This is a genomic window from Segatella maculosa OT 289, assembly GCF_000243015.1.
GTDB lineage: Bacteria > Bacteroidota > Bacteroidia > Bacteroidales > Bacteroidaceae > Prevotella > Prevotella maculosa.
In genome coordinates this window covers 1-42,834 of the sequence record NZ_JH594513.1, presented here as the reverse complement: position 1 = coordinate 42,834, position 42,834 = coordinate 1, and the positions used below count along the sequence as shown (strand labels likewise).

The window sequence follows — 42,834 nt, the reverse complement described above, 5'->3', positions numbered from 1 at the left end:
CAAAGTGCGCAAGTTCCAAATGTAAATGTGTGTTAACTGCGCAAGGTGCGCAAGTCTCAAACGTAAACATGTGTTAACTGCGCAAGGTGCGCAAGCTTCCTAATGACCGATTTAAGATAAACCGCTATGTTCAAAACCTATCATATTAATCTAACAATTTAAGAAATGAAGAAGTACAATCATGCAGGAAGCAAGACAAAATGCTTCCGAATCGTCGTTCTTTTGGCATTACTGATAAACGTGATGACGATTCATGCACAGTCCTTAGTCAAAGGAACTGTCACGGATACCAATGGAAATCCGCTTATTGGTGTCACCGTGCAGAATGCTACAACGAAAGGAGGGGCTGTCACGGATATCGAGGGAAATTTCTCGGTTCAGGCCAAGAAAGGCGATCTGTTGAAAGTCTCATACGTGGGCTACTTGACGCAGAACCTTCGTGCCTCGGGAACTCACATGACCGTTACGTTGAAGGAGAATGTCAGTTCGCTCGATGAACTCGTAGTTGTGGGCTACGGCGTGCAAAAACGGCGAGACATTGTGGGTGCGATTGATAAAGTGTCGGGCGATGTCGTAGAGAACCGCGCCAATACCAACATCACACGCTCCCTGCAAGGGCAGATTCCCGGGCTCACCATCACGCAGACCGACGGACGTTCCACCCGTGGTGGCGGTGTCCATATTCGTGGTAACGTGAACTCTATTGGCGCCGGAGGCTCGGCACTTGTGCTTATCGACGGCGTGGAGGGAAGTCTCTCGCAGGTCAATCCCGATGATGTGGAAAGCGTTTCCGTGCTGAAAGATGCATCGTCGGCAGCTGTCTATGGTGCGCGCGGAGCTTTTGGCGTTATTCTTGTTACGACCAAAAGTGCGAAGGCCGGGAAAACCGTCGTGAAATATTCAGGGCAGGTTTCGCTGGTTAAGCGTACGGTGAAGTATGATGTCGTTACGAATGGCCTGCAGTGGACGAATGATTTCTACGAGGCTTATATGGGATATCGGGGAACTGAGCCCAGCACAATCAATAATGTGTTCAATGCCCACAACAGAAGTTGGAGTGATTGGTATTCAGAGCTGCAGCGACGCGACGCCAATCCGTTGCTTGAGAAACAGCGCACCAACGATAACGGTTACTACGAATACTACGGCAATACCGATTGGTTGGGAGCTATCTACCGCAACAACAACTTCGCTACCCGGCACAACATCTCTATCAGTGGTGGTTCGGACCGTTCGACTTTCTACGTCAGTGGCAGATACGATGGTAACAACGGCATTTATAAGGTCGGCAACGAACGTTTCAACCGATATAACATCCGTGCGAAAGGTATGCTGAAGCTCAATCGCTGGCTTCGCCTGGAGAACAATACCGACGTTTTCCTGCAAGACTATCATGAGCCTATCGTTATGTATGCTTACGACCGTAACAATTTGGATACGCGCATACCTATACAACGGCAGTTCGAGACGCAGGGCTTCCCCGTTGCCACCATAAGGAATACAGATGGCACTTGGACGCAGGCAGCTGTATACACAGGTTACGCAGGGTTTGCAGAAGGAACCTCGTGGCGTCAGAATAAGTGGTCTAACATCACCAACACCACGACCCTTTATGCGGATATCATCAAAGACGTGCTACAGGCCAAGGCCGATTTTACCTACAAGCGAAGTCATCAACGGCGAGAGCAGGTCGGCAATATTTATGATGCCATGATTTCTCCTACGGAAAAATGGTCATGGTCTAACTATAGTCATCTTGAGCATCGCTACTACGACACAGAATACATGGCTGGGAGTGCCACTCTCACTTACACTCCGAAGCTTCTCGGCGGACATTATCTCAAGGGTATGGGAGGCTGGAATCTTGAGCAAGAGAAATATCGTTCTACGCGTGCCATGCGTCAAGGACTACTTGAACCAAATATGCCTAATTTCAATTTCACCGATAGTGACGCTTACTACATTAATGATAATGGTTCCTATGATTGGGCTTTCGTAGGTTTCTTCTATCGCTTGAACTATAATTGGAAAGGACGTTACTTGTTGGAGACAAGCGGCCGTTATGACGGAAGTTCCAAGTTCCCGACTAGCCAACAGTGGGGTTTCTTCCCTTCGGCGTCCTTGGGTTGGCGCATCAGCGAAGAACCTTGGATGGAACCGCTACGCACACGCTTCCTCGATAACTTTAAGTTGCGTGCATCTATGGGAGAGGCCGGAAACGGACTCGTATCTCCCTATCAATATCTCTCAACGATGAGCATTCATCGTGGCACCAGTGTTATTAACGGTAAGCTGGCCAATTATACACAGGCTCCTGCTCCTGTACCAAGTGGACTTACTTGGGAAAAGGTTATCACCTATAACTTTGGTGTTGACATAGATATGTTTAAGAACCGTTTCACCTTTTCTTTTGATGTTTATCGGAAAAACACGAAAGACATGTATGTTGTCGGTGATGAGCTTCCTGCCGTGTATGGCAATAATGCTCCAAAGGGCAATAATGCCGACATGCGCACCGATGGTTGGGAAATCAGTCTTGGTTGGAGGGATCGTGTAATGGTTGCCGGTAGCCCTCTCAAATACCATGTCAAGGCAGCTTTGTGGAATGCTAAAAGCAAAATCACCAAATATACCGCTACCACTAACACTCTCACCTCTTATTATAAAGGTAAGGAAGTTGGCGAGATATGGGGATTCGATTGCCTTGGATTCTTTCAGAGCAAAGAAGACGTGTTGAAATCTCCCGACCAAAGCTGGCTCCACAACTATAACCGTTCTGGCCAGATATGGGAGGCTGGCGATCTGAAGTTCAGAGACGTCAACGACGACAAGAAAATTAATATAGGAAACAACACGCTTGAAGACCATGGCGATCTTGTCAAGATCGGTAACACGACTCCCCGCTATTGCTATAGCTTCAGTTATGGCGCTGAATGGAATGGTATTGGCTTTTCGATGTTCTGGCAGGGAGTGGCTAAACGCGACTGGTATCCCAATAGCGAGGCCGGCCTTTTCTGGGGAAATTATGGACGCGTTTACGGATATGACCTGCCTTGGCAGAACGCTTCCAACCGTGCTGGAGTCGATGCAAACGGAGACATAACCAATCCCACGGCTTATTGGCCTCGTCTACGCGGTTACATAGCAGAAGACAACAAGGGAACGCTTTCCCGTAGAAATAACCGTTATCTGCAGAACGCTGCTTATCTGCGCTTGAAGACCGTCAGTCTCTCTTATGCCTTCTCGCAAAATCTTATATCCAAGTTAGGACTCACCAGCCTTGTGGTCTACGTCTCAGGAGAAAATCTTCTGACGATTACACCACTACACAAGTGGGCGAAGAACTTCGACCCTGAGGTGATTAGCTCGGGCGACGCTTCTGGATGGAACGGACAGACCGGCACTGCTGGCGACGGATATAGTTATCCGATGCTGAAGAGTATGTCTTTGGGACTCAATATCACTTTCTAATGAATAACTACATATAGACGAACAGCCTTATGAAAAAGATATATATATGCTTGGCCCTTACCGCACTTTCTTTCTGTGCTTGCGACGACTTCTTGGACCGAAAGCCGATTGCCAAGATGGATTCAGAGAAGTTCTTTGCCAATGAAGAACAACTTCAACTTTATGCCAACGGACTGTACATCAACATGACACCGGATGCAGAAGAACTGACTACCGGAAAGTCTACATGCGATTACTTAGCTCGCAATACCACCGATGCTCTTCTTCAGAAGAACTTCACCGCTAACCAAATGTCCGGTTGGACGATAGGAGCTTGGAAAGACCTTTTCCGCGTAAACTATTTCTTGGAGCACATGGACAGGGCCAATTGTCCCTCAGAAGTGATAAATCACTACCGAGGGATTGCAAGGTTCTGGCGCGCATACTTCTATTTTGACAAGGTGAAGACCTATGGTGACGTGCCATGGTATAACCACACGATAGACTCCAAGGATATGGTAGCACTCTACAAACAGCGTGACGACAGGGAAGCTGTAATGGACAGTGTACTGAAAGATATTAACTATGCTTGCGACCATATACGCAACCGCAGCGAAACCACCATAACACCATGGATGGCGCTTGCCCTTAAGTCGCGTATATGTCTCTTTGAGGGAACTTATCGCAAGTATCACGCAGTCAATCCTTCGACCGGACAACCTTGGAAAGAGCAAAACGCTTCTGAAAGATTCCTCAAAGCTTGTATAGACGCATCTGAAAAGATTATCAATTCGGAACAATTCAATCTCTATAATACCAAGAACCCCGAAACCGACTACAGATACGTCTTTCAACAGGAGAAACCTGTAGCCGAAGAAGTGATTTGGGCCAAGGAATATAGTGCGAGCCTAAGCTCGTTCCATAACCTTACGCAGGTTTTCGTCTCTTCGGGCAATCTGTCGAATCGCTGGTCACCGACGCAGGAATTCGTTAATACCTATCTTAATCGAGATGGAAGCCGCTTTACCGACGACCCTGACTATTCTACGAAGGGCTTTGCCCAAAACGCTGCCAACCGAGATTGTCGACTGGCACAGGAGATCATGATGCCCGGCTACACAAAATCCAATAATAACGGAAAGGCAGTTGCAACTAACCCCAACTGGAGTGTAACAATGACAGGATATCAGATTATTAAGTACAACATGGACGGCACATACTATGAGGTGACCAATCATTGCAGTAACTCGGTTCCCGTTATCCGCTATGCAGAGATATTGCTCAACGAGGCGGAGGCCAAGGCTGAACTCGGGCTGATGACAAACAAGGTTTGGGACCAAACGATACGCCCCATCCGAGTGCGCGCCGGTGTCAAAGGTAGTGCACCAGTCACAGCTGACCCTTATCTCATCGCTTACTACAACAACACGGTGACAGATAAATGGATACTTGAAATCCGACGCGAGCGAGCTATAGAGCTTTTCCTTGAAGGCGGAGGGTTGCGATATGACGACCTTATGCGATGGCGGGCAGGCGATCTGCTTACGAAAGATTTGGGTTCCATTTACATCGGCAGTAAGAACCTTGCCGTGGATTCCGACGGAGACGGTAAACCCGACCTCATGGTTGTTGACAAAGTTCCGGGGAACAAGGACAAGGATATCACCTACATTGATTTAAGCAAGACACGCTTCTACACGTTTAGAGACGGTCGCCTCTATGTTGCAAACAATAATGTGTGGGAAAACAAGAAGTACGTTCATCCCATTCCAACGGCAGCAATCGTGAAGAATAACAACCTCAAGCAGAACTATGGATGGGAATAACCCGACCCATAAGAAGTGAAGAAGGACTTTAAATATAACCATTTAGCAATATAATCAGTATGAAAAGATACAGCATCTTCAAATGTGCAGTGTTCATGATGACACTCCTATCGCTACTGGGTGCTTGCAGTGACAACAGTGAAACTGTTCTTCTCGGAAGCGATGACCAACTGCGGTTCTCTTCGTCGGAGACGAGTAAGAAGTTCACTGTGTGTGCCACAGGAGAATGGAAGATTACAACCGATGCCCCTTGGCTTTCGTTCAGCAAGCGCAGTGGCGAGGGCGACGGACAGACGCGCGAACAGATAGTGGTCACGGCAGCCCGGAACACAAGCTCCGCCCGACAGGCTTCCTTTCATTTGTCGGCCGGTGGAAAGACACTCGTCGTGAATTGCGAGCAAGAGGAAGGCCGTCCCTTCGCCTTTGGCGCAATCGGCCTCTCTGCTTCGTTGCAAGTAGGGACTTCTGTTGCAGGCATCATGCTCAACATTCCTTACGAGTATGGTTACAAAGGTATGAAGCTCACGCTCCACACCGCCTTCAGCGGAGAGGGTTCCGAAGGACTGACCGCGGAAGCTCAAAGCTTCACGCTCGACACCGACAAAGGAATGCTGTCGGTTCCTCTTGGCGGAAAGCCTGTCAAGTCGGGTAGCCTCGTCATCACCGTCAGCACTGATCAGGCAGAGATAGCCCCCGTTGTCCTTAACACCACGGTCAACGACAGAATCATTCTCGAACAACATTTCGACCTTTGCATCTATGGAGGAGACTTCGTTGCGGGCAAACCGGGGAACATGCCCGTATGGGTTAAGGACGAGAACGGAAAGAACATTCCACCCACTCCGCTCGGTGAACTGCAGCCACGAACGCCCAACCACGACGGCTCCAACGACCTTTTCTCAACAATGGCCCATTCCTATCTTGTTTCCAAGGGACTCGACTCATGGGAAGGCACCAAAGTCTATGAACGGCCCGGCTACGTGAAGATTGGAACGGGAAGCGCTGTTGGGAAGATAGCTACCCCGACCTTCGCTGCGCTTGGTACAGAAAATGTCGATGTAGTGGTAAGTTTGAAGGTAGCCGAGTGGCCCGATGAACAGGACGGAAAGCTTGTCGTCAGTGTCGAAGGCTCGGGAACGGCTTCGCTCTCCACTTATGCCTATCTGCACAAGAAAGCTAAAAGCGGAAGCGAATGGGAAGAAGTGAAGTTCACCATTCAAGGCGCATCAGGAAACACGCGCCTCGTCTTCACGACCAAGGGAAACAAGCGCTTCGCTATCGACGACCTTATTGTTTCAGTAAAATAAATCAAAGCATATGAAAACAAAACTAAAGAATATCCTTTCACTGTCAGTGCTGTTCATGCTGACTTTCCCTGTTGCTTCGTGCGGTTCGGGCAGCGACACGCCATCGCCCGCCACTCCCGGCGGAGGGGCTGAGTCTTTCAAACCCAAAGCCGGAAACGACCTCTATGGACAGATTACCGACGACCGCGGACAAGGAGTGCCCGATGTCGTAGTGAGCGACGGCTATCAAAGTGTAGCAACCGACACCAAGGGATGGTATCAGATGAAACGCCGGAGCGGAGCACTCTATGTGAACTATTCGGTTCCGAAGGATTACAAGGCCAGTACAACGGCATTCTACAAGCCTCTCAAACCGGCAGAGAAACGCTACGACTTCAAACTTACCCGTCTCAATGGTGACGAGACCCACTTTAACCTGCTTGTCATGGCCGACCCTCAGGTGAAGAGCAATCGTGACGTAGAGCGATTCAAATCGGAGACGATGCCCGATGTCAGGCAAACCATCGCGAACAGCAAACTTCCCATCTACGGGCTATGCCTCGGCGACATTGTTGACGAAAAGCATCAGGAGCTTACCAATTCCATGAGGGTGCTCCTGCAATCTACGTCAATGCCTTTCTTCGTGACCATCGGCAACCACGACAAGCAGACGGGAAAAACCGGAGACGAGGTAACGAAGAACTTCCGCGATAACTTCGGTCCCCTCAACTATTCATTCAATCGGGGCGACGTCCACTTTATCTGCCTTGACAATATCCTTTACAACTCTACCAAGGACTATAAGGGAGGCATCACCGACGATGTCTTGGCCTGGATGGAAAGCGATTTGAAGTATATATCGAAAGACAAGATGATCGTTGTCTTCTACCATATACCTTGGCGACAGACGAACAACAGGAACCGCACTGCGATGATGAAGCTACTCGAAGGCTACGCCAACTTGCTGCTGCTCTCCGGCCATACGCACTACCAAGAGAACTTCCACGGCACACAGCCTTATCGTTTCGCCGAGCGCATACATGGCGCAGCTTGCGGAGCGTGGTGGCACTCCAACATCTGTGGCGAGGGCACTCCTAACGGGTATCAAGTCTACGAGATAAAAGGAACCAAGGTGGTGAACAACTACTACAAGAGCACCGGATACGAGAGGAGTTTCCAAATCCGTCTTCACCATGGCACGGGCTCGTGGGGAGGGGACCACGGTTCCTTCGGTTACGAATTGTCGGCCGACTACATTGTAGCCAACGTTTGGAACTACGACACAAACTGGAAGGTTGAAGTGTTTGAAGACGATGCCTATAGCGGAGAGATGATCTCTTCGTTTGCAGACTACTTCAATCGCGACGCATGGGCGCGGGCCTATCACATTGGTGTTCTCGGGCGCAACCCCAACAACTACAGTCCGCTGACCACTCACGACTTTGTCTATAAACTCAAGAAACCGGGAGCCAAAGTGCGTGTCGTAGCCACCGACAACTACGGAAACCGTTACGAGCAAACCGAGTTTACGGAGGACCTCGAGTCGGCTCACAAGTGAAACCCACGCTCCAGCCCTTCCGAAAGGAGGGCGGAAGTGCTTTACGGGCTTGCCTCACGCTGCCTCTCTTTTTGAGGATTAGAATCAGTGTTTTGGGAGGAAGAATTAGCTTGCAGGCTTGATAGATGATGCATATTATTTCTTCCCGTATGCCGTAAGATTTCCTCCCGTATGCCCGTGAATTTTCTCCCGCAAGAAAATATTTTTTCTCCCGCAAAGAAATTTATTTCCTCCCGTATATAAATTACGTGAATTCGGTTGAAGCAGTTTCTTTAACCGAATTCACGTATAGAACAATCATTTGAATGCCTATTGGGAAGACTGTCGTCTTCCTATTGGGAACACGATTGTCTTCCCATTGGGAATGCGATTGCCTTCCCATTGGGAATACGATTGCCTTCCTATTGGGAATGCGATTGCCTTCCCATTGGGAATGCGATTGGACTTCCATTGGAGGTAGGACAGGACTTCTATTGGAAGTAGGATTGGACTTCTATTGGAAGTCCGATTGGACTTATATAAGGAGTCGGATAGGACTTATACTTAGAGTCCTTGACAACTTATACTTAGAGTCCCGAAGGACTTATACTTAAAGTCCTCGACAACTTATACTTGAAGTTGTCGAGGACCTTAAGTAGAGGTTCCCAAAGGGAGATACTGTCACTTTTTCACGTTGGCCTGTTGCAGTCCGTAGCCTTTCTTCTTGTCGATGGCAAGCAGGACGACGGCGATGATGATGGCCGCTATGCCGCAGCATGTGAAGAATGTCTCCATGCCGACGAACGTGGGGTCGGCTTTGTTGATGCGGCCGATGGCCATTGGGATAAGGCTCAGGCCGATGTTCTGGATATAGAAGATGATGGCATAGGCCGAGCCGAGGTATTTCAGCGGGATAATCTTCGGAACACTGGGCCACATGGCTGACGGAACCAGTGAGAAGGCGATGCCGAGGACAATCATCATGACGACGGCAAACCAACTGACGGGTAGCACGTGGAGCATGAAGATGAAGTGCACGAGGGTAAGTATCACGCTTCCGATAATCATGAGGGTTGCGCCCTTGCCGATGCGGTCGTAGATGATGCCGAAGAGCGGGGTGAGCCCGATGGTGCCGAGGGGTATGGTGCCGGGCAAGGAGCCTGCGAAGCTCTCGGACACGCCGTAGTTATCGACCATCAGCTTAGTGGCGAACTTCAGGAAGGGAAACACGCCGCTGTAGAACATCAGGCAGAGTAGGGTGATGCACCAGAAGCCGGGATTGGTGAAGATGAGCCGCAGGTCTGACAGGTGGAAACCTTCGTCTTCGGCAGTCTTGTCCTCCTGTGTCATAGCCTCTGCTGATGCGTCGAGTTTCTTGTCCATCACGGTGTAGACGATGAAAGCAAGGAAACCGATAATCAGCAGCACCATGCCTAACAGCACCGATGCGCTTACTTGGTTGCCGAAAGCCTTGGCAAAAGGCAGCGAACCGGCCATGGCGGCCGTGGTGCCCAATCGTGCAAGGCCTACTTGTACGCCCATGGCAAGCGCCAACTCGTGGCCCGTGAACCATTTGGTGATGACCTTCGAGATGGTGATACCGCAAATCTCACAGCCTACACCGAAGATGGCATAACCCAATGAGGCCACGGCGGCTGACATGGGTAGGGAGAAGTCGATGAAGCCGAGCGTGAACATCTTATCGCCGAAGTCGGTGGAAACGCCGATATACTTGATGAAGACGCCGACCACCATCAGTCCGCTGGCCATCACGCCGGTGAAGCGAATGCCCATCTTGTCCAAGATGAGTCCGCCGAAGAAGAGCATGAGGAGGAACACGTTGATGAGTCCGTAGCTGCCGGCAAAGAAGCCGTAGTCGCTCGACGTCCAACCGAGGCCGCCTTGTGCTTTCGGGGTTTCGAGCAAGACTTCGAGCGGCGACATTACGTCGGTGATGAAATAGCCCATCATCATGGTGAAGGCTACGATGATGAGCGCTGTCCAGCGTGCTCCGGCACTGTCGCTTAGTTTTTTTCTTATGAGTGCTGTCATATTCTTTTGAGTTCTTATTTATATTAGCGTTATTGTTTCAACCACTTGTCAAGCCAATTGAAGAAGGTGCGCTGCCACAGGATACCGTTTTGTGGCTTCAATACCCAATGGTTCTCGTCGGGGAAGAGCAGCAGCTCTGCGGGAATGCCCCGCATTCGTGCCGCGTTGAAAGCACCCATGCCTTGGTTGGCGTTGATGCGATAGTCTTTCTCGCCGTGAATGACGAGGATAGGCGTGTCCCATTTGTCGACAAAGCGATGCGGACTGTTCTCGTAGGTTTTTTTGGCCCGCTCTGACCGGTCTTTGTTCCAATAGGCGTCGTCGTATTCCCAATTGCTGAACCATGCTTCCTCGGTGTCGGTGTACATGCTTTCAAGGTTGAAAGCACCGTCGTGAGCGATGAATGCCTTGAAACGCTTGTTGTGATGTCCCGCAAGATAGTAGACGGAAAAGCCGCCGAAACTTGCACCGATGCATCCCAGTCGGTCTTTGTCTACGAAAGGAAGATTGTTTGCCGCGTCGTCGATGGCACTCAGGTAGTCGTCCATGCATTGCCCCGTCCAGTCGCCGCTGACAGTTTCGTTCCATTCGCTACCGAAGCCGGGAAGCCCACGGCGGTTGGGTGCCACGACGACATAACCGTGAGCAGCCATGATGAAGAAGTTCCAGCGATAGCTCCAGAACTGACTGACGGGGCTTTGCGGACCGCCTTCGCAGAAGAGTAGGGTAGGGTACTTCTTGTTGGCATCAAAGTGAGGAGGCAGGACAATCCAAACCAATTCCTCTTTCCCGTCAGTTGTTTTCACCCAACGCTGTTGCAGTTTGGGCATGGCCAACTGGTCGAGAATGTGTTCGTTCTCAAAAGTCAGCGGCACGAGCTTGCTCTTCTTCTCAGTCTTCGAAAGCGTGAGCAGGTAGAGATCGTCGGGCTGAAGCATCGAGTGGCGAGAGACAAGCAGGTTCTTGGTATTCCCCAACGGTTTGATGCTTCCATAATCATACCAGCCGTCTGTGAGTTGCAGCACTTTGCCGTCGAGCATTGCCTGATAGACATTTACGCAGGCATGCCAACAACCGAGGAAATAAACACACTTGCTGTCGTTGGCCCATACATAATCATCAACGTTGCTGTCGAAATTGTTTTTGTTGACGAGGTATTGCTTCTTGCCTGTGCTCAGTTCCATAATGCAAAGCCTGTTGAGATCGCTCTCATAGCCGTCGTGCGCCATACTCTGCCATGCAATGAACCTGCCGTCGGGTGAGAACTTCGGATTAACGTCATAGCCCACTTGCATATCTCCCTTTTGCAAGTTGACCTGCTGATTTCTCATCGTCTTGGTTGCATCGACTTGAGGGGCGGTATAGTCTGCAGGCTTGCAGAGATTGACGGTTTTGCCGGTTGTAAGGTCATAAAGATAGATGTCCGTGTCTGTGGAGATTGCATATAGCAGCCCTTCTTTCTTGCGACTGGTATAGGCTATCCGCTTAGAGTCTGTGCTCCAAGCCATCTGTCCTATACCTCCGAACGGAGCCACAGGGGATTCATAAGGTTCTCCAGCCATGATGTCTTTTTCATTGCTTATGCCATCCGGCGTAACATTGGCCACAAAAGGGTGAGCTATGGTCTCTACATAATGATCCCAATGACGGTAGTTCATATCGGTGATGAGCCTTCCTGTTGCTTTCGGTAGGTCGGTAGGGGTCTCTCTGATGGTCCCATGATAGGGAATACTTTTAATCATGATCACTTTACTACCGTCGGGTGAGAAAACAAAGCCTTCTATACTCCCTTTTGTTTTCGTAAGCTGTCTGCGGTCCTTACCCTCGGGGGTCATTGTCCATATTTCGCCACCACGCAAGAAAGCAATCTTCCGTCCGCCTTCTATCCAAACAGCATCACTTTCGTTTTTAGTATCTTGTGTAAGTTGAACCCTATTCTTGCCATTGATATTTTGGACAAAGAGCATCGTGTGGCTCTTGTTTTGTTCAACACTATAATAGGATACTTGATATACAATCTGTTTGCCATCGGGAGAAGCAGACGAGGCACCGATACGTCCCATGCCCCATAATGCTTCCGGTGTCATCAGGTCGGATTGGAGGTTCAATTTGTTGGGGCCTATCATCGCTTGTGCATTCGTTTTAGGCGAAGTGGTCAGTAGTCCTGCCATCATCGCAATAACAATACTTTTATTCATTGTATACAACTGAAAAAACACAGACTCGTCAATTGTAGGGCATAGCCTTTTGGCGAATCTGTGGTTGTCTGTTTGTTAGAGTCCTCGCTTCTTTTTATTCAATTCTTCTTGTTTACGGTGCAACTCTTCTTGCTGCTTCTTTTGTATTTCTTGGATAGCTTGCAAGCGAGCAGCCAGTCCGCTTTGCTTCTTTGGATTAGCCTTGTTCTCCTGATAACGTTTCTCAAGCAGTGCAAGTAGCTTTTTGTCGTTGGTTGTTTTGCGGAGTGTCCACATGATGGCAGCACTGAAAAAGAGGCTAACGAAATAATAGAAGTTCAGACCGGCGCTATAGTCGTTGAACATGAAGAAGAACATCACGGGCATCAGGAACATCATCCATTGCATCATCTTCATCTGATCTGCTTGCTGTCCTACCATTTGGTCTTTCTGCTGACGCATGGTCATCACGGTGTAGAGCACGTTGGCGACACAGAAGAGGATACATGTCAGACTCAAGTGATCGCCAATGAGCCAGATATTGTGGCTCCACTCCCAAACCGGGTCATAGGTACTGAGGTCATTTATCCATAGGAAGCTCTCACCACGTAGTTGAATGGCATTTGGAACGAAGTTGAACATCGCAATCCAAATGGGTGCCTGAATGAGTGTGGGCAGACAACCCGAGAGCGGACTCACGCCATATTTGGCATATTCGGCCATCATGGCTTGTTGTTTCTGCATTTGATCTTCGGGCTTGTCAAACTGTTTCGTAGCTTCATCAAGTTTCGGTTTCAGTACACGCATCTTGGCACTGCTCATATAGCTCTTCTTTACCATTGGGTAAGTGAGAAGCTTTAGGAGAAGAGTAATTAAGATGAGGACGATACCCATATTGATATTCATCCCTGTGAGGAAGTCAAACACGTAGAGGGTAAACCATCGATTGATGATGCGGAAGAGTGGCCAGCCTAGATAAACAAGGCGTTGTAACTGCAGGTCTTTTCCGAAATGACTTTCTTTCTCCATCTTCTGCAAAAGGCGGAAGTCGTTGGGACCATAATAAAATTCAAATTCAGAAGCCTGCTTACCCGTCGGATCGAAAGATGTTTTGAGTTTAGCTTGATACTCCTTTAGATAGCCGCTTGCCTTCGATTGGGGGATAGAGGTCATCAGAGCATTCTCCTGAAAGCCCGAACCGGAAATCATCACAGCACTGAAGAACTGGTTCTTGAAAGCTACCCAGTCTGTCTTATCCTTGATAGCCTCATCAATGACTTCTTTTCCTTCATTGAGATAATCCGTTCCGCCTTCGGTCTTATGATAAGTGAGCGTAGCATATCGGTTTTCAAAAGAGAATCCTCTTTCCTGTTGACGTACCTTGTCTTTCCAATCTACGTCAATAGTCTGCATACTTGGAGCAAAAAGTCCAGCCATTCCTTGTACGCTCATCTGCATGCGGAGCAAATAGTCGCTACCCAATAGATATTTCATTGTTAAGGTCTGCCCTTCACCAGCCTTGGCTGTAAAAGTTATGGTGGAGTCGGTTATATTAGAGGGCTCGAAATAGAGGTCAGCCGTATTGATATTGGCTTCTTTTGTGCTGAATATGTAGCTCAGGCTTTGATTCGTCTCATCAAAAAGTGTAACGTTCTTTTGGTCAGCCGCGCCATTTTTGACTTTTATATTATGGCCAACATATCCTTTAATGATAGCTTTTTCTACGGTTGCTCCCTTGGTGCTGAATGTCAATTCAACCCTTTTGTTTTTTAGCACGATCCTCCGAACATTTCCTGTCAGTGCGTTATGGAATAAGGAAGTCGTATCTTCCAATACCTTTTGTCTTGCTGCTTGTTGTCTTTGTTGCTGTGCTATTCGAGTTGCATTCTCCGATAGACTTTTTTTACTCTGTGCAATAGAGTCCTGCACAAAGGCGGCACGTTGTTCTTCGGCTGAAGGTTGGTTATACCAACTAAAGCCTATCAGGACAACCGCAATGAGCAGAAATCCGATGATGTTGTTCTTATCCATTTATTTTTTCTTATTTGCTATTGTTGTTTTCACAAAGTCCACAAACAAAGGATGAGGTTTGAGGACGGTAGATTGATATTCCGGATGATATTGTGTACCGATATACCACCTCAGGCTTGGGATTTCAACAATCTCAACCAAATCGCTCTCCGGGTTCTTGCCCACGCATTTCATGCCATGCTTTTCAAATTCAGCTTGGTATTCATTATTGAACTCATAGCGATGACGGTGGCGTTCTTGAATATTTTCTTTCTTATAAATATCGAAAACCCGACTTCCCTGTTTCAGTACGCATTCATAAGCTCCCAAACGCATAGTTCCACCCATGTTGGAGATGTTCTTCTGTTCTTCCATGATGTCGATAACGTTGTGGGACGTCTTCTCATCCATCTCTCGACTGTTGGCATCAGCATAGCCTAGTACATTGCGTGCAAACTCAACAACCATCATTTGCATACCTAAACAAATACCGAAGGTGGGTATATCATGCGTGCGGGTATAGTGAGCTGCAATCACTTTTCCCTCTATTCCCCGCTGTCCGAAGCCCGGACAAATCATGATACCGTCTTGACCGGCCAGCTTGTCGGCCACGTTAGCTTCGGTTATCGCTTCGGAATTGATGAAGCTAATATTGACCTTATGGTCGTTGTAGGTGCCGGCGTGGGACAGACTTTCGCGGATACTCTTGTAAGCGTCTTGTAAATCGTATTTTCCCACCAACCCTATATTAAGGGTTTCTTTGGCATGCTTCCTACGTTCTATGAATTCTTTCCATGGACCCAGTGTCGGAGTTTTACCAATAGGCTCACCCACTTTACGCAGGATAGCTTCGTCGAGTCTTTGGTTCTGCATGTTTACGGGTACTTCATAAATCGATGGCAAATCCTCGCTTTGTACCACGCAATCGAAGTCTACATTGCAGAACGCCGCAACTTTCTTTCTAATGGCATCATTCAAATTCTTTTCTGTGCGCAAAACAAGAATATCAGGTTGAATACCTATGCTCTGTAGTTCCTTGACACTATGTTGTGTAGGCTTTGTTTTGAGTTCTCCGGCTGCCTTGAGATATGGTACGTAAGTCAGATGAATATTGATGGCACGCTTTCCCAATTCCCATTTCATCTGACGTATGGCCTCCATAAAGGGTGCACTCTCAATGTCGCCGATGGTACCTCCGATTTCAGTGATAACGAAATCGTAGTGGTATTTCTGCCCGAGAAGTTTGATGTTGCGCTTAATTTCATCGGTGATATGGGGCACTACTTGGATGGTTTTTCCCAAATAATCTCCACGACGCTCTTTGTCTATGACAGCCTTATAGATGCGGCCAGTCGTCATGCTATTAGCTTTGGTGGTTTGAATGCCGGTGAAGCGCTCATAATGTCCCAAGTCAAGGTCGGTTTCCATACCATCAACAGTGACATAGCACTCACCGTGTTCATAGGGATTGAGCGTTCCGGGGTCGATATTGATGTAGGGATCGAACTTTTGAATGGTTATATTGTAGCCTCTGGCCTGCAGAAGCTTACCGATGGAGGCACTTATAATTCCTTTTCCCAGTGAGGAGACTACGCCGCCGGTGACGAAGATATACTTTGTTTCAGCCACAATTCTTTTGTTTTTATGTATTCGACGTGCAAATTTACCTTTTTTTTGCGAAATCGACAAGCGTTTCCATCAGAAAGAATAAGAAAAGCCAAGGCTTGCATACTCTTTGATTTGCCAATAACCGTAGTGGTCGTCGGGAGAAACGCCATCGTCAAAGCGAGGATAGATGAAGATGTTGCTGCTGATATAGCGATTGAAGCGGAAGACGAGCGTATTCTCCCATTCAATCTCACCGCGTCGATAAGTGGTGTAGCCGTAGAGTCGGGTCTTCCATCTGATCATTTCACTGAAGTTCCAAGCCAAGTCAAGCGTACATTCCGAACCGAGATCGTGCAGTGTATGCTCTCCTTCGCCGAGTCCGTAACGTTTACTCAGTCCCAATCGTCCGACGTATCTGAAGTTATAGGCTGCCGGAGCAAGGTGAATAGTGCCCGTGAGACGCTTGTCGAACCATGACACATTGTAATCCATACCAACAGAGAGGTTAGTGTTGACCGGACTAAGGAAATCACTGTAGACAAGGGGATCGTTGTTCTTATAGCCTCGCATGAACTGGGTATTGACAATGAGTTGCACGGTATAGTACCATCTCTTCGTGGCTTGAAAGCCCAGCTTACCCGTGTAGCGCAGCAAATCCTCGCTCGTTTTGAGCTTGTGTAAGTCGTCACTGCGCGAAGTCTGCAAGCCTAATTTCATCTCAAGCTTATTATCCCATTTCACTTTCTGCTTATTATTGTAGTTAGCTTGCATGGTCACTGCACCTACCATACTATAGTTACTCTCGCCACCTTTATACCAATTGCCCGATACAAAGTTCTGAATGAATTGAAGATAATAATCTCCTGCGTAACTCCAGAAGCGAGGCTTGTAGATTTTGATGCCGTAGTCGTCGGGTTGAGGGGTAGGGACGACCGTTTCAGAAATCGTATTCACCGGAAGTTGGCGGACGGTGGGTTTGATGGCTTTGTGCACCTCGCGCACCGGACCGACTGCTTCAAGCCGGCTTTCCGTGTTTTTGACGAGGTCCGGACGGGAAAGATAGATATTGAGCAATGCGTGGTCAATCAATGTAGTGCGTGCCGTAGTGTCGACTACATCGAAAGTGAAGGCCCTACGACTCACTCCCTTGTAGAATGTTGGCGGCAAGAAGAGTGGGGCATAGCTGCTTTTAAGCGTCGGCGTACTGTCGAAAGTTTCTCCGGCAAGGCGCAATTGCACAGCTTTCAAACTGTCGGTATATTGCTCGGTGATACTAAGCGTTCTGTTTGCAGGGAACATCTTTAGGAGTTGCGCTTGCGACGTGACGCCTGTTGCACATACAAAAATAGCTGTAAGGGTAGTCTTTAACTGTTTCATAATCTTTGGCAAAGGTAATGCAAAAATAGAAAATAACCAAAGATGAGGTCTGGAAAAGTATCGCTCAGGCTGATGCTTTGCCAAATTGTTTTTTTATTGCTGTCCGATAATGAATTTATTTCTTCCCGTATATAAATTTATTTCTTCCCGTATGAAAATATTTTTTCTCCCGCAAAGAAATTTATTTCCTTGCGGGAGAAAATTTATCTCCTTCCGTATGCCCCAAAATTTCTTCCCGTATTCCCATAAATTTGCAACCGTATATAAATTTATTTTAATACGTATATAAATTTATTTTAATACGTATACAAATTTATTTTAATACGTATGAAAATATTTTTTCTCCCGTATGCAAATTTATTTCCAACCGTATGAAACTTTATTTCCATTCGCATGAAACTGTAGTTTCATACGGATAAAACTTTATTTCCATCCGTATGGAATTTTGGTTTTTCCCGCTAAAATGCGTACTTTCGTGTATGTTGAAGATGTTTTGTTGTCGAAACAAAAAATAAAAGTAACAAAAAGGGCTGAAATCCAAACGAGGATTTTAGCCCTTTAATTTTATATGCGGAAAATGTTTGTCGGGTATAATCAAGTAATTAGTCGTGCCCTTTAAAAAGGGGTTATTTCAGGGATTTATAAGTAATTATACTCCTTTTTAAGGGGCGACTAATTATAGAGATGCCATGGTCGCACTGTCAATCCATTCATACACCATACTGCATACACCAAAGAGGAGAATGCCTGCTGTGCAGATAGCCAAAGCCAGCTTAGTGCTTGAAGCACTCTTGAAGGTTGACAGTGGATTTTCGTTGTGCTTGATATACATCGCCTTGACAATCAGCAGATAGTAGTAGAGACTCACTACAGTGTTGACCAACGCAATGAATACGACTGTATAGGCAAGTGCGCCGGCTGTCGTGCTGATTGATGCTCCTTTCACAGCGGCCATGAATACGAAGAACTTGCTGAACATACCTGCAAATGGAGGAATACCACCCAGGGAGAACAGTGCAAGCGTCATCAGGAAAGCCAAACGGGGATTGGTTTTGTAAAGACCATTGTAGCCCTCCATGTCAACTACGCCGTTATTATGCTCTTCAACGCTGCTGATAACCGAGAAAACGGCCATGTTAGCAGCAACATAAATAAGCACATAGAAACTCAAAGCCGTGAAGCTCATAGCAGAATTGCCGATAAGTGCCAACACGATATAACCCGCCTGAGAAATAGAACTGAAGGCCATGAAGCGCTTCAAGTCACGCTGGCGAATGGCAAAGAGGTTGGCAATCGTGATAGAAAGCACGATGACTATGAACAGAAGATACTGCCAATATTCAACCATCGGGGCAAACACTTTCATCAGAATGGCGCACAACGCAAAGGCTGCAGCACCCTTACTGACAACAGAAAGATAGCCGGTGACAGTTGTAGGAGCACCCTGATAGGTGTCGGCTGTCCAGAAATGGAAAGGAACCAAAGACAACTTGAACCCCAATCCACTGAAGAAGAACACCATACCCAAGACTGTAAGCGGTGTTGCCTGCATCTTCATGGCAAGGTCATCGAAATAGAGAGTACCCATAGCACCATAGAGGAATGAAATACCAAAGAGCATCACTCCACTTGAGAAGGTTGCTGTCAAGATGAACTTTGCAGCTGCTTCTGCTGAATTGTGACGGTATTTGTCAAGTCCCACGAGACATGCCATTGGCACAGAAGCCATTTCAAGACCGAGGAAGAACAATAGGAAGTGGTTAGCGCTGACCATCATGTTCATACCCAGCAAGGTCGAAATCATCAGCATATAGAACTCGCCTTCCTTAAACTGTGTGTCGGGACGAGACAGCCATTCACGACTTTGGATGAGCACTATGAGTGCACCCAAGGCAAGAATGGTCTTGATAATCCCGATAGCAGGCGTAGTATAATACATGCCACCAAAGGCTGTTGCTGCAGTTACAGGGAAAATATTGATGACAATATGCACGGTCATCAACAAGCAAACCAATGGATTGAACCACGCACGTGGCGATACAGCCTTGCTTTCGGCATTAGGCAAAACAACACGCTGAGCGGTCGCAAAGTCTGCAATGAAGATGATAACCAGAAGTGCCACGAGGGTCACTTCAGGTATCATGCTTAGAAATTGACTATAATCTATATTCATCATAAATCTTTATTCTTTATCATTTATAATCTACATTACAGTGCAGCAACGGTTGTACCAAGGATATGATTGATGATAGGACCAACAGAATCGCTGATGATATTGTTTGCCCAGAGAGGGAACATACCCAGACCTGCAACACAGAAAATCAGACCTCCAATAGCAAAACGCTCGTCCCATGTAGCATCATGAAGTTCGAAGAACTTGGGATTGGCAACCTTCTGGAAAAGAATCTTACCAACAACGCGCAGGATATAAACCGCTGTTACCACGATTGAAGAACATGCAATGATGGTGCAGACACGATGGAACATATCGCCATTCTGGAATGAACCAACGAAAATGGTCATCTCTGCAACGAAGCCGGAGAAGCCTGGCAGACCGAGATTGGCAAGACCTGCCACAACATAAGCCACGGAGAGGAAAGGCAAAACTTTCATCAATCCGCCGAGATAGCGAACGTCACGTGTGCCGGCACGGTGATAAATCATACCGATGCAGGCAAAGAACAATGCCGTCATCAAACCATGAGAAAGCATCTGAAGAACAGCTCCCGTGATAGCAGTCTGAGTCATCATGCAAAGTGCAAAGAGCACCATACCACAGTGGGAAACTGACGAATAAGCATTGATATACTTCAAATCGGTCTGTACACAAGCTGAAAGTGCACCATAAACCACGGAACAGGTGGTAAGGATAAGGAATATCCAAGAGAGTTCCTGTGCTGCTTCTGGAAGCAAATACATGGCTATACGGAAACAACCATAACCACCAAGTTTCATCAATACACCGGCATGAAGCATGGAAACTGCCGTCGGTGCCGATGCATGACCGTCAGGTGACCATGTATGGAATGGGAACAAAGCACCCAACACACCGAAACCAATGAAGATGAATGGGAAGAAAACTTTCTGAACAGATACAGGAATATTATGCAGAGCTGCAATCCCATTGATATTCATTGTGGTGGCACCACTGAAGTAGTAGATGCCAAGAATACCGATAACCAACAACGCACTACCTCCCATGAGCATCAACGTAAGCTTCATGGCGGCATACTCCTTAGGCCCTGTTCCCCATACACCGATAAGGAGATACATTGGTATCAAGGCTACCTCATAGAACATAAACATGGTGAAAAGGTCGGTCGAAATAAAGAAACCGAACACACCAATGCTCAAAAGAACAAACCAAAGGAAGTATTCTTTCTTCATCGGTTCAAGTTGCCATGATGCGAAAGTTCCCGTGAAAACGATAACGGCAGACAAAAGTATCATCACTACAGAGATACCGTCTACACCCACACTGTAGGCTATATTCAATGGAGCAAACCAAGGAACGCTATAGGTAAACAACATCAAATCGGTGTTGCCGGCATTACGCATCTGAATAAATGTGATAGTGAGCCAAATAGAAAGGCCAAGCAATGCAGTAGCACCGACAACCATCACGCCACGAACCTGATTATCGTTCTTTGAAAGCCAAAGACCAATAAGCATCAGGACTGGAATTACTACAAATAATGTTAATATATTCATTTTTTACTTGTCTTTATTCATGTTCATGATTCATTAGCTGAAAATACAAAGCAAGATCAGTGTCAATGCAATGGTACCTGTAAGGAACCATGAAGCGTATGAACGGACATCGCCACTCTGCCAAGGACGAATGGTCTCACCAGCCTCCTGAGCACCCCATGCCATGAAGTTGAACGTACCGTCAATCACCTGACGATCGAACCATGCAATTGGTTTAGAGAAACAATTGAACACAATCTTATGCGTAAAGAACTGCCATGCATCATCAATATAGAAGCGGTTGAGCGCTGCCTTGTGAAGATGTGGCATCTTCTTCTGCAACATATTAGGAACAGGGTTGTGCTTGGGGAGATACATCCATGTAGCCAATCCAATACCAATGGCTGCTGCCAAGAGACTGTACCATGCTACACTTGAGAATTCAAAATGTTGCAAACCGATTTCCATTGAATGGCCTGTTGCTGAAACGAAGTGTCCGAATGGAATCCAACCTACAAAAATTGAGATAACAGCAAGAAACACCAATGGCCCCCACATTACGAAAGGTACCTCTGCAGGACGCTTGCGGTGCTCTGGATCGAGTTCATAATAGCTCTTTCCCCAGAAAATAACATAGTAGAGACGGAACATATAGAATGCAGTCATCCCTGAAACAAGGGTCATAAACCAGCCAAGGAATGGAGAGAACTCAAAGCAAGCAGATACAATTTCGTCCTTTGAGAAGAAACCTGCGAACGGCCATACACCACCGATTGCTATACAACCAATGAGGAAACAGGCATTCGTGATAGGCATATACTTGTGGAGTCCACCCATATATTCCTTGAAGTTGCTTCCGATAATCACAATGATAGCACCGGAGCAAAGGAACAAGAGAGCCTTGAACATGGCATGTGTGAACAAGTGGAACATACTTGCCATATAGCCAAGACCACCATCATGGTTGTCAACAGCATAGCAAACGCCTAATGCAACAAGCATATAGGCAATCTGAGAAATCGTTGAGAAGGCCAAACCACGCTTGATATCGCGCTGTGCACAAGCAACAGCTGCGGCATAGAAAGCGGTGAAAGCAGCTATATAAGCTACCCAGTGAAGTTGTTCGGGGGCATATTCTACCCAGATTGGGAAGAGACTTGCTACCTGATAAACACCGGCAACAACCATAGTTGCAGCATGGATAAGTGCAGAAACAGGTGTTGGGCCTTCCATTGCATCTGGCAACCAGATATGAAGTGGGAACATAGCACTCTTACCTGCACCACCAATGAACATCAGGAACAAGGCTGTTGGAAGCACCCAAGCATATTCTTTAGCCACACTTGCAAGCTTACCAATCAGTTCAGGATTTGCATTCAGGTCGTAGTTGAACGTGCCAACATAGAAACTGAAGAACAAAATACCAATGAGGAAGAACAAATCGGCAAAGCGAGTAACTATGAAAGCCTTCTTAGAGGCATGCACAGCCGCATGCTTTGGATAATAGAAACCAATCAAGAGGTAAGAACAAACGCCCACAAGCTCCCAGAACATATACATCTGGAAGATATTTGTAGCAACGACCAAGCCCAGCATACTCATTGTGAAGAGTGACAGATAAGCATAGAAACGCTGGAAACCATGTTCGTATTCCTCAAACTTATAATGCTCGTCACGCTCGGCCATATAACCGAAAGAATAGATGTGAACCATGAAACTTACCGTCGTAATCACAATCAACATCATCACACTGATAGGTGTCAGGCGAAATCCAATATTGAAAGTAAGCAGTTCAGTAAACTTCAACCAGGTAAAATTGAAAACCGTAACTGTCGGGTACATGCCTGTGGCAGCATCCCGTCCGATGACAAAGAAATACTCATAGGCTGTATAGACAGACATTGCAAAAAGGCTGCCCAACATGATTGTACCGATAAGACCAGCTACCTGCTTCTTCATCTTCATGCCCAAGAGTCCCAGAACCAAGAAGCTCAGGAAAGGCAGAAGAAGTATTAAAAATGCATAACTGTATTCCATCTCTTTTAGAATTTCATGTTTTCAATACTGTTCACCTGATCACTATGGTAGTTACGGTAAACATTAATAATAATAGCAAGTGCCACTGCCGTCTCTGCCGCACTGACTCCTATAGAGAACAAGGTGAAGAAGAAACCTTCAAGCTGTCCGGGGAAAAGGAGACGGTTGAAAACTGCAAAGTTCAAGTCTACAGAGTTCAACACAAGCTCAACAGAAATAAGCATGGCAACCAAGTTGCGACGCGTAACAAAGCCAAAGACACCAATGAAGAACAAAAGTGTGCTGAGCACGAGATAACATTCTACAGGGATATTCATTTGTTATCCTCCTTTCTTGCAATCATAATACCACCAATGATACATGCCAACAGGAACAGTGAAATGAATTCGAAAGGCAACACATATTGATACTTGTCGCTTCCGAGAAGCGCTGTACCAATCTGTTCCATTGGAACCTCTGTGCTGATAGCCTGTACCGCAGCATGATAAAAATTGTTTTTAATAAGAACTAAACCTACCGTCACAAGACCTACAATACTCAAGAGAATTCCATTGACAACACGGCTGCCCTTGAAACGCTCAACAAGACCTTGCAACGTACGCTTAGACACAAGCTGAATGGCGAAGATATACATCATCGTGATACCACCGGCATAGACAGAAATCTGTGCAGCACCTAAGAACGTATAGTCAAGAAGGAAATAAATTCCTGCAACACCAAACAACACGAACAGCAGGAATGTTGCTGAGCGCATGATGCGTTTGGTCAGAACACACATGATAGCTGAACCAAGAATGACTACAGCTAAAATGCAAAACATAACTAAATTTGCCATAATCTATTACTTGGTTTTAGTATTAAACTTACCGATTGTTAATGGTGCACCACCATCAATCAGATTGGGAAGGCTACCACCTTTATATACTTCCTTGTCGAGATGATAAACCAACTTATCACGATCGAATACAGAGTTCTCGAAATCATTCACGAACTCAATAGCTCCGAAGTTACAAGCATTGACACAAAGCTGACAGAACATGCAGTCACCAAGGTCATACTGGTAGTCATCAAGTTGTTTCTTCTTGCGACCCGTTTCTGGGTTCTCCTCCAAATGGGCTACAATCTTGATCGTATCATTAGGGCAAGCTTTCTCACACATGGTACACGCCGTGCATTTATAGTTCTCATCTTCATCACGCAAGAAGACAAGACGGCCACGATGACGCTTTGCAACATGCAGGGTTGTCTTGCGGTTTTCAGGATACTGCTCCGTGGTCTTCGGCGTGAAGTATTCCTTCATCGTCACCTTCAGACCTGTTCCAAGTGTCTTCAGTGCAGCACCTATTTCACCGAAATATGATTTGTTATTTTCCATTTTAATTAAATTCCTTAATCAATTTCATGAAAGAATTAAACCAAGGCAACCCAAACGGTTGTCAAAGTCAGAATGACAAGCATCAATGGCATGAGATACTTCCATTCCAATTTCAATATCTGGTCAATACGAAGACGAGGGAATGTCCAGCGAATCCACATCAGAATCCACACAATAGCAAACGTCTTTACAAAGAACCAGATGATACCAGGAATGAAATCCATCACGGCATTGAAACCGTCAAGACCGGCTACATGCAAAGGCATCCAGCCTCCCAAGAACACTGTAGCAGCAATACCCGAGATAACAAACAGGTTCAAGTATTCAGCCAGATAATAGAAACCGAAACCCATACCGGAATACTCTGTATGATAACCGGCTGTCAACTCACTCTCAGCCTCTGCCAAGTCAAATGGGCCACGGTTAGCCTCGGCATTGCCTGCAACGAGGAACACCAAAAAAGCAAGCCATGTAACTGGGGTCTGGAATATAAGCCATGCCCCATGCTGTGCTTCCACAATACCACCAATCTGCATGGTACCTGTCAAGACAACTGCACTGATAAGGCACAGACATAATGACATTTCATAGGATATCATCTGAACTGCACCACGCATGGCACTGACTACAGAATACTTGTTGTTACTGCCCCAACCTGCCAAGAAGACACCAAGAATGCCAATACTCGAAATTGCTGTCAGCAGGAAAACGCCAACATTGAAGTCGAGCACAGCAGCACCTTTATTCCAAGGAAGGAAAGAAAATGTGCCGACAGATGCAATGATAACCAAGAAAGGAGCAATGTAATAAAGCATCTTGTCTGCCTTATCAACAGCAAAGATTTCCTTAATCAACATCTTCAATACGTCAGCAAACACTTGGAAGATACCCCAAGGGCCAACACGCATCGGGCCAAGACGACACTGGAAGTAGGCGCAAACCTTACGTTCCATGAAGATTAGCACGATAGCAATCAGTGCATAGGCTGTGAGAATGCAGATGCCTACCAGTACACACTCTATCAAAATCGACCAGAAATCTCCAAGATTCAACGTGTGACGGAGAAGACTGTCAATCCATCTTGTTACTATACTAAAATCATACATAATTATCTATCAATATCTGGTATAACGAAATCAATTGCAGCACCTGTAGCCACAAGGTCGGCCAACTTCTGCCCCTTCAGCATCTTGTCGAATGCACCTGTAAGGGTCAGGCCCATCGGACGCATCTTCAGACGGTAAGGACTCTTGTCGCCACGTGAGTCAAGATATACGCCAAACTCACCGGCTCCACCCTCAACAGAGAAGAACCACTGGCCTTCGGGCACCTTGATAATAGGTTTCTGCTTGATATAGAATTCACCCTCAGGAATGTTGTCTATCAATTGTTCAATAATATTCAGACTCTGATAAATCTCCTTGATATGAACCATATAGCGTGCCATTGAGTCGGCTCCAGTCATTGTAACCTCCTCAAAGTCAACCTTGCCATACATGGCATAAGGATGATTTTTACGCACATCGTTATGCCAACCGGCAGCACGTCCGGCCGGACCTGTCACGGCATAATTGATACAATCTTCAAGATTCATCGGCCCAATACCTTCAAGACGCTGATGTGTGATGACATTATCCCCAAAGACATCGAGGTATTCCTGAACCATCGGACGCAGATATTTGCAGAGTGTCTTCACGTTCTGAACAAAGTTCGGGTCGATATCATCCTGCAAACCGCCAATACGATAGTAGTTCTGAATGAGACGTCCACCCGTAGTTTCCTCCATGACATTCAGCACATGCTCACGGTCGCGCATACAATAAAGGAATGCGGTCAGCGCACTCAAGTCCTGTGCACAGGTGCCAAGGAACAGCAAGTGGTTGTCAATACGCTGAAGTTCATCCATGATGGTGCGGATATACTGAATGCGGTCTGAAAGCTCTATGCCCATACCTTCCTCAATAACGCCCACCAAGGCATGACGGTGCATCATGGCACAAAGATAGTTCAGACGGTCGGTGAAAGCCAATGTCTGTGGATAAGTCATGCTTTCACACATCTTCTCCATACCACGATGAATATATCCCAAATGAGGATAGATGTGTTTCACGGTTTCACCATCGAGTACGGTCTGCAAGCGAAGCACACCGTGCATACTCGGGTGGTTAGGGCCCAAGTTCACGATGAAGTCGTCTTCATCAAACATGCGATGCTGGGTTGCAACCAAGTTTCCCTGCTTGTCGAGGTTCCATTCCGTAGTAAAATCACTCTCTGGTTCATCGGTTGTCGGGAACATGTTGGCTTCAGGACTCGCGTCAAAATCCTTGCGGAGCGGATAGCCCTTAAAGTCATTACGCATGAACAGACGGCGCATGTCAGGATGACCAAGGAACTTGATGCCCAAGAAATCAAACACTTCACGCTCAAGCAAGTTGGCAGCATTCCACAGATTAATCGTGGTTGGAATGACATATTCCTCGCCTATCTGCTTTGCAATCGTTCTGACCGAGCAGCGCTCATGGCTTTCTGTGTTCTCAAGAATATAGATACAGCCCAAGCCTTCCTCACCAAAGTCTTCACCAATAATGGTAACAAGATAGTCGAAATGCTTTTCGTTCTTCAACTTTGTCATCTCTGTGGCAAAGTCATCGAATTGAAGTTCTATGTTATTTAATTTCATCTTCTTTTACCTTATTAATCTGTTAGACCTTTTTCGGGATCGAAATCAGCGGGCACATCCGTTACGATGATAGGCGGTTTCTTTCCAAGTTTCTCGGCAGCAGTAATCGTTTCATTGCTCAATCCACGCAAACCACCCTTCGACATAGACAGCTCACGCTCCTCGTCGGTCATCTTATGATTAGCGCCACCAAAGAACTTCTCCACCTTTACCTTGCGCTGTAACTGCATCATACCATAGAGGATAGCCTCCGGACGCGGAGGGCAACCGGGGATATAGACATCAACAGGCACCAGTTGGTCAATACCACGAACAACATTGTAGCTCTTCTTGAATGGGCCTCCACTGATCGTACAGCCACCAACAGCCACAACATACTTCGGCTCGGCAATCTCATCATAGAGGCGTTTGAACACAGGAGCCATCTTATTGGTTATCGTTCCGGCACACATAATAAGGTCGGCTTGACGTGGGGAGTTACGGGTGACCTCGAAACCGAAACGTGAAAAGTCATAACGGGCACAGCCCACGGCCATGAACTCAATGCCACAGCATGACGTTCCGAAAGTCAAAGACCACAGTGAGTTGCTGCGTCCCCAGTTGATTGCCTGGTCAAGCGAACCGACAATAACGTTGACACCGCCTTCATTCAGTTCTTGGGTAATCTTCTCAAGAGAGTCATTATCCTTGAATTCATCATAGGGAATACTCTTGATGTGCGGTTTTCTTACTTCCATTCCAACGCTCCTTTCCGCCATGCATAAGCAAGGCCTAAAACTAAAACAACCAAGAAGAAGCCAATGCTTATCAAGGCCAATGAACCAAATTGCTTAACGACTACAGCCCATGGATAGAGAAACACGGTCTCTATGTCAAACATCAGGAAGAGGATGGTAAACAGATAATACCCCACATGCATAGGAAGCCAGGAGCTGCCATGCGTCGGAATACCACATTCAAAAGGCTCACCCTTTACCGGATTGTATGAACGTGGGCCGATGAGTTTAGCAATGACATAAGCTGCCACCACCAAAACCACAGCCGTTATCAAAACGGTAATGAATAAAGTAAAATACATAAATTTTATAACGTTATTAATTATTTGCTTCATTTACAGCAGAGAGCTAATCCGCCTAAAGCGATGCAAAGTTAACAATAATATCAGAATAATTACGCTTTCTTCACAAAAAAAATAGTTCCAGCGAAAAACCTTATGGAAAAGCCGAGGAAAACTCGGTTACCCAATGAAGCGTGACTAAGATTATTGTGGACGGGATTTGAGCCATGAGTTTCGCCATCTCGGCCATTTTAGCGTGCGAAATCAGCCATTTTACTGCTCAATATCAGCTATATTGCACAGTGAAATGGCTGAGTTTACCGTGCAATATGGCTGGAATTGGAAAACGGAATAGATTCGGTTGCAATTCAATATGAAGATGATGCCCCATCAAACCTTGAGTCTCACCTTGCCATTAAAGCTGACAATGATGGTAATCTGATAGCTGGTGGGACTGTCGGGCACGCAGACACTGGCGTTGAAATGGAAGCCATCGGTGTTAGTCTTTGTATAGAAAATATCGCTTAAAATGCTTTGGACCAACACCTCGGGCGGAACTTGATGCCTGAAATCATTTTTCCGAAAATCATGGCTATAGAGTTGGGTCGCACCACGGTAGAGACTCAAGTGTATGATATTGTCATAGTAAACATTGTCAACCTCAACGCCGTCGTCGTTATATGTTTGTTTGGCCACTTTGTAGGTGGTCGGGTTCACCTGTATGTACCAATGATAATGGTCATTTCCATAGATGATTACCGAATCGCGCTTGATAAGCCGGTTCTGATTTAAGGCTACGGGGCGTTTCTCCTCGAAGTAAGTCAAATAAGACTTGTCCTCTGTTTTCGTATATCTGATGATGTCTCCGTTTTGGTTTTTGAAGACAAAGAGATGCGGTGCCTGCTTCACGATCAGATATTTGGTCGTAATGGCACTGTGCAGAACGAGGGTGTCTTTGAATATCTGGAAGTAAACTGGTTGAGAAGTAGTGTCGGGATAGAAAATCGTATCGCCTACGACACGAAAGGCCGGATCATACTCTCCCTCATTCAGCCAAACGCCTTGCAACATTTGCTTTGCAGTCAAATCTTCTGATGGAGTTCTGTCAGTGTTTGACCTCTTATTACCGCATGCAACTGTTATGATGGCACCCAGCAACAATGTTATGAATTGTAAAGTCCCGGTTTTCATCAATCAAACAGTTCAGCATTTTTCAGCGCAGAAGCCTTAGAATCTTTCTCTGACGTCTGTATATCCTTTGAGTCTATAGGCCATTCTATATGGATATCTTCATCATTCCAACGTATGCAAGCCTCATTTTGAGGGGAATAAGCATTGTCAACCTTGTAAGTAAAGATGGCTTCGTCGCTCAAAACCAAAAAGCCATGTGCGAAACCGCGTGGAATAAAGAACTGATATTTGTTCTCACCCGAAAGCTCAACCATGACATATTTGCCAAAGGTCGGGCTACTCTTGCGAATATCCACAGCGACATCAAGCACTTTTCCCTTGATGACACGGACGAGTTTTGCCTGTGAATACTCTCCTTTTTGGTAATGCAGACCGCGCAACACACCATAGGAAGACTTGGATTCATTGTCCTGAACGAATTCTATCTTACCAATATGATGCTCAAATTCGTCTTTCTTCCATACCTCAAAGAAGTAACCTCGGGCATCATCAAAGACATGTGGCTTTAATATGAAAACTCCTTCAATCGCTGTCTTTATGTATTCCATCTTTCACTAACTGTTATTTACGCCACAAAGGTACTATTTTTATAAGACCTTGCAATAGAAAGCACAAATTATTTTAATGATATTTTTATTTTGAAAACTTTGTATCTTGAAATAAATATATTAATTTTGCAAACGTGATTAGACTAGAAAGACATATAGAAATCCTATTGCTTACCAACGATTGTGTCATTATTCCAAACTTCGGTGGATTTATGGCCCATCATTTGGCTGCGCATTTTGACGAGCAAGATCATTCATATCTTCCTCCGACCCGTTCTATTGGCTTTAATCCATTATTGAAAATCAATGATTCTCTTCTTGCACAATCTTATGTGGAAGCCTATGATATCAGTTATCCTGAGGCATTGAGACAGATAGAGCAAGAGACTGAAGAGATAAAACAGCTGTTGGGCGAAGGAGGCTCCTACGAAATGAAAGACCTTGGCATGCTAAATGTCAACTCGGAAGGTCACTATGTCTTTGAACCTTGTGAAGCGGGGCTGCTCACTCCGACCTTATATGGATTAAGCAGCTTTGAATTAAAGAGATTAAACGTTGGCGAAACCGAAGTACCAGCAAGACTTGAACTTACAAGTGTGCAAAGTTCTTCCGTCTCAACAGTTGAACCTGACATGCCGGAAGAAACCTTATCAGAGGAAAATACGTACACTATTCAACGGAGTGTCGTAAGGAATATCATGGTTGCATGTATTGCATTGCTGGCTTTTCTACTGCTGCCTTCCTCTTTGGAGAACGGAGGAGAGTTGGCAAGAACCGGTAGTGGGATTGACACAGGACTCCTTACACGCATCATGCCCAAAGATGTTACGTTGGGAAATGCTACAGCATATATTGCCAAGGAGGTGTCTTCTAAGAAAGAAGAGGCCCCACATCAAATTGATAATACCGAAAGACAGAAAGCAGATACAAAGCGCATTGAGCCTACGGATTATTATAGCATTGTTTTAGCAAGCAGGATTACCCATAAGAATGCAAGACAATTCGTCAAAAGATTGCATGGAATGGGATATGATGCTGCAAGAATAATGAAACGCAACAACCAGATAAAGGTTATTTATGGCGTATATGCTTCGGAGAATGATGCTCGTAAGGTTGTCAACAAGTTCTATAAACATACCGAATTTACTGATTGTTGGGTCATACACATCAGATAAACCGCTTTTACAATCAAGGGTATGAAACGTGTACGTTGTCCAAAATGCGATAATTATGTCACATTTGATGAAACCAAATATCAGGTTGGCCAATCTTTAGTCTTTGAATGTCCGGAGTGTGGAAAGAATTTTGGCATTCGAATTGGCATGTCTAAGCTTCGAAACATACAAAAAGAAGAGGTTTTAGATGAGCATGTCAATGAAAACGGATACGGTGCTATTGTCGTCATTGAAAATGTTTTCCATTATAAACAGGTGATTCCGCTGAAAATGGGAAACAATGTCATAGGACGATATATGAAAGGGAGCAATATCAACTGCCCTATCGAAACTAACGATCCCAGTATAGATATGACGCACTGCATTATAAATGTCAGTCGAAAAAGGGATGGTAAAATCCAATATGTCATTTGCGATGGGCCAAGTTACACAGGGACATTTGTAGATAATGAAATCCTGAAGAACAAAGAGCGTAGGGTTATTAAAGATGGCTGTCTTTTCACGATTGGGGCTACAAGTATCATTCTTCGTGCCACAGAAGAATGAGGCTCTTAAATATACATATATAGGATTGATTAAGAAAAAAGCAATTATAATTTCCATTTCTTAGTTAAATTATATATCTTTGCAAATTGTATAGAAGAACCCACAATTAGGTTACAATCTGAAAGATATATAATGAAGTCAACTGCCATATTACTTCTCCATTGTCCGGACAAGCAAGGTATCATTAGTGAGATAACAAAATTCATTACTGATAATCAGGGAAATATTGTCTATTTAGATCAGTATGTTGACCATGAAGATGGTGTTTTCTTTATGAGATTAGAATGGGAATTAGCTGATTTTATGATTCCCAGAGATAAAATAGAAGACATCATAAATACACTTTACAGAACGAGATATCACTTAGAGTTCAATATTTACTTTAGTGATGAGAAACCACGCATGGCCATTTTTGTCAGCAAGATGAGCCATTGTCTCTATGATTTGTTGGCACGTTATAAAGCTGGAGAGTGGGATGTAGAGATACCATGTATCATAAGCAATCATGAAACCTTAAGATATATTGCCGAACAGTTTGATATTCCCTATTATGTATGGCCGATAGAAAAAGACCATAGTAACAAAGATGAAGTTGAGACAAAAGAAATGGAACTACTCAAAAAAGAGAAAATTACGTTCATTGTCTTGGCTCGCTATATGCAAATTATCAGTGAAAGAATGATAGAGACTTATCCAAACCATATTATCAATATCCATCATTCGTTTCTACCCGCGTTTATTGGTTCTAAACCTTATCATCAAGCATGGGAACGTGGTGTGAAAATCATTGGAGCTACAAGTCATTATGTCACATCTGAGTTGGATGCAGGTCCAATCATAGAGCAAGATGTCACACGTATCAGCCATAAAGATACTCCACATAGCCTTATTATGAAAGGAAAGGATTTGGAGAAAATTGTATTGAGTAGAGCCGTGACTAAACATATTGAACGGAAAATACTGACATACAATAATAAGACGATTATATTTTCTTAATTACCACTTATGACAGTAGCCATTATAAAATATAATGCCGGCAATATCTATTCGGTTGTCAATGCTTTGAGACGTTTAGGCATACAGTCGATCTTGACCGATGATGCAGAGACCTTGCGGAAAGCGGATAAAGTGATATTCCCCGGACAGGGTAATGCACTTGAAGCCATGGCCCATCTGAGAAAATACAGACTTGATGAGGAAATTAAAAACCTCACTCAACCTGTTCTTGGCATCTGTGTAGGGCAACAACTTCTGTGCAAACACTCAAAAGAGGGGGAGGTTGATTGCATTGGCATCTTTGATACTGTAGTTGAAAAATTCCATCCCGTTGCACATGAGGATAAAGTGCCGGTTATGGGATGGCAAAAAATAGAAATCCAAGGAGAGCAATATCAGGGGAATAATCTTTTGAAAGGATTGGGAGAGCACCCGTATGTCTATTTTTTACATAGTTACTATGTGCCTATAACAAGCTATACTATTGCAACAGCTAACTATATTCTCCCCTATTCAGCATGCATGCAAAAGGACAATTTCTATGCATGCCAATTCCACCCCGAGAAAAGTGGGAAGACTGGAGAACGAATACTGCAAAACTTTCTGGACTTATGAATATAGAGCTTATACCTGCAATTGACATTATAAACGGACAATGTGTCCGTCTCACAAAAGGAGATTATAACCAGAAAGTCATATATAACGATGATCCGGTGCATGTGGCATGCAACATTGAAAAATTGGGATTCAAACGATTACATATAGTGGATCTTGATGGAGCAGCAGCAGGGCATATCATAAATGAAAGGGTATTGAAGGCAATCACCTCTACAACGGATTTGAAAGTGGACTTCGGTGGAGGTATAAAAACAGAGGAAGACATAGAAGCTGCTTTCGCTGCCGGAGCTCATATGGTTACCGTTGGAAGTGTTTCTGTCACAGACCCGGAACTTTTCTTAAGTTGGTTATCACGTTATCATGCAGACAGGCTTATTTTAGGAGCAGATGTTAAAGATGGCGACGTGTATGTAAATGGTTGGAAGAAGAATTCGGGAAAGAAAATACTTCCTTTCCTAAAACAATATGTAGATGAAGGCATTAAAAATGTGCTATGTACAGAGATTAATAGAGATGGAACTTTGTCAGGACCAGAAATAACCTTGTATCAACAAATCATGAAAGTATATCCTGATTTGCATCTGATTGCAAGCGGTGGGGTTTCAAGTTATGAAGATATTGTTCATTTGGAGCAAGCCGGTATTCCTGCAGTCGTATTTGGTAAGGCTTTTTATGAAGGAAGAATAAATATCAAGCAATTGGAATTATGAATGCATTGGCAAAAAGAATTATTCCCTGTCTTGATGTTAAAGACGGAAAAACGGTCAAAGGAACGAATTTTGTCAACCTAAGGAATGCTGGTGACCCGGTTGAACTTGGTAAGGCATATAGCGATGCCGGGGCAGACGAGTTGGTCTTTCTGGATATAACAGCCAGTTTGGAAGGTAGGAAGACATTCACAAATATGGTAGAACGTGTCGCTAAGGAGATTAATATTCCTTTTACTGTAGGAGGAGGGGTTAATGAATTAGCAGATGTGGACCGGTTATTACAAGCAGGGGCAGACAAAGTAAGTATCAATAGTGCGGTATTATGTCAACCTGACTTAATTAATCAGATTACAAATCACTATGGTTCACAAGTCTGTGTTTGCGCCATTGATGCACGATATGATAAAGATGATTGGTATTGCTATATTAGAGGTGGGCGTGAAAAAACAGGAAGAAAGCTTTTCGAGTGGGCTAAGGAAGTGGCAGACCGTGGTGCAGGTGAAATTCTTTTCACAAGCATGGACCACGATGGAATAAAACAAGGATTTGCCAATGAAGTTCTTGCGCAATTATCAGAAATAGTAAATATTCCAATTATAGCCAGTGGTGGAGCTGGAAAAGAAGAACATTTCAAAGATGTTTTTTTGCAAGGTAAAGCCGATGCGGCTTTAGCTGCCAGCGTGTTTCATTTTGGAGAATTGACAATTCCACATCTAAAGCAATATCTTAAAAAAGAAGGTATCAATGTTAGAATATAATAGAGGATAAATTATATGTATATAGATTTCAATAAGATGAATGGACTTGTTCCTGCTATTATTCAAGATGCAGTAACAAAGAATGTACTTATGCTTGGATATATGAACCAGGAAGCTTATAGAAAAACTATTGAAACAAAGAAAGTAACATTTTGGAGTCGTGAGCGTAAATGCTTATGGACAAAGGGAGAAACCAGTGGAAACTTTTTGAATCTTGTTAATATCAAAAACGATTGTGACAATGATACTTTGCTCATCAGCGTACAGCCGGAAGGTCCTACGTGTCATACGGGAACAGATACGTGTTGGGGAGAAACTAATAACTATAATCCAATCTTATTTCTGAGTGAACTTCAAGACTTTATAAATCAACGTTATCATGATATGCCTGAAGATAGCTATACAACAAGCCTATTTAAAAAGGGAGTAAACAGAATAGCACAAAAGGTTGGTGAAGAAGCATTGGAGACAGTCATTGAAGCAACAGCGGGAACAAAAGATAAATTAGTTTACGAGGCATCAGATATGCTTTATCACCTTATCGTACTACTTACAAATAAAGGGCTTCGTATTGAAAATTTAGCACAAGAACTATTAGAACGACATACACCTAATTGGGATAAGAAACGTCGTATAGCTAAAAGTAAGAATAAATAAAAAACATAAATATGAATTTGATTGATTATAAGAATATTGATATATATCAGGACGATACGCTGATACTTAAAGATGTGAATTTCCATGTAGAGGAAGGAGAGTTCTTATATATTATAGGTAAGGTTGGTTCGGGGAAGACCAGCCTACTTAGAACATTTTATTGCGAACTTGATATTTATAACAAGGAAGAGAGTGGTGAAAAAAAAGCAGAAATACTTGGTAGGGATATTATGGTGCTGAAAAGGCGAGATATCCCAGCCCTTCGTAGAGAAATAGGTGTTATTTTTCAGGACTTTAAGCTATTGCATGAAAAGACGGTATGGGAAAATTTAGCATTTGTCCTGAAATCTACCGGCTGGAAGGATTCTAAAGAGATTGAAGAACGTATTGAGAGTGTACTTACAGATGTTGGCATGATTGATAAAATCAACAAAATGCCTTATGAACTATCTGGAGGCGAACAGCAACGTATAGCCATTGCACGTGCTATTTTAAATAGACCGAAATTGATAGTTGCAGATGAGCCTACTGGTAATCTCGATTCCGAAACTGCCGATAATATAATTAGTCTACTCAGAGATATTGTAACCACAGGGACTGCTGTTATTATAACAACGCATAATATTTCACTGTTAGACAAATATAAAGGAATAGTATATCGTTGCAAAGATGGAGTTATTAATGATGTAACGACAGAATACAACAAAATGGATCTTACCGAAGATGCAGAATATAAAATTCCGTAGAATAAAGATATATATTTCTTAAATATTACTATCATGAAAGTAATGAAATTTGGAGGTACTTCCGTTGGTTCACCTGAACGTATGAAGCATGTAGCCTCTTTGGTAACAGAATCAGGTGAGACTACTTTTATTATCTTATCTGCAATGAGTGGTACAACAAATTCACTTATAGAGATATCCGAATATCTATATAAGAAGAATCCCGAAGGTGCCAATGAAATTATAAATAAACTTGAAACAAAATATTTGCAGCATGTAGAAGATTTGTATGTGACAGACGAATACAAGCAAAAAACAAGAGATTTTTTACATGCAGAATTTAATTATCTACGCTCTTTCACAAAAGGTTTCTTTACAAGTTTTGAAGAGAAAAATATTGTGGCACAAGGTGAAATTATGAGCACAAATATGGTTGCGAATTATCTGCAAGAGTCCGGTTTCAAAACCGTATTGTTAAATGCACTTAATTTTATGAGGACAGATAAGAACTCGGAACCAGATCTTTTGTATATCAAGGAAAAGTTGGCTGATATAATGAAAAAAAATATTGGAAGCCAAATTTATATTTCACAAGGATTTATTTGTCGCAATGCTTATGGTGAGGTTGACAATCTGCAACGTGGTGGTAGCGATTATACGGCATCCTTGGTTGGGGTTGCACTTCCGGCAGAAGAGATTCAAATATGGACAGATATAGATGGAATGCACAATAATGACCCACGTATTGTAAGGAATACAGAGGCTATACATCAGCTGAATTTTGAGGAAGCGGCTGAGTTAGCCTACTTTGGAGCAAAAATCCTTCATCCCACTTGTGTTCAGCCTGCAAAATATGCAGGTATACCCGTCAGGTTGAAAAACACAATGGATCCAAATGCAGAAGGTACTATCATAAATAATGTTATTGTCAAAGGTAAGATAAAGGCCGTTGCTGCGAAAGATAATATTACAGCTGTGAAAATTAAAAGTAGCCGGATGCTTTTAGCAACAGGTTTTCTTCGCAAAGTCTTTGAAATTTTTGAAAGTTACCAAACTCCTATTGATATGATTACAACAAGTGAGGTTGGTGTGTCTGTAAGTATTGATGACAATAACCATCTAAATGAAATTGTTGATGAATTAAAAAAATATGGAACTGTTACCGTAGATACAGATATGTGTATTATCTGTGTAGTAGGAGATTTAGATTGGGGAAATATTGGTTTTGAAACATTGGCACTTGAAGCCATGAAGGAAATTCCTGTGCGTATGATTTCTTATGGTGGGAGCAACTATAACATATCATTTCTGATTCGTGAAATTGACAAGGAAAAAGCTTTACGGAGTTTGAATAAAACACTATTCAATAAATAGTAGTACAAATGATAGAAAACTAATGACCAAAAGAAAATTTGATATAGCTAAATTTCGGAGTATACAGACACCTTTCTTTTATTATGATACGGACTTGTTACGAGAAACATTGACGACTTTAAAAGTTGAATCAAAAAACTATAATGACATCATTGTTCATTATGCCATCAAAGCCAATGCTAATCCAAAAGTATTAAATATTATATGTCAAGCCGGACTTGGAGCAGACTGTGTAAGTGGTGGTGAAATACTAGCTGCAATTGCAGCCGGTTTTCCCGTATCGAAGATAGTATATGCCGGAGTTGGTAAGAGTGATTGGGAAATAAATCTTGCATTGGATAAAAACATTTTCTGTTTCAATGTAGAAAGTCTACCTGAACTTGAGATTATCAATGAGCTTGCCATGGCAAAAAAGAAGATTGCCAATGTAGCGTTTAGAATTAATCCGGATATAGAAGCTCACACCCATGCCAATATTACGACCGGTTTGGCAGAGAATAAATTTGGTATTACCATTGAAAGTATGGATCATATTATAAAAGAAGCTTATAAATTAGAAAACATCAACTTTATAGGACTTCATTTCCATATTGGTAGTCAGATTCTTATCATGGATGATTTCATCAATCTTTGCTCTTGTATCAACAGATTACAAGACCAATTAGAAAAACAACATATTGTGGTTAAACATATTAATGTTGGTGGTGGATTAGGTATCAACTATGATTGCCCAGATCAAAATCTAATTCCTGACTTCAAGACATATTTCAATACTTATGCCCACCATCTAAATCTGCGGGAAGGACAACAACTTCACTTTGAATTAGGGCGCTCTATAGTTGCACAATGTGGAAGTCTTATTACCCGTACCCTTTACATCAAACAAGGGACTCAAAAGCAGTTTGTCATTGTTGATGCAGGCATGACAGATTTGATACGCCCAGCACTATATCATGCTTATCATCAAATTGAGAATATCAGTAGTAATGCTCCCATGGAGGTCTATGATGTTGTTGGACCAATTTGCGAATCAAGTGATGTTTTTGCGAAGTCCATTGAACTAAACAAAACCAAGCGTGGGGATTTATTGGCAATTCGAAGTGCAGGTGCCTATGGAGAAACTATGGCAAGCCAATATAATTGCCGACAACTCCCCCAAGGTTATATTACAGAAGACTTATAAACTATCCTCATCAACCCTTACGAGAACAAATATATGATAATAGACCAATTCACACTTATTTTAGGAATAACCGTCATACTACTTGCTATTATAGCTTCTTTAGCAAGTCCTTTTCTGCATAAGGTTAAGATGAAAAGTGGAAAACAAATTAGTGAGCATAAGGAGACGCAGCCCAATCTCAGTATTGTTATACCCGTTCATAACAATGCCACAGAATTACAGTCTAATCTTCCTATTTTATTGAGACAAGAATATAAAGGAAACTATCAAGTTATCATTGTTGCCGACAAAGGTGATCGAGATGTGGAAGAGCTAATGAAGCGTTTGAAAGAAAAACATGACAATCTGTATGTGACTTATTTACCTGACTCTTCGCGTTATATGAGTCGCAAGAAATTAGCTATAACGTTGGGAGTGAGAGCGGCTAAAACGGAATGGATAGCTATTATAAACCCCACTTGCAAACCTGTTAACGAAGATTGGCTAACTTCTTGGGCAGAAAACATGGAAGACGATACCGACTTTGTCATGGGGTATGTCGCACTTGGCAAAAGTATTCCGCCTATATGGCGTTTTGAACATATACAAACAGCTAATAATAGGCTTCATAGTGCGCAATGTGGTAAGGCTTGGGCAACGAATTGCTTTAACATTGCTTTTCGTAAAAGTCGTTTTATGGAAGAAGACGGGTTCCGTGGAAATTTGCAAATTACTCGTGGAGAATATGATTTCCTGACCAATAAACTTGGCTTAAATAGAAATGTAACTGTAGATATTCGTCAGGCTTCATGGCTCTATGAAGATGAAATCAGTGACGAGGAATGGAAGAAGCGGAAAAAATACTTCTACGCATCTCGCAATTTATTAAATGGTAGCAGAAGTTATAGCCTTTGTATGTTGTTCAATAATGTAATGCTCTATCTGAGTTTTCTTACATCACTTGCCTTTAGTGTCTTTGGATATCTCTCACATAATTGGATAGTATTGGGCTGTTCCTCTTTCTCTCTTTTGTTATTGATTGTGTTGCGTACATTTTTAGCCTCAAAAGTCTCTCGTTGTCTTGGTGGAGACATCGGCCTAAGCCACATGTTCGCTTACGATATGCGACTTGTATGGCAGAATTTAGGTTATAAAATCAGCTATATACGGTCTGATAAGAACTATTTTACCAGCCATAAACTTTAGGTTATATGATACGTATCAAGACTCTTTTTACTCCACATAAGGATAACAACCTCCAAACAACCTTTCTTGAAGTAATGCAGACTGCATGGAATGCAGACCAAATCATATTATCTGATGACGAGAATTATGACCTCCTGCATATTTTTGGTAAGCCAACCCATGAGGTTATTCGAAATATAAAGAATGAAATAGCACGGCAGATTCCCATTTTATATTCTCCTTTGGCAGAAATTGCTCCTTGGACTAAAACAGTTATTGGCAGAAGCATCGCCAAACACCTTTTCATACATACTACGGGAAAGGTGGAATATGCCTACATACAACAACATTATCCCACTACAAAGATCTTCCAACTGAAAAATCCGGCTGTCACTAATGAGATAACGCAAGCCTCTTTCAATAGCCGTTTAGTCAATATGTATCAGGAGATACTTGAAACACATGATAAGCGGATTAAAGAAAACATCTCCATACGAATAGAAAAGCTTAAGACACAAGTCGAAGATGAGACCATGCAGGCGGTGGTTAGTGGCTTCCTTTACTTACAATATAAATTCCAGCGCCGACAAATCCTGCAAGATGAGCTCTGCAATCAAAGTCGGTTGATGGAGACCTGTGACTATGATGAAGACAAGATGGCTGCAATCTTCAAAGAACTTAAGCTCTACAAATTCGTTTCTTGCTTGGAGTCAGTAATGGAAGAGAAGACCAACTTAACGGAAGGTTTTATGCCTATTCCCGCCGTTCATAACAGTTTAACAAATAAAATCAGATTATCCGCATTATGAGGAAATACAATATAGAAAAGGATATGCACTTCTTGCAGTTGCTTTCAAACAGCTTTCCTACGATAGCCGATGCAAGCACTGAGATTATCAATCTACAAGCCATACTCAATCTGCCTAAAGGAACCGAGCACTTCCTTGCAGACATTCATGGCGAATATGAGGCTTTCCAACATGTTTTGAAAAACGCATCAGGGAATATCAAACGAAAGGTGAACGAGCTTTTCGGCAATACGCTTCGTGAACAAGAGAAACGAGAGTTATGTTCACTCATATACTATCCTGAACAAAAACTCGAACTTATCAAAGCCGTAGAAGAAGACCTCAATGATTGGTACCATATCACCTTACACCAATTGGTGGCCATCTGTCGAACCGTTTCCAGTAAATATACACGGTCGAAAGTAAGAAAGTCTCTGCCTGCAGAATTCTCTTACATCATTCAGGAATTGCTGCACGAACACACGGAAAACAATACCAACAAGACCGCTTATGTCAATGTAATTATCGACACGATAATTTCAACCGGGCGAGCCGATGATTTCGTTATTGCCATCTGCAATGTCATTCAACGTCTGGCCATCGATCAATTGCATATTCTTGGCGACATTTATGACCGTGGACCGGGGGCACATATCATCATGGACACAATGGCCCGCTATCACAGTTGGGACATTCAATGGGGAAATCATGATATCCTTTGGATGGGCGCGTGCGCTGGAAACGATGCATGTATATGCAACGTGATAAGGCTAAGTCTGCGATATGCCAACCTCACTACGCTCGAAGACGGATACGGTATCAACCTTGTTCCATTGGCAACCTTTGCCATGGAAGTCTATAAAGACGATCCCTGCGAAGAGTTTATGCCACATCTCAGCGGCGGAGCTAAGCAGATAGACGAGAAGACCATGCGTCTGACGGCCCAAATGCACAAGGCGATTGCTGTTATTCAGTTCAAGGAAGAGGCTTTGCTCTATGAGACGCACCCCGAATGGAAGATGCAAAATCGGGAACTCTTTAAAATGGTGGATTACAAGAAAGGAACCATCATGCTCGAAGGCAAGGAATATCCTTTAAGCAGTTGTCATTTCCCAACGATAGACCCTAAACATCCGTGTGCACTCACCTTTGAAGAGAAGACGCTGATGGGAAAACTCCACCACTCTTTCCGTGTCTGCGAGAAGCTGCATAAGCATATCCGGCTGATGCTTCAACATGGCTGTATGTATGCCATCCGTAATGACAACCTGCTCTTTCATGCCTCCATACCCCTCAATGAAGATGGCACTTTGAAAGAAGTAGAAATCATGCCCGGCAAGAAGTATAAAGGCCGTGAACTCATGCAACAAACGGGGATGCTCATTCGGACAGCTTTCCAAGACGACATCTCCCCCGAAGAAAAGAAATATGCCATCGATTATTTCATCTATTTATGGTGCGGAACCGACAGTCCGCTCTTCGATAAGAGCAAGATGGCCACCTTCGAACGCTATTTTATCGCAGACAAAGCCACGCATAAAGAGCAAAAAGGAAACTATTTTCTTTTGCGCGATGATGAAAACATTGCAGACTATATATTGGATGCCTTCGACGTGAAAGGTGAAAACCGTCATATCATCAACGGACATGTGCCCGTACATGTTGCCAATGGGGAGAACCCAATCAAGGCTTCCGGCAAACTTATGGTCATCGACGGCGGGTTTTCGCAGGCCTATCACAAGGAAACGGGCATCGCAGGCTACACGCTGGTTTATCATAGCCGTGGTTTCCAACTCGTACAGCATGAACCATTCACCAGTGCGGCCGATGCCATTCAGCGCGGCACTGATATCAAATCCACGACCCAGATTGTTGAAATGAGCAGTCACAGAATGTTGGTGGCCGATACGGACAAAGGAACCGAACTGAAAAATCAAATCAAAGACCTTGAAGAACTGCTCTACGCCTATCGGCATGGCCTCATCAGTGAGAAAGAACGCAAGAAGTGAACTCCATAGGGGGTGATTAAACGGATAACATTGCATGCAAATATCCAAACCCGAGGATACCTATTGGGAAGACCCGAGGATTCCTATTGGGAAGACTCGAGGATACCTATTGGGAAGACCTGAGGATACCTATTGGGAAAGGTCAAGGATTGATATAAGGAAGACCCGAGGATTGATATAAGGAAAGGTCAAGGATTGATATAAGGAAGGCCAGAGGATTGATATAAGGA

Annotated in this window: 34 protein-coding genes; 17 read left to right on the top strand and 17 right to left on the bottom strand. The window is 44.1% G+C overall.

From position 1 onward, the window contains the following. Nucleotides 1–165 precede the first annotated feature (165 nt). From HMPREF9944_RS12015 to HMPREF9944_RS12000, 4 genes are read left to right on the top strand one after another with little or no spacing between them, the layout of a single operon-like run. Nucleotides 166–3,471, top strand: coding sequence for a SusC/RagA family TonB-linked outer membrane protein (locus HMPREF9944_RS12015; RefSeq protein WP_008566612.1), 3,306 nt, complete (start codon nucleotides 166–168; stop codon nucleotides 3,469–3,471). Between the two features lie 29 nt (nucleotides 3,472–3,500). Further along, a complete protein-coding gene (locus HMPREF9944_RS12010; RefSeq protein ID WP_008566611.1) occupies nucleotides 3,501–5,276 on the top strand; it encodes a RagB/SusD family nutrient uptake outer membrane protein in 1,776 nt (591 codons plus the stop codon). A gap of 59 nt (nucleotides 5,277–5,335) precedes the next feature. Beyond that, on the top strand, nucleotides 5,336–6,583 hold the full coding sequence (locus tag HMPREF9944_RS12005) for a BACON domain-containing protein (protein WP_008566610.1): 1,248 nt from the start codon (nucleotides 5,336–5,338) through the stop codon (nucleotides 6,581–6,583). A 10-nt stretch (nucleotides 6,584–6,593) separates the two neighbouring features. Next, nucleotides 6,594–8,120: a calcineurin-like phosphoesterase C-terminal domain-containing protein gene (locus HMPREF9944_RS12000; RefSeq protein WP_008566609.1), complete on the top strand. Its 1,527-nt coding sequence runs from the start codon at nucleotides 6,594–6,596 to the stop codon at nucleotides 8,118–8,120. Between the two features lie 660 nt (nucleotides 8,121–8,780). Here the strand turns inward: HMPREF9944_RS12000 and HMPREF9944_RS11995 are convergent. The 17 genes from HMPREF9944_RS11995 to rfbC form a co-directional block, all read right to left on the bottom strand. After that, nucleotides 8,781–10,151: an MFS transporter gene (locus HMPREF9944_RS11995; protein ID WP_008566608.1), complete on the bottom strand. Its 1,371-nt coding sequence runs from the start codon at nucleotides 10,149–10,151 to the stop codon at nucleotides 8,781–8,783. Between the two features lie 29 nt (nucleotides 10,152–10,180). After that, nucleotides 10,181–12,349, bottom strand: coding sequence for a S9 family peptidase (locus tag HMPREF9944_RS11990; RefSeq protein WP_044113729.1), 2,169 nt, complete (start codon nucleotides 12,347–12,349; stop codon nucleotides 10,181–10,183). A 75-nt stretch (nucleotides 12,350–12,424) separates the two neighbouring features. Then, nucleotides 12,425–14,359 carry a membrane protein insertase YidC gene (gene yidC / locus HMPREF9944_RS11985; RefSeq protein ID WP_008566606.1) on the bottom strand — a complete coding sequence of 645 codons (1,935 nt, stop codon included), beginning with the start codon at nucleotides 14,357–14,359 and terminating at the stop codon, nucleotides 12,425–12,427. Further along, nucleotides 14,360–15,967, bottom strand: coding sequence for a CTP synthase (locus HMPREF9944_RS11980; protein WP_008566605.1), 1,608 nt, complete (start codon nucleotides 15,965–15,967; stop codon nucleotides 14,360–14,362). It abuts the gene before it with no gap. Nucleotides 15,968–16,036: 69 nt separating this feature from the next. Continuing rightward, nucleotides 16,037–17,323, bottom strand: coding sequence for a DUF3078 domain-containing protein (locus tag HMPREF9944_RS11975; protein WP_008566604.1), 1,287 nt, complete (start codon nucleotides 17,321–17,323; stop codon nucleotides 16,037–16,039). A 676-nt stretch (nucleotides 17,324–17,999) separates the two neighbouring features. Next, the gene (locus HMPREF9944_RS11970) at nucleotides 18,000–19,499 is read right to left on the bottom strand and encodes an NADH-quinone oxidoreductase subunit N (protein WP_008566602.1); all 1,500 of its coding nucleotides are present in this window, start codon (nucleotides 19,497–19,499) and stop codon (nucleotides 18,000–18,002) included. Nucleotides 19,500–19,531: 32 nt separating this feature from the next. Then, on the bottom strand, nucleotides 19,532–21,034 hold the full coding sequence (locus HMPREF9944_RS11965; protein ID WP_008566600.1) for a complex I subunit 4 family protein: 1,503 nt from the start codon (nucleotides 21,032–21,034) through the stop codon (nucleotides 19,532–19,534). A 33-nt stretch (nucleotides 21,035–21,067) separates the two neighbouring features. Beyond that, nucleotides 21,068–23,050, bottom strand: coding sequence for an NADH-quinone oxidoreductase subunit L (nuoL, locus tag HMPREF9944_RS11960; RefSeq protein WP_008566598.1), 1,983 nt, complete (start codon nucleotides 23,048–23,050; stop codon nucleotides 21,068–21,070). 5 nt (nucleotides 23,051–23,055) lie between these two features. After that, a complete protein-coding gene (gene nuoK, locus HMPREF9944_RS11955) occupies nucleotides 23,056–23,367 on the bottom strand; it encodes an NADH-quinone oxidoreductase subunit NuoK (RefSeq protein WP_004372602.1) in 312 nt (103 codons plus the stop codon). Further along, nucleotides 23,364–23,885, bottom strand: coding sequence for an NADH-quinone oxidoreductase subunit J family protein (locus HMPREF9944_RS11950; protein WP_008566597.1), 522 nt, complete (start codon nucleotides 23,883–23,885; stop codon nucleotides 23,364–23,366). Before HMPREF9944_RS11950 ends, nuoK begins: the two co-directional genes overlap by 4 nt. 6 nt (nucleotides 23,886–23,891) lie before the next feature. Beyond that, nucleotides 23,892–24,425: a NuoI/complex I 23 kDa subunit family protein gene (locus HMPREF9944_RS11945; RefSeq protein WP_008566596.1), complete on the bottom strand. Its 534-nt coding sequence runs from the start codon at nucleotides 24,423–24,425 to the stop codon at nucleotides 23,892–23,894. Nucleotides 24,426–24,460: 35 nt separating this feature from the next. After that, on the bottom strand, nucleotides 24,461–25,531 hold the full coding sequence (gene nuoH, locus HMPREF9944_RS11940; protein ID WP_004376589.1) for an NADH-quinone oxidoreductase subunit NuoH: 1,071 nt from the start codon (nucleotides 25,529–25,531) through the stop codon (nucleotides 24,461–24,463). Nucleotides 25,532–25,533: 2 nt separating this feature from the next. Then, entirely contained in the window at nucleotides 25,534–27,105 is a 1,572-nt protein-coding gene (locus HMPREF9944_RS11935) for an NADH-quinone oxidoreductase subunit D-related protein (RefSeq protein ID WP_008566595.1), read from the bottom strand. Nucleotides 27,106–27,119: 14 nt separating this feature from the next. Then, a complete protein-coding gene (locus HMPREF9944_RS11930) occupies nucleotides 27,120–27,842 on the bottom strand; it encodes an NADH-quinone oxidoreductase subunit B (protein ID WP_008566594.1) in 723 nt (240 codons plus the stop codon). Then, the gene (locus HMPREF9944_RS11925) at nucleotides 27,833–28,183 is read right to left on the bottom strand and encodes an NADH-quinone oxidoreductase subunit A (RefSeq protein WP_008566592.1); all 351 of its coding nucleotides are present in this window, start codon (nucleotides 28,181–28,183) and stop codon (nucleotides 27,833–27,835) included. The genes HMPREF9944_RS11930 and HMPREF9944_RS11925 overlap by 10 nt, the downstream gene beginning before the upstream one ends. Nucleotides 28,184–28,552: 369 nt before the next feature. Next, complete coding sequence (locus HMPREF9944_RS11920) at nucleotides 28,553–29,353, bottom strand: DUF4738 domain-containing protein (RefSeq protein ID WP_008566590.1); 801 nt, start codon at nucleotides 29,351–29,353, stop codon at nucleotides 28,553–28,555. Continuing rightward, the gene (rfbC, locus tag HMPREF9944_RS11915; protein WP_008566588.1) at nucleotides 29,353–29,901 is read right to left on the bottom strand and encodes a dTDP-4-dehydrorhamnose 3,5-epimerase; all 549 of its coding nucleotides are present in this window, start codon (nucleotides 29,899–29,901) and stop codon (nucleotides 29,353–29,355) included. Before rfbC ends, HMPREF9944_RS11920 begins: the two co-directional genes overlap by 1 nt. A gap of 134 nt (nucleotides 29,902–30,035) precedes the next feature. On the opposite strand from rfbC, the gene HMPREF9944_RS11910 reads away from it, so the two are divergent. The 13 genes from HMPREF9944_RS11910 to HMPREF9944_RS11850 all read left to right on the top strand — a co-directional run bounded on the left by HMPREF9944_RS11910 (nucleotide 30,036) and on the right by HMPREF9944_RS11850 (nucleotide 42,604). Continuing rightward, entirely contained in the window at nucleotides 30,036–31,076 is a 1,041-nt protein-coding gene (locus HMPREF9944_RS11910) for an HU domain-containing protein (RefSeq protein WP_044113727.1), read from the top strand. A gap of 21 nt (nucleotides 31,077–31,097) precedes the next feature. After that, nucleotides 31,098–31,622: an FHA domain-containing protein gene (locus tag HMPREF9944_RS11905; RefSeq protein ID WP_008566586.1), complete on the top strand. Its 525-nt coding sequence runs from the start codon at nucleotides 31,098–31,100 to the stop codon at nucleotides 31,620–31,622. 132 nt (nucleotides 31,623–31,754) lie between these two features. Further along, a complete protein-coding gene (purU, locus tag HMPREF9944_RS11900; RefSeq protein WP_008566585.1) occupies nucleotides 31,755–32,618 on the top strand; it encodes a formyltetrahydrofolate deformylase in 864 nt (287 codons plus the stop codon). A gap of 9 nt (nucleotides 32,619–32,627) precedes the next feature. Further along, complete coding sequence (gene hisH / locus HMPREF9944_RS11895; protein ID WP_008566584.1) at nucleotides 32,628–33,233, top strand: imidazole glycerol phosphate synthase subunit HisH; 606 nt, start codon at nucleotides 32,628–32,630, stop codon at nucleotides 33,231–33,233. Continuing rightward, nucleotides 33,230–33,946, top strand: a complete 717-nt coding sequence (gene hisA / locus HMPREF9944_RS11890) for a 1-(5-phosphoribosyl)-5-[(5-phosphoribosylamino)methylideneamino]imidazole-4-carboxamide isomerase (protein WP_008566583.1) — start codon at nucleotides 33,230–33,232, stop codon at nucleotides 33,944–33,946. The genes hisH and hisA overlap by 4 nt, the downstream gene beginning before the upstream one ends. Further along, nucleotides 33,943–34,704, top strand: coding sequence for an imidazole glycerol phosphate synthase subunit HisF (gene hisF / locus HMPREF9944_RS11885; RefSeq protein WP_008566582.1), 762 nt, complete (start codon nucleotides 33,943–33,945; stop codon nucleotides 34,702–34,704). The genes hisA and hisF overlap by 4 nt, the downstream gene beginning before the upstream one ends. 15 nt (nucleotides 34,705–34,719) lie before the next feature. Further along, nucleotides 34,720–35,361 carry a bifunctional phosphoribosyl-AMP cyclohydrolase/phosphoribosyl-ATP diphosphatase HisIE gene (hisIE, locus tag HMPREF9944_RS11880; RefSeq protein ID WP_008566581.1) on the top strand — a complete coding sequence of 214 codons (642 nt, stop codon included), beginning with the start codon at nucleotides 34,720–34,722 and terminating at the stop codon, nucleotides 35,359–35,361. An 11-nt stretch (nucleotides 35,362–35,372) separates the two neighbouring features. Then, nucleotides 35,373–36,107, top strand: coding sequence for a cell division ATP-binding protein FtsE (locus HMPREF9944_RS11875; protein WP_008566580.1), 735 nt, complete (start codon nucleotides 35,373–35,375; stop codon nucleotides 36,105–36,107). Between the two features lie 33 nt (nucleotides 36,108–36,140). Then, nucleotides 36,141–37,460, top strand: coding sequence for an aspartate kinase (locus HMPREF9944_RS11870; protein ID WP_008566579.1), 1,320 nt, complete (start codon nucleotides 36,141–36,143; stop codon nucleotides 37,458–37,460). Between the two features lie 22 nt (nucleotides 37,461–37,482). Then, the gene (gene lysA / locus HMPREF9944_RS11865) at nucleotides 37,483–38,643 is read left to right on the top strand and encodes a diaminopimelate decarboxylase (RefSeq protein ID WP_008566578.1); all 1,161 of its coding nucleotides are present in this window, start codon (nucleotides 37,483–37,485) and stop codon (nucleotides 38,641–38,643) included. Between the two features lie 33 nt (nucleotides 38,644–38,676). Continuing rightward, a complete protein-coding gene (locus HMPREF9944_RS11860) occupies nucleotides 38,677–39,828 on the top strand; it encodes a glycosyltransferase (protein ID WP_008566577.1) in 1,152 nt (383 codons plus the stop codon). 5 nt (nucleotides 39,829–39,833) lie between these two features. Further along, a complete protein-coding gene (locus HMPREF9944_RS11855; RefSeq protein WP_008566575.1) occupies nucleotides 39,834–40,616 on the top strand; it encodes a glycosyltransferase family protein in 783 nt (260 codons plus the stop codon). Then, on the top strand, nucleotides 40,613–42,604 hold the full coding sequence (locus HMPREF9944_RS11850) for a fructose-bisphosphatase class III (protein ID WP_008566574.1): 1,992 nt from the start codon (nucleotides 40,613–40,615) through the stop codon (nucleotides 42,602–42,604). The genes HMPREF9944_RS11855 and HMPREF9944_RS11850 overlap by 4 nt, the downstream gene beginning before the upstream one ends. The last annotated feature ends 230 nt before the right edge of the window (nucleotides 42,605–42,834 follow it).

Excerpts from the sequence above, each read along its gene's own strand:
- nuoK (WP_004372602.1), bottom strand. The coding sequence starts at position 23,367 with ATGAATATCCCTGTAGAATGTTATCTCGTGCTCAGCACACTTTTGTTC.
- HMPREF9944_RS11965 (WP_008566600.1), bottom strand. The coding sequence starts at position 21,034 with ATGAATATATTAACATTATTTGTAGTAATTCCAGTCCTGATGCTTATT.
- lysA (WP_008566578.1), top strand. The coding sequence starts at position 37,483 with ATGACCAAAAGAAAATTTGATATAGCTAAATTTCGGAGTATACAGACA.
- HMPREF9944_RS11870 (WP_008566579.1), top strand. The coding sequence starts at position 36,141 with ATGAAAGTAATGAAATTTGGAGGTACTTCCGTTGGTTCACCTGAACGT.
- HMPREF9944_RS12000 (WP_008566609.1), top strand. The coding sequence starts at position 6,594 with ATGAAAACAAAACTAAAGAATATCCTTTCACTGTCAGTGCTGTTCATG.
- HMPREF9944_RS11935 (WP_008566595.1), bottom strand. The coding sequence starts at position 27,105 with ATGAAATTAAATAACATAGAACTTCAATTCGATGACTTTGCCACAGAG.
- HMPREF9944_RS11945 (WP_008566596.1), bottom strand. The coding sequence starts at position 24,425 with ATGGAAAATAACAAATCATATTTCGGTGAAATAGGTGCTGCACTGAAG.
- HMPREF9944_RS11930 (WP_008566594.1), bottom strand. The coding sequence starts at position 27,842 with ATGGAAGTAAGAAAACCGCACATCAAGAGTATTCCCTATGATGAATTC.
- HMPREF9944_RS11920 (WP_008566590.1), bottom strand. The coding sequence starts at position 29,353 with ATGAAAACCGGGACTTTACAATTCATAACATTGTTGCTGGGTGCCATC.
- HMPREF9944_RS11860 (WP_008566577.1), top strand. The coding sequence starts at position 38,677 with ATGATAATAGACCAATTCACACTTATTTTAGGAATAACCGTCATACTA.
- HMPREF9944_RS12010 (WP_008566611.1), top strand. The coding sequence starts at position 3,501 with ATGAAAAAGATATATATATGCTTGGCCCTTACCGCACTTTCTTTCTGT.
- hisH (WP_008566584.1), top strand. The coding sequence starts at position 32,628 with ATGACAGTAGCCATTATAAAATATAATGCCGGCAATATCTATTCGGTT.
- hisF (WP_008566582.1), top strand. The coding sequence starts at position 33,943 with ATGAATGCATTGGCAAAAAGAATTATTCCCTGTCTTGATGTTAAAGAC.
- hisA (WP_008566583.1), top strand. The coding sequence starts at position 33,230 with ATGAATATAGAGCTTATACCTGCAATTGACATTATAAACGGACAATGT.
- rfbC (WP_008566588.1), bottom strand. The coding sequence starts at position 29,901 with ATGGAATACATAAAGACAGCGATTGAAGGAGTTTTCATATTAAAGCCA.
- HMPREF9944_RS11875 (WP_008566580.1), top strand. The coding sequence starts at position 35,373 with ATGAATTTGATTGATTATAAGAATATTGATATATATCAGGACGATACG.
- HMPREF9944_RS11990 (WP_044113729.1), bottom strand. The coding sequence starts at position 12,349 with ATGAATAAAAGTATTGTTATTGCGATGATGGCAGGACTACTGACCACT.
- HMPREF9944_RS11925 (WP_008566592.1), bottom strand. The coding sequence starts at position 28,183 with ATGTATTTTACTTTATTCATTACCGTTTTGATAACGGCTGTGGTTTTG.
- HMPREF9944_RS11855 (WP_008566575.1), top strand. The coding sequence starts at position 39,834 with ATGATACGTATCAAGACTCTTTTTACTCCACATAAGGATAACAACCTC.
- nuoH (WP_004376589.1), bottom strand. The coding sequence starts at position 25,531 with ATGTATGATTTTAGTATAGTAACAAGATGGATTGACAGTCTTCTCCGT.
- HMPREF9944_RS11950 (WP_008566597.1), bottom strand. The coding sequence starts at position 23,885 with ATGGCAAATTTAGTTATGTTTTGCATTTTAGCTGTAGTCATTCTTGGT.
- HMPREF9944_RS11995 (WP_008566608.1), bottom strand. The coding sequence starts at position 10,151 with ATGACAGCACTCATAAGAAAAAAACTAAGCGACAGTGCCGGAGCACGC.
- HMPREF9944_RS11905 (WP_008566586.1), top strand. The coding sequence starts at position 31,098 with ATGAAACGTGTACGTTGTCCAAAATGCGATAATTATGTCACATTTGAT.
- purU (WP_008566585.1), top strand. The coding sequence starts at position 31,755 with ATGAAGTCAACTGCCATATTACTTCTCCATTGTCCGGACAAGCAAGGT.
- HMPREF9944_RS11975 (WP_008566604.1), bottom strand. The coding sequence starts at position 17,323 with ATGAAACAGTTAAAGACTACCCTTACAGCTATTTTTGTATGTGCAACA.
- HMPREF9944_RS11850 (WP_008566574.1), top strand. The coding sequence starts at position 40,613 with ATGAGGAAATACAATATAGAAAAGGATATGCACTTCTTGCAGTTGCTT.
- HMPREF9944_RS12005 (WP_008566610.1), top strand. The coding sequence starts at position 5,336 with ATGAAAAGATACAGCATCTTCAAATGTGCAGTGTTCATGATGACACTC.
- nuoL (WP_008566598.1), bottom strand. The coding sequence starts at position 23,050 with ATGGAATACAGTTATGCATTTTTAATACTTCTTCTGCCTTTCCTGAGC.
- hisIE (WP_008566581.1), top strand. The coding sequence starts at position 34,720 with ATGTATATAGATTTCAATAAGATGAATGGACTTGTTCCTGCTATTATT.
- HMPREF9944_RS12015 (WP_008566612.1), top strand. The coding sequence starts at position 166 with ATGAAGAAGTACAATCATGCAGGAAGCAAGACAAAATGCTTCCGAATC.
- yidC (WP_008566606.1), bottom strand. The coding sequence starts at position 14,359 with ATGGATAAGAACAACATCATCGGATTTCTGCTCATTGCGGTTGTCCTG.
- HMPREF9944_RS11970 (WP_008566602.1), bottom strand. The coding sequence starts at position 19,499 with ATGATGAATATAGATTATAGTCAATTTCTAAGCATGATACCTGAAGTG.